The organism is Actinoallomurus oryzae (assembly GCF_039541955.1).
Classification (GTDB): domain Bacteria; phylum Actinomycetota; class Actinomycetes; order Streptosporangiales; family Streptosporangiaceae; genus Actinoallomurus; species Actinoallomurus oryzae.
Genome location: NZ_BAABHF010000016.1, coordinates 229,161 through 286,340, shown reverse-complemented (window position 1 = coordinate 286,340; position 57,180 = coordinate 229,161). Strand labels below are relative to the sequence as shown.

Sequence of the window (57,180 nt, the reverse complement as noted above, 5' to 3'; positions counted from 1 at the left end):
CCGGTCGGCAGGACGTCCCGCCCCAGCAGCGCGTTGACGATCGTGCTCTTGCCCCGCTTGGCCTCACCGGCGACGAGAACGCGGATCCGGTCCGCGGCCAGCCGCTCGCGCAGACCATCGATCCGCTCACGCTCGGCCGGGCTCACCAGCCCGTGGAGCTCGCCCAGCACGTTGTGGAGAAGCGCCCGGCGATCCGGCGTCGGCATTGAACGGCCTCCTACCTGATCAGGTAGGGACCGTTGGCGGCATGTCCGCGGTTCGTCGGCGAGCCCCTCCGCCGTAATCGGTACCTTACCCGCGGCCGGAGCAGGGACCTCCTGGCCGAGCCGTACGTCGCGTGCGGCGTCGACCGTACGCCGGGTCACGGCACCGCCGGGCGACCGGTCCCCGTTCCCGCGCCGCCGGCTCGTGAACGTACGGTGACCACGTTCATGGCCACAGGTCGGAATCGGCGAGGCCGAGGTAGGCCCGGCCGTCCAGGACGGTGGGGACACGGCGCCAGGTGGTGGTCTCCCTGCCCTTGGGCTCGTGCCGCAGGTCCCACGCCTGTCTGACCGTGTCCTCGTTCAGCTCCCAGGCGTGCTGGCGGAGCCGGGTCAGCAGCCGACGCAGAAACGCCTCGGCCCGTCCGGTGCGGGCGAGTTCCTCGCCGTGTCGCAGGCACAGTCCATGGCCGCGATCCGAGCGGCGCAGCCGTCGCCTCGGACGGGTACCCGTGTGCCGGGCGGCCATCGCCAGTTCGGCCACCCGCGCCCGCAGGAGTTCGCAGCGGACGCGGACCGTACGTGTGGGCCCGGCCGCGCGCTGCGCGGCGTCGTGCAGGTGGCGTGGGCACAGCCGCAGGTCGTGGTCGCTCGGCTCGGTCTGCTCCAGCAGCCAGGTCAGGTAGGTGTCCTCCGCTCGTCCGGCCTGCCGGCAGCAGGGACACGAGCCGGCCTCCAGGTCCATGGCGAGCCGTTCGGCGGGTGGTAGGTGGACCGGTTCGGGCGCCTCGGCGACGAGGGGATACCAGCGCGCTCGGTGCTCGGCGTCCGGATCGGTCCCGGCGGCCGCGGTGATCCCGGCTTCGGCGATGGCCGCATGCACCGCGTCGGCCGCGACGCCGGCCCGGGCGGGACTCAAGTCCGGGACCAGGTGCCGCAAGTGGGGGTAGCACAGTCCTCGGTGTCGCCGTAGGACGGCACTCACCTCGGAGGTTTCCAGCGAGGCCGTCAGCAGGGCGCCGGCGGCCTGAGCGCGCCGACCCGCCGTCTCGCACACCGGGCACCGCGCCGGCGACGGCGCCTCGCCCGCCGTGATCAGCCGCTCGGTCCGGCCGACCGCGGCGCGCAGGACGAACTCCCACGGCTGCCGGAGGACGGGGGGCTCGCCGAGCGCGATCAACCGCCGGGTATGGGCGGGGCAGAACCCCAGCGAGCTCCGGAGCAGCTCCAACGTTCCGGCGTCGCCGTGGTGTTCGATGCCGAACCAGCGAAGCCAGGTCTCCTCCGCCTCGTCGTGGGCACGGCAGAGCGCGCAGCCGTCCGTCTCCAGCAGGCGCAGGGCGTCAGCCCTGCCCACGCTCGCGGGGGAGGGACGGCGTCGTTCGGTCATGGATCGGAGCATGGCTCCCGCCTCCTCGCTCAGAGCAGGAGCCATCAGCGGCACGCACCGCGGTTTCGGTGAGCTCCATCACCGTGTCGGCCGGTCGACCGTACCGGCAGCCGCCCTTAGCGTACGGCCGGTCACCACGCCGACCCCGGCCGCGGACGACGTGGGTGCGCGCCGAAACCCCGGTCACTCGGCCGGCGCCGGGCGAGGCCGTTCGCGCTCGCGGGCGAACGCGGCGTTGATCTCGCACTCGGCGGCTTCCCGGTCCTGCCAGCCGCGTATGTCGGAGTCCTTGCCGGGCTCGATCTCCTTGTAGATGTCGAAGAAGTGGCCGATCTCGGCGCGGACGAAGTCCGGGACGTCCTCCAGCCACACCATGGCGTCCAGGGGATCACCGTCCTCGGCCAGCGTGTCGGGGACATAGCCGTAGTCGGTCGGATACTGCGTCGCGGTGAACAGCAGCCGGTCCAGCCGGATGCGCCCGAGACGATGGTCCATCTCGTACTTGTTCCGCGAACCCTTCGGGATCTCGACGACGATCTCGATCTCCATGCCGCCTCCCTAATAAGGGCATTCCCCGCGGTCGGATGGTTCCCACCGGTGAGCCGGCGCTCCTCTGAGCACCCTCCGTGGAGGGAGCGTCGCGCCGCGTTAACCTTCTCGAACCGACGGTACGGCTCGACGTAGGCGTGTAACCGGTTCCTGATTCGGCGCGATGGAGGCCTGATGGTCGACTGTCCGCTTCGTGCTGTCGACATCGATGGCCCGGCAGGCGGCCGGCGCCGTCCGGATACCGGATGACCGGCCGGAAGGCGCCCGCGGCGCTGAAGTTCGTGCTCCTGGTCGGCGTCATGAGCTTCTTCGCCGACTTCACCTACGAGGGCTCGCGCAGCATCATCGGCCAGTACCTGAAGGTGCTGGGTGCCGGGGCGCTGGCGATCAGCGCCGTCACGGGATTCGGCGAACTGGTGGGATACGGTCTGCGCCTGGTCTCGGGTCGCCTCGCGGACCGGACCCAGCGGTACTGGCCGGTGACCATCGGCGGCTACGCGTTGCAGATGGCGGTGGTGCCGCTGCTGGCGCTGGCCGGGAACTGGCAGGTGGCCGCGGTACTGATCGTCCTCGAACGGGCCGGGAAGGCGACCCGGAACCCGCCACGCGACGCGATGCTCTCGCACGCGGCCGAGGACATCGGCTACGGCCGGGCGTTCGGCCTGCACGAGGCCCTCGACCAGTTCGGTGCGATGTTCGGCCCACTGGCGGTCGTCCTGGTGTTGCTGCTCGGCCGGCACGACTACACGATCGCGTTCGCCGCCCTGGCGATCCCGGCCGCGGTCACGCTGTCGCTGGTGGTGGTCGCCCGCCTGTTCCACCCCCGTCCGCAGGACCTCGAGGCGGGCCCTGCCGAGGTGCGTGCCGGCGGCCTGCCCCGGGTGTTCTGGATCTACCTGGCCGCAGGGGCGCTCGTGGCCGCCGGGTTCGCCGACTTCCCGCTCATCGCCTACCGCTTCCAGCGGGCCGGCACCGTGTCGGCCACGCTCACGCCGCTGTTCTACGCGGTGGCCATGGCCGTCAGCGGGATCGGCTCGCTGGTCCTGGGACGCCTGTTCGACCGGGCCGGAATCGGCGTCCTGGTCCCGCTGACGATCGTCGCGGCGTCGTTCGCTCCGCTGGTGTTCCTCGGCGGCTTCTGGGCCGGGCTCGCCGGGGTGTCACTGTGGGGTCTGGGTATGGGCGTGCACGAGTCGATCATCCCGGCGGCGGTGGCCCCGATGGTCTCCCCGGACCGGCGCGCTTCGGCGTACGGACTGTTCACCGGCGTGTACGGGACCGCCTGGTTCCTCGGCAGCCTCCTGATCGGAGCGCTGTTCGACGTCTCACCGTGGGCGGTGGTGGCGTTCTGCGTCATCGCCGAACTCGCCGCGATTCCACTGATCCTGACCGTACGGCGTCGCACACTTCTCGGCGCGTGACGTACCCGGGCCTTCCCGGACGGGCCGGAGACCCTGTCGTGCACGCCGGCGTCGACCGCCGGGATAATCGTGTCCCGCCGGGGGAGCCGATCGAGGCCGGCGGACCGCCGGTCGGCCGCCACTGAGGAAGCCGTCATGGTCTGGGACGTCGTTATCGCGGTCGTGGCCGGGCTCGCCGTGCTGTGGCTCGCCGTCATCGCCGCCCTGTGGACCGTCAAAGGCCGCTTCGACCTGGCCGCTCTGCGTGCGGGCCTGCGGGTGCTGCCCGACCTGATCCGCCTGCTCAAACGCCTGGCCGCCGACCCTACCCTGCCCCGTGGCGTACGGATCCGGCTGTGGCTGCTGCTGGCCTACCTGCTGCTCCCGATCGACCTGATACCCGATTTCATCCCCGTCGTCGGCTACGCCGACGACGCCATCATCGTCGCCCTCGCGCTGCGCTCGGTCATCCGCCGTGCAGGCCCTCAAGCGATCGAACACCACTGGCCCGGAACCGACGACGGCCTGACCGCGATCCTGCGCCTCGCCGGTACGACCCGCACGCATCATGAGAGAGGCGACAAGCGCTGACGGCCTCTGTTCCGCCTGCCACCACGACCGGGGCTCACGGGCGGAGTGTCGCGGCGAGCGCGCGGGGGTCGAGGAGGAGGTCGAGGGCGCTGGTGACCGAGGTGCAGACCACGTCGGCGGCGGCCAGCGCGTGGGGCGAGGCGCCTTCCGGGCCGATCACCGCGATGCCGAGCGCCACCGCACGCAGCACCGGTTCGTCGTTGCGGCCGTTCCCGACCGCTGCGCACGTCTCGGCCGTCAGCCGCCGGGCGACGGCCGCCTTCTCCGCGCCGGACCGCACCCGCTGCGCGGTCACACCGCCGAGTTCCGCCGCGATGTCCGGCAGCGTCCCGTACGTGTCGGCGGTCAGCAGGTGCACCTCCAGGAGCTCCCGCAGCCGGCTGATCCGGTCGGCCACGCCGTCGATGAGGCGGCCCCGGTCGGTGAGCGTCCCGTTGACGTCGGCGATGAGGTGCGTGAGCACCAGTGGTACCCGATCGGGCACGGTGACGGTGATGGCCACAATGCGCAAGCCTACGTCCGGCCGTTGCGGGACGCCGTGCCGACGGATTCGCTCGTCGATCAGAGTCGCTCGGAGGCCGGGTGTCGCGCTCGCGTAGGTGCGGTGAGGTCGAGCAGGACCATGGCGTCGTGGTCGGGGGAGCCCGGCTGGGCGTGGTAGGCGCTGAGGCGCTGGCCGGGAGTGCCCTCCAGCAGCATGCTCTGGTATCCGAGGGTCAGGTCGCCGACGTCGGGGTGGTGGAAGGTCTTGGTCGCCGAGGTGTGGGGTCGTACGTCGTAGCGTTCCCAGAGCCGGGCGAACTCAGGGCTCTTCAGGAGCAGTTCGCCGGCCAGGGCCGCGAGGTCGGGAGCGTCGGGGTCGGTGCCGGCGAGGGCTCGCAGGCGGGCGACGCAGCCGCGGACCTGGCTGTTCCAGGCGTCGTCGAACAGGGCGCGGGCGGCGGGGTGGAGGAAGACATAGCGGGCCAGGTTGCGATGCCTGGCGGGCCAGTCCTCCACACCGGCGTACAGACGCAGGCCGGCGGGGTTGGCGGCGAGGATGTCCATGGTGCGGCTGAGGATCATCGCGGGGTGGGGCCGCAGGCTCTCCAGCAGGAGTTCGAGGCCGGGTTTGACGGTGCGGCTGGGTGCGGCCGGTGGGTCGGGGAGGTGGCGTGCGGCGCGGACGGCGAGTTCGAGCAGGTGCTCGTGCTCGGTTTCGCTGAGGCGTAGCGCGCGGGCGAGGGCGTCGACGACGGGCGGGCTCGGGTGGGTCTCGCGGCCGCGTTCGTCGACCGACGCGCTGGTACGGGTGGTGCGCTCCTGTATCTGCGGTTCGGACCTGTGGCCGTACGGCCGCCGGGGTCGGTCCCCGTACCACCGTCACGGTGATCGGCGACGGCGCGGTCGGTCTGTCGGCCGTGCTGGCGGCCCGGCGGCTCGGCGCCGAGCGGATCAACTGCGGGGCGCCGACCCGGCTGACCGTTCCACCGGCACGGGCCACCGCCAGGGCCGTCTCCATCGCGGGCAACAGGCCCACGCACTCCAGCACGGTGTGGGTGCCGTCGCCGCCGGTCAGCTCCTTCACCCGCTCGACGCCCTCCTCGCCGCGCTCGGCGACGACATCGGTGGCGCCGAACTCGCGGCCCAGGTCCGTACGGTCCTTGTGCCGCCCCATCAGGACCTCGATGACGTGCCCGCCGGTTACCAGGCCATGGCCGACCGTGAGGCGCTCAAGGTCTTGATCAAGCCCTGAGCGGCCTCGTAGGGCGGTCTCCACGCCCTTGCGCGCCATCGACAGGGGCGCTCCCGGCTGAACAGACAACCCGAACCGACAACGAACGGAGAAAGACCATGAAGCACGTCAAGCTCGGTGACCTGGACGTCGCCCGCATCGGCCTCGGCACGATGGGCATGAGCTTCGCCTACACCGGTGCCGGCAGCGACGACGCCGAGTCGATCCGGACCATCCACCGGGCCATCGACCTGGGCGTCACGCTCATCGACACCGCCGAGGTCTACGGCCCGTACACTAACGAAGAGCTCCTCGGCCGGGCGCTGAAGGACCGTCGCGACCAGGTCGTGCTCGCCACCAAGTTCGGCATGATCTCCCACACCGGCCGCGGCTCCGGGCGGCTCGACAGCAGCCCCGCGAGCATCCGCACCGCCGTCGAGGGCTCGCTGCGGCGCCTCGGCACCGACCACATCGACCTGTACTACCAGCACCGCGTCGACCCCGACACCCCCATCGAGAACACCGTCGGCACTCTCGCCGACCTCATCACCGAAGGCAAGATCCGCCACATTGGGCTCTCCGAGGCCGGGCCGGCGACCATCCGCCGCGCGCACGCGGTCCATCCGATCACCGCGCTGCAGTCCGAGTACTCCCTGTGGACCCGCGACGCCGAGCCGGAAGTGCTGCCGTTGCTGCGCGAGCTCGGCATCGGCTTCGTCGCCTACTCGCCGCTCGGCCGTGGCCTCCTCACCGGAACCATCGGCTCCACCGAGGAGTTCGACGCCGACGACAACCGCAAGAGCAACCCGCGCTTCACGGGCGAGAACTTCCAGCGCAACCTGCGCAGCGTCGAAGAGGTCAAGGCCGTCGCCGCCCAGCTCGGCGCGACCCCTGCGCAAATCGCCCTCGCCTGGCTCCTCACCCGGGGCGAGGACATCGTGCCCATTCCCGGCACCAAACGCATCTCCCGCCTGGAGGAGAACCTCGCCGCAGACACCGTGGAACTCACCGCCGAGCAGCTCGCCGCGCTGGACGCTCTGACACCCGCCGCGGGCGAGCACCACAACGAAGCCCAGATGCGCATGATCGAACGCTGATCGGTCATGATGCGCGGCGAGAAGGCCGCCGCCCGGCGCTTCGCCGACGCGCACCCCGCGTCGTGGAGGACGGCGATGCGCCGGCGCGACATCGTCACTGATCACCCGTGATGCACGGAACCGCCATGCGCGGGAACCCGGGAACCGCATGACATAGGCGTCGGCAAATGCCTGGATAACAGGACAATCACAGCCTGCACCGAGCCTTGACGCGGGGTTCGCTCGGATATGAAATGTCACATCACATACGAAGGAGACCACTCTGAGCGCCTCCCGCAAGCCACGGCACGGCGGATCTCATGGGCATGTACGGCGGGCCATGCCGTCCTCCGCGCCTGCCGCTGACCGAGGAGCACGAGAAGGCCGTACGTGCCGCCATCGAAACGGCGGCGCATTTGGAGAGCGATGCGTGGTGCACCGTCGGGGGCTGCCACCGCGTGCGATTTCGACCCGCTCCCCGGAGGGTTCCTCCTTTGGGCCTCCTCACCCGACCAGCGGAGTTTCCTATGAGAAAAACAGTGTTCGGCGTCATTCTGACGACGACCGCCCTTGCCGTCTCAGCCTGTGGCCAGGGCATCCTCGGCGGCGACAGTAAGAAGGACAAAGGTCCGATCCTGCTCGGCATGGACATCCCCCTGTCCGGCAGCAGCGCCGAGATCGGCCCGTACATGAAGAACGGTGCCCAGCTGGCGGTCGATGAGATCAACGCCAAAGGCGGTGTGCTGGGCCGCAAGCTGGAACTGCGCGCCGAAGACGACGCCTGCGACCCGAAGACCGCGGTCGCCGCCGCGAACAAGCTGGTCGCCGCGGGCGTCGCGGCGTCGGTCGGCGGCTACTGCTCCGGGGCGACGCTGCCGACTCTGCCGGTCTTCGACCGGGCCAAGATACCCATGGTGATCCCGGCGGCGAACTCCACCGAACTCGTCGAGCAGAAGCTCAAGCACGTGTTCCTCGTCAACGGCACCGGTGACCAGCAGGCCGCCTCCGCGATGGCCTGGGTGACCAAGATCGGCGCCAAGAAGGTCGCGCTTCTCGACGACAACACGTCGTACTCCAAGGACATCGCCGTGCGCACCGCTGCGGAGCTCGACAAGCCCGGCGGACCGGACAAGGCATCGCTGGACGCGGTGACCCCGGGCGAGAGCGACTACTCCGCCAACGTCACGAACGTCCTCAAGAACAACCCCGACTTCATCTACTGGACCGGCTACTACCAGGAGGGCGGCCTGATCCTGCGCCAGCTCCGCCAGGCCGGCTACAAGGGCAAGTTCATGGTCGCCGACGGGTCGGTGGACGCCAAGCTCGTCAAGATCGCCGGCGACAAGGCCGCCGAGGGCACCTACGCCACGATGACGCAGACGCCCGACACCCTGCAGGGCGCGAGCAGCTGGATCGCCGACTACAAGAAGAGGTTCGGTGTCGACCCCGGGCCCTACTCCCCGCAGGCCTACGACGCGGTGCGGGTCGCGGCCGAGGGCATCAAGAACGCCGGCAGCACCGACGGCGACAAGGTCGCCACGGCGCTGGAGAAGATCAACGGCTTCCCGATCTTCTCTGGACCGCTGAAGTTCACCCCGGAGCACACGCTGTCCAGTGGCGGTTTCGTGATCCTCGTCGTCAAGGACGGCAAGTTCACGCTGCAGGACGCCCTGAAGTAGGCCTTACATGTCGCAACTGATCTGGAACGGTCTGTTCGTTGGATCGTTCTATTCCCTGGTCGCGCTCGGCTACAGCATGGTGTACGGCATCATCAAGCTGCTCAACTTCGCCCACGGCGACCTGTACATGCTGGGCGCGTTCAGCGGGTTCGCGATGCTCGGCGCGATGGGCGGGCTGGTCAAGTCCTCCTCGCTCGTCGCGCTGCTGGTCGTGCTCGTCCTGACGATGATCGCGACCGGTCTCTCCGGGATCGTCATCGAACGCGTGGCCTACCGCCCGCTGCGGGGTGCGCCACGGCTGTCCCTGCTGATCACCGCGGTCGGCGCGTCGTTCGCGCTGGAGTACGGCACCCGCATCTTCGCCGGTCCCAACCCGAAGGTCTACCCGGTCCGGCTGAACGGCACGGCGCTGAACGTCCTCGGCGCCCGCATCACGTTGCAGCAGATCGCCCTGATGGCCCTGTCCGTCGCCCTCATGGTCGCGCTGAACCTGCTCATCACGCGGACGCGCGAGGGCCGGGCGATGCGGGCGATCGCGTTGGATCCGAAGGCGGCCCTGCTCATGGGCATCGACGTGGACAAGGTGATCGCACGGACGTTCTTCATCGGTTCGGCGCTCGCCGGGGCCGCGGGGGTCATGGCCGGCGGCTACTACGGAAAGATCGACTTCCTGATGGGCTTCATCATCGGGCTCAAGGCGTTCACCGCGGCCGTGATCGGCGGGATCGGCAACATCCCCGGCACGATGCTCGGCGGTCTCGTCCTCGGTCTGCTGGAGTCCTTCGGCACGCACTGGGTCGGCGGCCAGTGGCGCGACGTCTTCGCGTTCGGCTTCCTCATCCTCTTCCTGACCGTCCGGCCCACCGGCCTGCTCGGCGAACGCGTGACGGAGCGGGTCTGAATGAAGGCGGGTCTGAATGAATGACGTCACGAAGGTCGACGATCCGCCGGTCAAGCCCGTGAAGGGCCGCGGACCGACGTTCATCACCCGTTTCCTGGAGAGCCGGCACCTCGGCTGGGCGGGCCTGGCCATCGGGCTGCTCGCACCGTTCGTGATCGCGACGCCGTACGCGATAAGCGTCATGACCAGCGCGGTCATCTTCGTGATGCTCTCGGTCGGGCTGAACATCGTGGTCGGGTACTGCGGTCTGCTCGATCTTGGGTACGCCGCGTTCTTCGCGGTCGGCGCGTACACCAGCGGGGTGGCCTCCACCAAGCTGCACCTGCCGCTGCTGGCGACCGTTCCGCTGGTCATCGTCGTCACGCTCATCGCGGGCATCGTCATCGGCGGTCCCACCCTGCGGCTGCGCAGCGACTACCTGGCGATCGTGACGCTCGGCTTCGGGGAGATCATCCGGATCATCGCCAACAACCTCGACGTCACCGGCGGACCGGACGGCATCTATGGCATCCCCGGGCTCTTCGGCGACGCCACCTCTGATCCCGTGGTCTTCTACTACGTCGTGCTGGTCATCGTGGCCGTCGCCGTACTGCTGGCCGCGCGCCTGGGGCGGTCCCGGATCGGCCGGGCGTGGCGGTTCATCCGCGAGGACGAGGACGCCGCCGAGGCGATGGGCGTGCACACCTACAAGGTCAAGCTGGCCGCCTACATGGCCGGCGCGGTGTGGGGCGGCCTGGCCGGGGTCCTGTTCGGCGCGCAGCTGTCGGCGATCTCGCCGGCCAGCTTCACGTTCCTGCAGTCGGCGCTGGTGTTGATGGCGGTCGTGCTCGGCGGCATGGGCTCGACGCCGGGCGTGGTGATCGGCGCGATCGTGATCAGCCTCCTGCCGGAGATGCTGCGCGGCCTGGCCGACTACCGGTTCTTCGTGTTCGGCGTGCTGCTGATCATCATGATGATCGCCCGGCCGCAGGGCCTGTGGCCGCATCGGTCGAGGGAGCGGTGATGCTGGAAGTCGAGGATCTGACCCTGGCCTTCGGCGGCGTACGCGCCGTCGACGGGCTCAGCTTCCGCGTCGAGAAGGGCGAGATCGTCTCCGTGATCGGCCCGAACGGTGCGGGCAAGACGTCGGCGTTCAACTGCGTCACCGGCTTCTACAAGCCGACCGGCGGCCGGATCAGGCTGGCCGGGAACGACGTGACCGGTCGCCGGCCATCGTTGATCACCGCGCTCGGCGTCGCCCGTACGTTCCAGAACCTGCGGGTGTTCGGCGAGATGTCCGTGCTCGACAACGTACGCGCCGGAACGCACGTGTGGCTCAAGCAGCGCGTCGCGGACGCGTTGCTGCACACGCCGCGATACCGCCGAACCGAGCGGGAGGCCACCGAGGAGTCGAACAAGTGGCTCGACTTCGTGGGCCTGCGCGGCGACCGGGCCGGGCTCGCGCGGAATCTGCCGTACGGTGAGCGGCGCCGGGTGGAGATCGCGCGTGCCCTGGCACGGCGGCCGCAGCTCCTGCTGCTCGACGAGCCGGCGGCCGGCCTCAACCACGGTGAGAAGGCCGAACTGCTCGACCTCATCCGCCGGATCCGCGACCTCGGCATCGCGATCGCGCTCATCGAGCACGACATGGGTCTGGTCATGGAGGTGTCGGATCGGGTCGTCGTGCTGAACTTCGGGAAGGAGATCGCCGACGGTACGCCCGATGAGGTCCGCGGTGATCCGGCGGTGGTCGAGGCGTACCTCGGGCGCGACGCCGATGAGGAAGAGGTCGAGGCGGCGCGGGAGGAGGTCGGCGGTGCTCGAGCTGAGTGATCTCGAGGTGAGCTACGGCGGGGTGCAGGCCCTGCACGGCCTGTCACTCACCGTTGGCGAGGGCGAGATCGTGGCGTTGCTCGGCAACAACGGCGCCGGGAAGACGACCACGCTGTCCGCGGTATCCGGGCTGGTGAGGCCCGGTGCCGGCCGGATCGAGTACGAGGGCGCCGATATCACCCGGGAGCCTCCTCCGAAGATCGTCGCCCGCGGACTGGTGCACGTGCCGGAGGGGCGGCGGATCTTCAGCACGCTCACGGTGCACGAGAACCTGCTGCTCGGCGGGTACCTCGTGCGCGACTCCAGGGAACTGACCCGTCGTGTCGACCGGGCGTACGAGCTACTGCCCAAGCTCGCGGAGCGACGCGATCAGGACGGTGGCACGCTGTCCGGCGGCGAGCAGCAGATGCTCGCCATCGGCCGGGCGCTCGTGGCGGCGCCGAAGCTTCTCATGCTCGACGAGCCGTCGATGGGGCTGGCACCCCTGATCGTCGCAGCGGTGATGGACGTCATCGCCGACATCAACGCGGCCGGCACGGCGGTGCTCCTGGTCGAGCAGAACGCCAAGGTCGCGCTCAAGATCGCGCATCGCGGTTACGTGATCGAGAACGGCCGCTGCGTGCTGGACGGCCCGGCGGACCGTCTGGCCGCCGACACTCGGGTGGTCGAGGCGTACCTCGGTGGTGTCGCGTGATCCGGACCGTCGACTACCACAGCGCGGGCGAGCCGTTCCGGATCGTGCTGTCCGGCGTGCCGGAGATTCCCGGCGCCACCGTACGGGAACGGCGGGCGGCGGTCCCCGAGGAGGCCGACACCATACGTCGGCTGGTGTGCCACGAGCCGCGCGGCCACGCCGACATGTACGGCTGCTTCCTCGTGCCACCGGACGACGACGGGGCCCATCTCGGCGTGCTGTTCTGGCACAAGGACGGGTACTCCACGGCCTGCGGGCACGGCACCATCGCGCTCGGCACCTGGGCCGTGGAGTCCGGCCGGGTGACCGCCGCCGCGAACGGCGAGACCGACGTGATCATCGATGTGCCGTCCGGCCGGGTGACCGCCCGGGTCCGCAGCACGGAGGGCCGGGTCAAGTCCGTTGCCTTCCGCAACGTCCCGTCGTACGTGCTGGCCCGTGACGTGCCCTACCGATCGGCACGGGTGGACGTGTCCTACGGGGGAGCCGTGTACGTCTCGGTGCGCGCCGCCGACCTCGGCCTGTCCGTGACGCCGGACGCACTGCCCGAGTTGATCAGGGCGGGCCGCGAGGTCAAGGCGGCGCTCGCTCCCATGGTCGATCACCCGGACGGCATCTACGGCACCATCCTGTACGACGAACTGCCGGACACGCCGGACGGCCCGCACCAGCGCAACGTCACGGTGTTCGCCGACGGGGAGGTGGACCGGTCGCCGTGCGGCTCGGGCACGTCCGCGCGGCTCGCCCTGCTCTGCCCCGATGGCGTGCTGACTCACGACTCGATCGTCGGCACCCGCTTCCTGGGCCGGGTCGTGGACCATACCGAGGCCGGCGTCATCACCGAGGTCGAGGGCACGGCCCACCTGACCGGCGAGCACCGGTTCACCCTCGACCCGGACGACGCCCTCGGGACCGGATTCGTGCTGCGATGATGAACGTCGAAACGCTGCCCGGCGAGTCCGAAGCGGCGGACGTGCTGGAGCGGGCGTTGCGGTCGGGGCTCGATCCCGAGGCCGGCCCGGCGCGGTCCGTCGCGAACGTCCCGGCCGGCCAGATCCTGCTCATGCCCGCCGCCGTGCCCGGCTACGCGGGCGTGAAGGTCGCCACCGTGGCGCCCGGTAATCGTGGCCTTCCCCGGATCCAGGGAATCTACCTGCTGCTCGACGGGGAGACCCTCACGCCGGTCGCGCTGCTGGACGGCGTGGCGTTGACCTCCGTCCGGACTCCCGCGGTGTCCGCGGTGGCGGCCCGGCATCTCGCGGCGCCCGATGCGAGCAGCCTGGTCGTCTTCGGCACCGGGCCGCAGGCGTGGGGACATGTCCGCGCGCTGCGCGCGGTACGCCCCCTCGACCAGATCACGGTGGTGGGCCGGAGCGGCACCGAGGAGTTCGTGGCGCGATGCCGGGAGGCGGGTCTGCGCGCCTCGGCGGGGACGCCGGACGCGGTGGCCACCGCGGACGTCATCGCCTGCTGCACGACCGCGCGCGAGCCGCTGTTTCCCGGAGCCCTCGTGCCCGCGCACGCCGTTGTGATCGCGGTCGGCTCGCACGAACCCACCGCGCGGGAGGTCGACGGGAATCTCGTGGAGCGCTCGCAGGTATTCGTGGAGTCGCGGGCGGCGGCACTGCGCGAGGCCGGAGATCTGATCATCCCTGGCGCGACCCGCGCCCCGTACAACCTCGCCGAACTGGTGACCGGGAGGGCACCGCTCACCGAGGACCGTCCGCGGCTGTTCAAGAGCGTTGGCATGGCCTGGGAGGACCTGGTCGTCGCCGTCGCCGCCTACGAGAGGACCGGGGTGTGAGCGAACTGAACCTGCCGTCGCTGGGCACTCGGCAGAACGTACGTGAGCAGGTCGCGGAGGCGCTCCGCGCCTCGCTGGTCGCGGGCGAGATGCGACCTGGTGTCGTGTACTCCGCGCCGGCCCTGGCCGAGCGGTTCGGCATCTCTCCCACACCGGTCCGCGAGGCGATGCTGGACCTGGCCAAGGAGGGCCTGGTCACGGCGGTGCGCAACAAGGGCTTCCGGGTCACCGAGCTGTCCGACCGGGACCTCGACGAGATCACCGAGGTACGCGCGCTGATCGAGGTACCGACGGTCGCCCGGATCGCGGCATCCCCTGAGGGAGCCGAAGAACTCCGCCCGCTCGCCGAGGCCATCGTGACGGCGGCGGAGCGCCGGGACATCCTCGGCTACATCGAGGCCGACCACACCTTTCACCTGGAGCTGCTCGCACTCGCCGGTAACGCGCACCTCGTCGGGGTGGTCCGCGAACTGCGGCACCGTTCACGCCTGTACGGCGTGCCGAGCCTGGCCGAACGCGGCGAACTGCTGCCATCCGCGCGGGAGCACCTACAGCTTCTCGACTTCGTCACCGGCGGCGACGTCCAGGCGGCCGAGACGCTGATGCTCCATCACCTCCGGCACGTCCGTGGCATCTGGGCCGTCCCGCGAGAGAGCTCCGAGGCTTGCTGATCCAACATCCGGCAGACGGATGAGCTCAAGGTGGGCACCCGGTCTTCGCCCGATCCGCCTGCCGGCAAGCTCGACGAGAGGCTTACCGGCCACTATCGGCCACTACCGGCCTCCCGGCTGAACGACCGGGTAAGGCCTCCCCTTGGAGCCGGAAAAACCCCTACAAACAGGGCAGATGCGGAGCACGAACGCCCACACGTCCGATCTTTCGATGTCTGATGACATCGACCAAAATGATAATTATCGTCGTCCTGTCCGGCACCCGCGGCGCCTACCGCCTGCACGATCAACGGAAAGGAGGACACCGGTCCTGCGAGACGACCGACCTCCCCTCTTCCCGCCAACTCCGCAAGTCATCGGTTCAATCTCGCGGTCCCATCTCGATCCACAAGGGGAGGTGCCAACCCGGCCGGCCGACTGCCCGCAGAGTCAGGTGTTCTGCTCGTCTCCTTGAGCCCAGGAGTACCGCATTGAAGAAGAGATCGTTCGCGGCCGGTGTGGTCGCACTCGCCGCGGCGGCGGCGCTACAGCTACCGAGCACGACGTCGGCGTTCGCCGACGCCCCGGCGAGCCTGCCCTCCGCCGGCTCGTCCCACGCCGGCCCTGCCCTCGACGACACCCACAACGTGCCCACCAACGCGGTCGCCGGTGACGTGACCTTCATCGACAACGTCAAAGGTGTCAGTGGGTACTCAGGGCTGAACTTCATCAGCTACAAGAACTACGGCTACGACTTCATGTTCGCCAACGGCACCGGTGGCCTGGCGATCTGGTCTCTCAAAGACCGCGAGCACCCGGCACTCGTCGGGAAGCTCACGGCCGCCGATCTCCGCCGGCCGGGCGACACCCAGGATCGGTTCTGGGAAGGCGAGAACATGACCGTCGACCAGAAGCGCAAACTGGTCTTTTTGAGCCGCGACCCCCGTGGCTTCGGCGGGACTCTCACCACCGGCCAGTCCGGCTTCTACATCATCGACGTGAAGAACCCCTGGAAGCCGAGGATCGCCACCTTCCAGTCGGTTCCTGCCGGTCACACGAGCACCTGCATCAACGACTGCAAGTACCTGTGGACGGTCGGCCCCTACAACACGGGCACGGCGGGTAACGACCCCAGCTGGCACGGCGTGCCGGTCTGGGTCACCGACATTCGCGACATCAACCACCCGCACACGTCCCAGCAGGCCCTGGACCTCAACCGGTTCGACCAGCTGACCGACTACGTGCACAGCGTGGACGTCGACAAGAACGGCGTCGCATGGACCTCCGGCGCCGGCGGCGTGCGCGGCTATTGGACCCAAGGTCGCCACTACGACCCGGTCAAGAAGGTCAAGCGCACCGCGACCGCGACCGATCCCGTGCCGTACGCGGGTGGCACCGTCGTGGACCCGGCACCGGTGTCGTACTTCGACCACAACTCGTACCACAACACGGAGAAGCTCGGTAAGTACGGCAAGGGCGAGCTGCTCTACATCACCGAGGAGGACATCCGTACCTGCTCCGACGCCGGTCAGCTCATGATCGCCTCGACCAAGGGCAGCTACAACGGCGAGAGCTGGAGGTCCACTCCGGAGAAGCCGTTCCGGCTCGACCTGGTCAGCAGCTGGACGGCCTGGGGACAGGAAGGCTCGGCCACGACGTCCGCCAGCTGCTCCGCGCACTGGTTCACGGTGAACGGCAACATCATCGCGCAAGGGTGGTACGCCCAGGGCACGCGCTTCATCGACGTGTCCGACCCGGCGCATCCGAAGCAGGTCGGCTACTTCCGCGTCCCGTCCGGCGACCCCAATGTGACCGCCGGGTCGGCCTCGGCCGCCTACTGGCACAACGGCTACGTCTACGTCGCCGACTACAACCGCGGCGTGGACGTCCTGCATTACGACGGCAAGCTGGCCGGCAAGCCCGACAAGAAGATCTGCTGGAACTCCTGCGACAAGTGACATCACGAATGAGGACCCGCCGGTGCGACGCGCCGGCGGGTCCGTCCGGGCAGGCGACGCGTGCGGCGGCGACGGGTTCGACTCCGTCGGCCCTCACCGTCGCCTGCTGACGGCGATGTTTCGCTTGGCGAACCGCAGCGGCCACCGCCGGCGCACCGTTCGAATACTGCTGATCGCCGCCTTCGTCCTGGGCGGCTTCGTCGTCGAGGTGACCGTCGGTGCGCTGTCCCGCCCTGCGTACGCGCACGCCCAGTTGCTCCAGACCTCGCCCGTCGACGAGGCGGTCGCGGCCGCTCCTCCGAAGCGGGCATGGCTGCGCTTCGATGAGGCGGTGACGCCGACCCCGGAGTCGATCCAGTTGCTGGACCCGGACGGTCACAAGGTCAAGATCGGCGCTCCCGGGCATGCGGACGGCAAGGCGAACACGGTCGCGGCCTCGCTACCTCCCGGCCTGGCCAAGGGGACGTACACCGTGGCGTGGCGCGTCGTGTCAGCGGATTCGCACGCCATCTCCGGAGCCTTCCGGTTCAGTGTCGGCGCGCCGAGCGTTTCGGTGACCTCACTCGACCAGGGCACCAGCCCGGTGACGTCCGCGGCGCACGCCGTCGGACGCGGCCTGGCGTTCCTGGGCCTGGCGCTCGCGCTCGGCGGCACCGTCTTCTTCGGCGTGGTCTGGCCGGCCGGGGCACGAGAGCGCCGCGGTCGGCTCATCGTCTGGGCGGGGTTCGTCGCGCTGGGCCTCGGGACCGTGGTGGTCTTCCTCGCCCAAGGTCCGTACGCCACCGGCGAGTCGCCGGCGACGGCGTTCGACCCCGGTGTCCTGCGGCTGACCCTGGACGCTCGGATCGGCCGAGCGCTATTGGCGCGTCTCGGTATCGCCCTGGCGCTCGCCGCCGTCTTCGCGAACGTCATCCGGCGCCAGGGCGGCGATGACCGTGGCGATGCCGAGGCGAAGACGCCGGCGACGGTTCTCGTCCTGGGGGCGATATGCGGTCTCGGGCTGGTGTTGACCTGGCCGCTCACGGACCACGCGCACACCGGCTCGCAGGCGTGGCTGGCCGTCCCGGCCACCAGCCTGCACCTTCTCGCCATCACGCTGTGGTTCGGCGGTCTGGTGCCGCTCACGGTGTGCGTCGTGAGCCCGGCCGCAGATCGCTCCGCCCGCGCGGATCTCCTCACACCGGCCCTCCCTCGCTTCTCCGGCCTCGCGCAGGTCTGCTTCACGGCGATCGCGGTGACCGGCCTCTACCTGGCGTGGCGGGAGGTCGGCACCTTCGGTGCCCTCGGCGGGACCGGATACGGACGGCTTCTGCTGGTGAAATTCGGTGTCGTCCTTGTCATCGTGGCGCTGGCGGCACGCGGGCGGCGGTTCGCACAGCGGTACGCGCGGGGGCCGCGAGAGGCCGCGCCGGCCGGAGCGCTGGGCCGGCTGCGCCTCTCGGTGGCGGCCGAGATCGTTCTCGGCGTCGGCGTCCTGTCGCTGGCCACGGTCCTGGTCAACACGGCTCCCGCCCGTACCAGCTACGCGCCGCCGGTGCACGAGAAGGTCGCGGTCCCGGCCACGGCCGGAACGCATACCGGTCTGGACGGCGGTCATGTCGAGGTGAAGCTGACCCCGGCGAGGCAAGGACCCAACGTCGCCGACATCTACCTCGTGGCCAAGGACGAGTCGCTGGTCAACGTTCCCGAGGTCTCCGGCCGGCTGGAACCGCGCAACAAGAGCATCGGCACCCTTCCGGTCAAACTCTCGGCGGCGGAACCCGGTCACTATGTCGCAAGTGCGATGTCCATTCCGTACCCGGGCCCGTGGGTCCTGTGGCTGAACATCCGGACCTCTGACTTCGATGAGACACCGGTGCACATCCCATTCACAGCGCGCTGAAAGGACGACGAACATATGGGGCAGATGGGGCTCGCGCGTCTTCGTGACCAGAGCGACCGGCGTGTTCGGTTCGGGGCGTCATCCGCCACGGCGATCCTGCTCGCCGCCGCTGTGGCCGGTTGTGGCTCGGATTCCCCCAAGCCGCTCACCCACGCTCCGTACACCGTCAAGTCCATCCAGTATGGATTCGCCACGATCAAGGACATCGGCAAAGGGGCGATCCGGGTCGATGACTCCGGACATGGTTCACACGTGATCTACACGCCGCCGGACAGCGTGCCGACCTGCTCCTACGTCCAGCGCGCCGACGACATCACGGTGAAGGTACAGCCGGCCGTTGAGCCGGTGGGCGGCAACTCCACTGGGCGCTTCATCGTGGGACCGCCCAATCCGGACAGGTCCGCGCTTCCCGTCGTCACCCAGGGCGCGGTCGTCTTCACGACCGACACACTCGCCGACGCGGGGATGAAGACCGTGACGGCTGAGGCCGCCAAGTGTCCGGACTCTTTCAGCATCCTCGGCGGGCCGCCGATCATCGTCGGCAGCTACAAGGTCAACAGCCGCGCGTTCAAGTCGGCCGGATGGACGGGCTTCGCTCAGCAACTGGCGCACACCTCCCCGCCGGACCTGGGCACCGACACGTACGACGATCTTGCGACCGTTGTCGCGCACAAGGCGAACGCCATTATCTACCTGCAACTCGCCCAGATCCGCAAGACCGGCCAACGCGCTGATTCCAACGAAAAACTCGAAAAATTGCTGAAGACCACGCTTGGCCGGCTCGGCTGATTCACAAGCGTTCGACGACCAATGGAGAGAGCACATGCGGCGACATTCCACCCGAGGCGCTGTGATCGCAGTCGGCGCGGCGCTTTTCGTCGGGCTCGGGGCGACGGGAGCCTCGGCGCACGTGACCATCGCCGCTGATAAGGCGACACAGGGTGACTACGCGGCCCTGGTCTTCCGCGTACCCAACGAGCGGGACAACGCCGCTACCGTCAAAATCGACGTCCAGCTGCCCCCCGATCGGCCGCTGGCATCCGTACACGTGAAGCCGCACCCCGGCTGGTCGTACGAGATCAAGAAGACCAAGCCGGCCACGTCGGTCGAGGCGGACGGTGCCAAGGTCACCGAGGTGGTCAGCGAGATCATCTGGACCGCGGACGATCCGAAGGCGGGGATCCGGCCGGATGAGTACGACGAGTTCGCCGTCAGCGCGGGACCACTGCCGAAGGCCGATTCCATGACCTTCAAGACCCTGCAGTACTACAGCAACGGGGAGGTGGTGCGATGGATCCAGGAGCCGCAGGCGAACGCCGCCGAGCCGGAGCGGCCCGCTCCAGTGCTCAAGCTCCTGCCGCCGTCGAAGCGCGGCGCCGGACAACCCGCGGGACGGCCGGTGCAAGACTCCGGTGCCCGCACGACCCCAGAGACGGACGACACCGTCGCCTACTGGGCCCTAGGGCTGTCGGTGGCCGCAATGGTCGTCGCACTCGCGTCCGCCGCAATGGCGATCCGCGTATCTCGCCGATAGCAGGCGGCTAGTAGCTGTTCACGGTGTTGCCATATTCGTCATCGGGGACTTGAATCCCGAACCCGCAGATCTTGTGGGGCAGTGTGCGCTCGTTGGAACAAGATGAACAGCCACGCCAGGGACGGAAGCAGGATCGCCAGGCCGACGGCCGAGCTCAACGCGGTCGCCTGCAGCGTCGCGTGCGCCGATGCCGCCTGGCCGGCCTTCAGCCCGGGCAGAAGTGTCGGGTATCGCCCGTATCCCCAGGCCCACAGGATGGCGGCCACCGCGAGGGCGGCGCTGACACGTACCGAAGCGTAGTTCCGGCGGGCGAGTAGTGCCAGGGACACCGCGCCCATGAGCATTGACGAGATGACGAGTGGTAGGCCTCGGTGCGTCAGCGAATGGTAGAGGTCCGGTGCGTCATCCTGCACGACCGCCAAGGAGGCCAGGGAGAGAACGCCCATGGCGACACCGGTGACCAGGCCATTGCGCCGGAAGTACTCGGCGAGTTCGTGGTGTCCGCCGCGTCGGGCGTCGGCGGTCAGGTAGATCGCGGACAGGTACGCGCACAGGGCGACGCCGAGAAGGCCGCAGACGGTCGACGTGGGATTCGCCCAGCTGGTGATCACGTTGCCGCGCGCGATTCCGGGCGGGACGCGTCCTGAGGCCACGCCGCCGGCGGCCGCGCCCAGGAAGTACGGCGTGAGCACCGAGGAGAGCGCGAACGCGGCACCGAACAGGCGTTGCAGCCACACATCCTCGACGACCTTGCGGAAGGCGAACGCGGACCCGCGCGCGATGATGCCGAACGCGATGACGGACAGCGGGATGTACAGCGTCGAGGCGATGGCGGCGAACAGCGGCGGGAACGCGGTCCACGTGATGACGAGAACGTAGATGAGCCAGACGTGGTTGGACTCCCACACGGGGCCGATCGAGTGCTCGATCAGTGACCGTCGCGGCCGGCCGCGACGGGCATCGCCCGCGACCAGATCCCACAGACCGGCGCCGAAGTCGGCGCCGGCCAAGAGCGCGTAGGCGGTCAGCGACAGCCATACGAGCACCAGCAGACAGGTGGCCAGAGTCACGGTCAGCTCACCTCGTACTCGGTCACGTCGTGCTCCTGGGGGGCGGCCGGGACCGGCCGTCGCCGGACCATGTAGCGCAGGACGTAGACGGTCGCCACCGTGAGGGCGACGTACACGGCGACGAGCACCGGGAAACCCCAGCCGATCCCGCCCGCGGGATTGACCGCGTCCTTCACCCTCAGCACGCCGTACACGATCCAGGGCTGGCGACCCACCTCGGTGGTGACCCAACCGGCCTCCATCGCGATGACCGCCGCGACGCCGGACACGGCCACGGCACGGAGGAACCAGGGAGAGCCCGGTGGTTCGCGCCGTCTCCACCAGCTCCACGCCAGCCAGGCACCGAGGGCGAGCAGGAAGAAGCCGATGCCGACCATCGTGTCGAAGGAAAGGTGGACGATGTTGACGGGCGGTCGCTGGTCGGCGGGCACTCCGTCCAGCCCGGCGACGTACGCGTGGGTGTTCCCGTGGGTCAGCAGTGACAGGCCGCCCGGAACGTGGATCGCGCCGTGTAGTGCGTCGTGGTGGTAGAGGCCGCCGATCGACTCGGGAGCGCCGTGCTCGCTGCGGTACAGGCCTTCCATCGCCGCCAGCTTGGCGGGCTGCTCGGCGGCGACGTAGCGTGCCGCCCAGTCACCGACCACGATCTGCAGGGGTGTGACGCAGCAGGCGAAGGTGAGCGGCACCAGTAGTCCGAGCCGATGGTAGCGGTCCCGGCGGCCCCGGAGCATGGCGACGGCGTAGACGCTCGCGACGGTGAATCCGGTGACCATGAACGCTGCGAGGATCATGTGGGTGGTCTCCGGCCACGTCGCCGCGTTGAACATCGCCGACCACGGTCGCACGCTCACCAGCCGGCCGTGGCGTTCGGTGAAGCCCTGTGGGCTGTTCATCCATGCGTTGGCGCAGACGACGAAGAATGCCGAGAGCGCACCCGCCATCACGATCGGCACTCCGGCCATCAGGTGCGCCCGGGGCGAGAGCCGGTCCCAGCCGTACAGGTAGATGCCCAAGAAGATCGCCTCGATGAAGAAGGCGAATCCCTCGATGGCGAACGGCAGGCCGATGACCGAGCCGTAGTGTTCCATCAGGCCCGACCAGAGCAGTCCCATTTCGAAGGACAGGATGGTGCCCGATACGGCGCCGACGGCGAACAACACGCCCATCGCGCGAGCCCAGCGCCGCGCGAGCAGCCGGTAGGCCGTCTCGCCTGTGCGATGGCCACGCCACTCGAGGAAGAGGATCAGGCCCGGTAGCCCTACTCCGAGGCAGGCCAGAATGATGTGCCAGCCAAGAGAGAAGCCCATCTGCGACCGGGGCGCGACGGCACTGCCGGCGGCGAGAACGGCGCTGTGCGGCACCATCATCCGGGCAACCTTTCGTCCATCGTCGTGCCGTGAGGTCCCTCAGCGGGGCATCGATGGTTCAGCGGGGGGGCAGTACGGGAGTCGGCGAGGTGCTGCGACGGCAGGGCCGAGGCGTCGATCAATCTGCGGATGCCGTCGCGTTCGAGCAACTCGCCGAGGTCGTTGTAGTCGACTCCGACCTCGGCGAGGCCGGTCAGGACCTGTTCCGCCCGTTCGTACGCACTATCGGGTGGGTCCGAAGCGTTCGACGCGGATGCGGTGGGTGTCCACGCCGAGGTCGAGGAGAAGCGCCGTGGCGCCGTCACAGAAGCCGGGGGAGCCGCAAACGTAGATCTCGCGGTCGGCGTCGAGTATCGGCTCGAGGTCGCCGGCGCTCAGCCGTCCGGCGGGCCGATGCGATCCTGCCGGGGCCTGCCGGGTGTGGACGATCGTTGTCTCGGGCCCGGTGATCTCGCCGGCGTAATACAGATCGGCCGGGGTGCGGACGGACACGACCAGCTGTACGAGATCGGGGTGTCCCTGGGCGCGGGAGTGCCGCAGCATCGACATCAGCGGAACCACACCGGACCCGCCGGCGACACCGAGGATGGGCGATTCGTCGTCCCAGGCGAAGAAACCGCCGATCGGACCGCGGACTTCCAGCTCGTCCCCGACTTCGACGACCTCGTGCAGGAACCCCGACACCTCGCCACCGGGCAGCAGCTCGACGGTCAGCTCGATGGCCCTGTCGTCTGGGGCGCTGGCCACTGAGTACGACCGCTGAGCGCGGTAACCATCAGGCGCGGTGAGCCGCACTACGTAATGCTGGCCGGCCAGATGCCGACGGGGGTCGGCGAGTTCGAGCCGGAACGTCTTGGCCGTGCGTGTCTCGGCCCGGATATCGGTGACGGTGGCGGTCTGCCACGGGGTCGGTAGTGCCATCAGTCCCCCTGATACCGCTGCTCGCGCCACGGGTCACCGCGGTCGTGGTAGCCGTTCTGCTCCCAGAAGCCCGGTTCGTCCTCGGCCATGAGCGTCAACCCCGACACCCACTTGGCGCTCTTCCAGAAGTACAGGTGCGGAACCAGCAGCCGCGCCGGCCCGCCGTGTACGGCCTCCAAGGGTGCGCCGTCGACGTCCCAGACCACCCAGGCATGGCCGTCGGTGACGTCCTCGATCGGAAGGTTCGTCGTGTAGCCGGTATGCGAGCGCGCCATCACGTACGCCGCGTCGTCCTGGAGGCCGGCGATCTCCAGCAGGGTGTCCACGGAGACGCCGTCGAAGGTCATGCCGAACTTCGACCAGGTGGTGACGCAGTGAATGTCGCCTTCGTACCGGTCGCCGGGAAGAGCGTGGATCTCATCCCAGGTCCATGTCGTCGGAGTGTCGACCAGACCGTCGACGGTGAACGTCCAGTCCTTGGTGGCGAGCGACGGGGTCGCCTCGACGTGCAGTACCGGCCAGTCCTCACCCGCGTCGAACTGGCCCGGCGGCAGCCGGGAGTCCCTCCCGGAACGCCCACGACCGGCGAAGCCTCTGGTGATAGGCATGGTGTCCTTGTAAGTCTCGATCGATGAGGTTCAGCGAACCATACAGTAATCGGACTATCAGGTCCAAGTAGGACCAGTAGGCCACGGTCTGGGGTTCTGGGGCATCTCCTGGCAGAGCCACTCGGCGACCCGGCCGTTTCGGACCCGCGTGAATGGACTAAATAGTCCGTATCCTGATATCGTAGCGAGGTTGTACGAGGGCCAGGGGAGTGGTGCGGGCGGGACGGCTGGCTGGATCGCTATCGGTAATGACCACCATGGTGGAACTGCGTAGATGACACTTGCAATTAGGTACGCGGCCAGATCGGACGTCGGTCTTCTCCGCGAAGACAACCAGGACTCGGCGTACGCCGGTCCCCGCCTTCTCGCGGTCGCCGACGGCCTGGGCGGGCACGCCCACGGTGAGGTGGCGAGCGCCGTCGCCATCTCCACCCTCGCGCCGCTGGACGGCGACAGTCACGGCGCGGACCTCACGGGCGCCCTCGAGGCGGCGATCCGCGACGCGAACGCGACCCTGCACCAGATGGTCGGGGAGGACCCGTCCCTGGAGGGCATGGGCACGACGCTGACCGCCATGCTGTGGTCGGGCGGTCGCGTGGGTGTGGCGCACATCGGTGACTCGCGCGCGTACCTGTTGCGCGACGGTGACCTGTACCAGATCACCCGTGATCACACATTGGTCCAGAAGCTCGTGGACGAAGGGCGCATCACCATGGACGAGGCCGCCGCGCATCCGCGGCGCTCGCTGCTGCTGCGCGCGCTGGACGGCCGCGGTGAGGTGGAGCTCGAGACGAGCCTGCGCGAGGCGAAGCTCGGCGATCGATACCTGTTGTGCTCCGATGGGCTGTCCGCCGTGGTCGGCGCGGACCTCTTGCTGCGCACGCTGAGCACGGTTCCCGATCCTGAGCAGGCCACATGTGAGCTGATCGGTGTGGCGAACCGCGGCGGCGGCCCGGACAACATCACGTGCATCGTGGCCGACGTGGTGGAGTCGGGCACGAACCCGGTGCCGGACCGCCCGGTGGTGGTGGGCGCGGCGGCGAACGCCACGCGACGAGCCGAGACTCCGTCGGAGGAGACCCCGGCGAGCCGCGCGCGCGACACGCCGGCCGGCATGACACCGACGATCGACGCGGAAGACGGCGACGAGGAGGATGACTTCGCCGCCGAGGAGGCCCGGCCGCGCCGCCGGCGCTGGCCGTGGCGTTCAGCGTGAGCGTCATATGGACTATATAGTCCACTAAGATGGCTTCCTTCAGTTGGGCATTCAGCAGTGTCGTGGCCACTGCCGCGACGGGCGGAGGCCGGCGTCCTACCCGATGTCAGGAGCATTCGATGGACCGTATTCCCTCCGGTAAGAACGTCGTCGATGGCCAGCCGGTCGATGCGGTGGACATGATCGCCGCGCTGACCGCCGCACCGTTCGTGTTCCAGGATGGCGCGACTCAATCGTTCACGGCGGATGGTGGAACGACCTACGTCGACAGGGGCACACCGTCGGCTGGTGAGTGGTCCGTGACCGGTGACGGGACCTTCTCTTCCTTCTGGCCGCCAACGTACCGGGCGACGTACTCGGTTCGGTGGATCGTCGAGGACGGAGTGCGGATGGGCGTTAGCTTCACTGATACCCGGAGCGGAGTCCGCTACGACGGCCGGTACCGATGACTTGACCAGATCTGCCGCATCGCGTCACCCGCGGCAGGCCGGGGTCGAGGACGTGAGCGGTCGCGTCGCCGGCTCGGTCGCCGTCGAGATCGTCGGGCTGTTGGTCTCGCCGGTGCACGCCTGCGAGGGCCGGCCTCAGGACGGGCCGCGGTCCGACCCGCAGCCGGCCGCCCGCACCGAGGTCACCGTGGGGGCCGGGCTCGGGCTGGTCGGCGACCGGTACTTCGGCCGGCAGGCGCACCGCAACGCCGCCGTGACGGTGTTCGACGCGGCCGCGCTGGACGAGCTCGCGGAGACGCTCGCCGGCGCGGGAGCACCGCTGGACCGTCCGCTCGACCCGTTGCTGACCAGGCGCAACATCATCCTGTGTGGCTTCCCGGTCGACGACCTCGCGGCCCGGCGGCCGGACCCGGGCGCGGTGTTCGCGCTCGACTCCGGTGCGGGACCGGTCCGGTTCCAGGCCAACCGTCCGGCCAACCCGTGCGCCTGGATGGACGTCGTGCTCGCGCCGGGCGCCTTCCGTGGCCTGCGCGGGCGCGGCGGCGTGCGGTGCACGCCCCTCGACGACGGCGTGCTGCGGCTCGGCCCGGCGACCCTCACGGTCGCCCCGCGGGACTGACACCGTCAGCCGGCCGAGGCCGGGCCGAACGCCGGGCCGGTCCTGGTGCTCGGACACCCAAGAGTCGGCAACTCGCGACTCGGCGCGGAGCCGGTCCGCCGGCGCTACGCCGATTTCCTCCTCATCGTCCCGGCCCGCCCCACGGCCTCGTCACGGCCGGACCGCGCCACCTTCGAGCCGCTGACCTCACCGTCGATTGCGGTCACGGGCGGGCCGGCCGGGTCTTGGTCTCGCCGAACTCGCCGGTGGCTTCCTCGCGGGCCCGGGCTGCGGACGCGTACCGGCACGTCCGCGGCCCCGGCCGGCGCGATCCCGGCGTTACGTTTCGAGGGTCAGTTGCGGCCGGCCATGATGCCGCCGTCGACGTCGACGATGGCGCCGGTCATCCAGCTCGACTTGTCCGACAGCAGGAACGACACCGCGTTCGCGATGTCCTCCGGGCTGCCGACCCGCCCCAGCGGATGGAAGCCGCTGAAGCCATCGACGGTTTCATCGAGCTTGTCCGCCGGGATGAAGCCCCGGTACAGAGGTGTCTTCACGACGGCGGGCGCGACCGCGTTGACCCGGATGCCGTGCGGCGCCAGCTCGATCGCAAGAGCCTTAGTGAACGAGTGCAGGCCGCCCTTCTGCACGGAGTAGCCGGAGTGCGGCGTCGCCGCGATGCCCTGGTGCGCCCACATCGAGCCGATGTTGACGATGGCGCCGCCCCGGCCTCCCGCGACCATACCCGCGACGACGGTCTGCGTTATGAAGAACAGTGCGCGGTTCAGTTCGTTGTAGGAGTCGTAGAAGGCTTCGTCGTACTCGCTGAACGCCTTCGGGACGAAGAAACCGGCGGCGTTGACGAGCAGGGTCGCGTCGGCGTGCTCGGCGGCGAGCTGCTTTCGGACCTCGGGCACCTGGTCGCGGTCGGTCAGCTCCGCAGTGATGCCCCACGCCTTTCCGTTCTGCGACAATGCTTCGACCGCGGCCCGGACCTTGTCCTGGTCTCGGCCCGTGATCACGGCGGTGCCACCCCCGGCGACCACTTGGTGGGCCGTGGCCAGGCCCATGCCGCTGCTGCCGCCGACGACCACGACTTTCTGGCCCTCGAAGCTCTCACTCATGACGGTTGTTCCTTCCCCGGCGAATCGCGATTCGTGTTGGCAGGACTCGCCTCCGGGAGTGGCACGACGTCGGAACTCGGCGCCGGTTGGGCCAAGTCGGACAGTTCGCCGTCACCGGAGGCACACGGACGGCCGCACTCTAGGTGCGGCAGAACTGGTCGGTCAAGTCCACTTTTGAGGTCCGAACGGATGCTCCCGAAGGAGGAACACGCCGTGATCCCTGGCTCGGCCTCGACGACGACCGCCGCACACGCATCGCCGTAAGACCTGCGGTTAAGGCGCTTCTACTCGGCAGGAGCCCGCCACCTCCTGGCGGAGCCGACTCGGGACGGGAGCCGACGGCACCGAGGCTCCCTCGGTCGGCCGCTGTTAGAATGCAAGAGTTGATTAGGGCCATATAGTCCAGTCGCGGCCCGCGCTGATCTCAGGTGTGCACTGGCGATCACTGACTGGGCAGAGGAGACGATGTGACTACCGAGAAGGCGATCCTGGCCGGCGGCTGCTTCTGGGGCATGGAGGAGCTGTTCCGCCACCAGCCCGGCGTCGTGTCCACGCGCGTCGGCTACAGCGGCGGCGACGTCCCGAACGCCACCTATCGCAACCACGGAACCCACGCGGAGTCCATCGAGATCGTCTACGACCCCGGGAAGACGGACTTCCGCACGCTGCTGGAGTTCTTCTTCCAGGTGCACGACCCCTCGACGAAGAACCGCCAGGGCAACGACGTCGGCACCAGCTACCGCTCGGCGATCTTCTACACCAGCGACGAGCAGAAGCGGGTCGCCGAGGACACGATCGCCGACGTCGACGCCTCAGGCCTGTGGCCGGGCAAGGTCGTCACCGAGGTCACCCCGGCGGGTGACTTCTGGGAGGCCGAGCCCGAGCATCAGGACTACCTGCAGAAGTACCCTCACGGCTACACCTGCCACTTCCCCCGCCCCGGGTGGAAGCTCCCGAAGCGGAGGGTGGATCAATGACGAGACCTGAGCTCCCTCCGGACTCACGGCACCCCGGCGTCCACCTTCGCAGTTGCCTGATCGCATGGGGACTGGAGCGGATGCGAGCAGCGGGAGGCTACGACAGGACGCTGAACCGCGGCAGCTCGCGACCGGATTGATAGGTGCACCGCAGGGCGGGTACCTGCTCGCGTAGACCGCGCAGAATCGTGCACACGCTCCCTATGCGTGATCGGCGGCGTAGGACTTGACGTGGTCAATGGCCATGTCGAGCGCGATGCCCATGGGCTCGGCGTCGTGGGCTACCTGGGCCAGAAGATATCCGCCCTGGAGCGCTGCCATCAGGCTGGTCGCCAGCTTGGCGGGGTCGGCCCCCCCGCGCAACACACCGGACTCGACCATTCGGGACAGCCCCTGCTCCAAGAGGGACTCCCACGTCTGGAAATGCTCGGCCAGCGCGACACGTGCCTCAGCGGACTGCTCGGCCAATTCGTTCGCCAGGGAACCGAGCGGGCACCGGTAGGAGCCGTTGCGCAGCGTGCTACTTTGGACCATCGCGTCCCGCCACCGTTCAAGCCCTCGGAGCGAGCGGAGCCGCTGGAGCTGCTGGTGCTGGTCGGCCAGCAGCTGCTGGGCCTGCAACGCGATGACGTCGCGTACCAGGGCTTCTTTATCTGGAAAGTTGCGGTACAACTGCGACTTACTGGTGCCGCTGACGGCTCTGACGTCGTCGAGCGTGGTCGCCGCCACGCCTCGGGCGTACATCAGTTGGGCGGCCGCCTGCAGAATTCGGGCTCTGGTGGCCGCTCCCCGCCTCGTCAGCTGACGCACTCCGGTGCCGCCCTCGTGATCCGCCACGACATAAGGCTACAAGTGAAAGGGCAGACGAGCCCACAACACGGAACCCTGCGGTCCATCTTCAGCTACCGGTCCACAGGGTTCGGCCGGCGTGTCAGCGCTGGGTGCTGCGTATCACTGATCATTTTCACAGGAGGCCCGAAGGCGGGACCCGGCGGTTCGCCTGGCGGCGGCCGCGGCGAGGGATTCCTCCAAGCGCCGCAGCAGCAGTGTCCAGGCGTCGGTGAACTTGCGGACTCCTTCGCGTTCAAGCAGTTGTACGACTTCGTCGTACTCGACCCCGACCTCGGCGAGGCCTGCCATGACCTGTTCTGCTTGGTCGTACATGCCGGTCACTGTGTCCGGACTGATCTGCCCGTGGTCGGCGACCGCGTCGAGGGTGGGCTCGGGCATGGTACTGACGACGTTCGGCGCGATCAGACTGGTCACATACAGGACGTCGGGGTATTCGGGGTTCTTGACGCCCGTCGACGCCCACAGCGGGCGTTGCGGATGGGCGCCGACGGCCTCCAGACGGCGCCAACGTTCGGATCCGAGGACCGCCTCGAAGCGGCGATAGGCCAGGCGAGCATTTGCCACGCCCGCCTGACCACGCAAGCTGCGGGCCTTCTCGGTGCCGATCTTGGCCAGGCGTGTGTCGACCTCCACGTCGACACGGGAGACAAAGAACGAGGCAACGGACCGGATCGCGGACAGATCGACACCAGCCTCATGAGCTCGCTCGAGACCGGTGAGATAGGCGTCCATGACCTGGTCGTAACGGTCCAGGCTGAAGATCAGTGTCACGTTGACGCTGATCCCCTCAGCCGTGGCGGCGGTGATGGCGGCCAGCCCGGCCTGAGTGGCCGGTATTTTGATCATCACATTCGGCCGAGCGACGAGCCACCACAGGGCGCGCGCCTCGGCGACGGTCTTGGCGGTGTCGTCGGCGACTCGCGGGTCGACCTCTATCGATACCCGCCCGTCGAGGCCGCCGGTCCGGTCGTGGACGCCACGAAGTACATCGCAGGCCCAGCGGATGTCATAGCTGGTCAGTAGCCGGGCCGCCTCCTCCACGGCTACTCCGCGGATCGCGAGGTCCTGTATCTGACCGTCGTAGGCGACGCTGCCGTTCAGCGCCTTCTCGAAGATGGTGGGGTTACTGGTCACTCCGACGACGTGCCTTCTTGTCATGAGCTCGGTGAGGCCATCGTCACTCAGCCGGTCTCGGCTGATGTTGTCCAGCCAGATCGACACTCCTTGCGCGGCGAGGTTTGTCAGCGGGCCTGCAGGGCTCATCTCATGCTCCAGTAGTGCTTCGAAGGGCGGACTTGATCGCGCTGGGCAGCGGGGTGTCGGGCGGGAGCACGCCGGCCCGCCGGATCGAGGGTCGCTGGGGTTCACGTCGTGTAGAGGCCGGGTCGACAGGCCTGTGATGTATTGGGGCGAGGCTGGCCGACCGCAGTTCATCGACCACTTGTCGGATAAGGGACACCTACGATCGATGCATGACAGCTCCGGGCATCACCCGGATCTTCTGTTGACCGCTCAGCTCCGGCATCTGGACTCCACCTGTGGACTCGAGCAGTGGCGGGATGCCGTCATCGCACATGCCGAACCTCATGGCGACTGGTCCTTCTGTGCCCAGCAGTGCCAGGAGTGGACGAGGACGATCACGACCGTACTCGGCCGTATGCGCGATACCGGCGTCCTGCGCCCAGAAGCCGAGCCGGAGGCCCTGGCCACGGGGCTCGTCGCCGCGTTTCAAGGAGGGCTGCTGCTCGCCCGGATGACACGGGACACCACCTCGGTGAAGATCGCCCTGGACATGGCGGTGGACCGGGTCAAGGGATTCGCCACGGGCCGCCCGGCCGACAGCGGATCCAGGAGTCTGCCGGACGGCTGACTCCCGGAGGTGATGAGGAAGCCATCATGGCGAAGACCTGGCCCGCCGGACCGGGAGGGGTGACGGGATCGACCGGTCATGGGGATGGTCGTGGCGCGACACCACTACAGCCGTCACGGAAGTCCGACCTCGGTGCTTCAGCTGTCCCGCTCGTCGGTGTCAGGTACGACATGTACGGCCGCCTCTTCCGCTGAGGCCGCGCCATTGTCAATGCCCACGTCGTGGGCCCAGAAGTCTGAGCGGCTGTCGAGCTCGGCCTCCCAGGCCGTGAGCCGACCGGCGCGGCGGTCGCCGACCTGGTCGTCGATCAGTTCGCCGTCGGTGTCGCTCGTGTCGCCGAGCCCGTCGGTGTCCATGTCAGCCGGCTCAGGCTCTTCGCGGGCCAGGCGGTGGGCGAGGTCCTCGTGTGAGCCGAGTTCGCGTTCGGTGATGCCCCATGCGGTGCTGCCCAGAGGCCGGTCCGGTGGGGCGTATCCGGCCTCGATGTCGCCGAGCTCATCGTCGTCGAGACTCTCCTCGGGAGATAGCAGAGCGGGGTCGGACACGGCGGGGTAGTCGTCGGCGGACAAGATTCTCCTCACGGGATAGAGGCGGCGGAGATGGCGCTGGCCAACCTCATCTAAGGGGATGCGCGTGCACTCAGCGTCTACACGGCATCGATGTCGGTGCATGACCGCCGCCGGAGGAGACGCGGCAAGCGCTATCCCACGTCCTCGCCGGCGACTCGCACTCGGACGCTTCTACAACGTGCTGCCGATCCATCTCAAAGGATCACGCGGTCCTGCCCGAAGTGAGGCCGAAGCTCGGCGAGTTCCGCGGCGTAGGCGCGCATGAAGCCGTTCATGGCGTAGCGGCCAGGTGCCCGCTCAGCGAGCAGGCGGACTCGCGCGAGCGTGTCAAGGCACGGCCCGACATGGCTCGCCGGTCGCTGTACCAGCGGTGCCACCGCTTCAACGGTGAGGTCGTCCGCGGTGAAGCCGCCAAGCGCGCGAAAGAGGTCGGCGCATTCGGGGCTGAGCGCCTCGTAGGACCATGAAAGGGCGGAACGGACGTCGAGGGCCGGCTCGCCGTCGTTCGTGAACGCGTCAAGGAAACGCGCCTTGGACCGGATGTCGGCGGCGATGGACGCCACGGGCATGGAAGGGCGGTAGGCCGCCTTCGCGCCGACGATGGACAGCGCCAGCGGCAGGCCCTCACACAGGTCGGCGACATCCGCGGTCGCCTCAGGCTCTGCCCGCGCTCGCGCACCGCCGAATGCGTGGACGAGGAACCGGCGGGACTCGTCCATGCTCAGGGGCTCCAGAGAGATCGCCGCCGCCTGATGCGTCACCACCAGGCCCGGCAGCTGGACGCGGCTGGTGACCATTGCGATCGAGCCGCCCGCCCCCGGCAGAAGGTCCCGCACCTGCTCGGAGTCCCGGGCATTGTCCAGGACCACCGCCACCCGGCGGTTCGCCAGGATCCCACGGAAGAGGACGGCTCGTCGCTGTGTGCCTGCCGGAACCTTCCCGGCAGGCACGCCGAGCGCTTCCAGAAACTCTCCCAGCACGTCCATCGGGTCCCGCGCCCGTCTCTCGGGTCCGAAGCCCTGCAGATCCACGAAGAGCTGACCGTCCGGAAACCGGTCCGCCAACCGGTGGGCCATGTGGACCATGAACGCCGTCTTGCCCACGCCCGGCATGCCGTCGACCACGACGGTGACCGCCGACGGCGGTCGCGTCGCGCCGGTCACCAGCCTCATGACCGATTCGGACTCCTCATCTCGTCCAACGAAGCAGGGGAGATCCCCCGGCAACTGGGCCGGAGGGAACGATGCCGCGCACAGATGACCAGGAGAGACCCCTAGGCCCAGATGAGGCAGCTGCAGCTGGTCCGTGAGGATGAGTTCGTGGACCTTCCTCAGCCTCGGAGAAGGGCCGATCCCCAGGCCCTCGCGCAGCGTGTGGGTGATCGTGTGGAAGGCGGTCAGCGCTTCGGACTGTCGTCCGGCGCCGTACAGGGCGATCATGAACAGCTCGCAGAGGCGCTCTCGCAAGGGGTGCTCGCTGACGAGCGCCGACAGCTCCGCAGCGGACTCGACGTACCGCCCGCGCTCGACGTCACAGGCGAGCCGCCCTTCGAGCGATGCAAGGCGCAACTCGCCGAGAAGGGTGCGCTGCGCTTGAGCGTGGGGCCCGGGAACCCCCGCCAATGCCGGGCCGCGCCACAGCGCCAGTCCGGCCGCATAGAGGGTCGACGCCGACGTCACGTCACCCGCGGCCTCGGCCGCCCTGGCCTCCGAGAGAAGGCGTTTGAACCGGTTGACGTCGAGGGCGTCCGGATCGATGCGGAGAGAGTAGCCGGCTTCTGACAAGTGGATGTGGTCGTTTCCCGCCACCTTCAACGTGCGTCTGAGCCGATAGACGTACGTACGGATCGATCCGATCGCCGAAGCCGGCGCGTCCTCTCCCCACACATCGTCCACGAGCGCCGACATACTCGCCGGAGCCCCTCCCCGCAGCAACAGTGAGGCCAGCACAGCGCACTGCAGTGGTTGGCCGGGGGAGAGCTCGAGCTGACCCATGCGGACGCTTGTGGGTCCGAGCAAGGAAAACTCTGCATCCACGGACAACAGGTCAACACCGTCCAAAATGACTCTGGGATACGCATCGAGGAGGCGGCGGCTCTCATCCGGTCAGCCAGGCCGCAGCGGGCGCAGCCAGGGGGCAAGACCACAAAAAGGTACACCGTCCGTTGCCTGAGTCAAGACTATATAGTCCCATTTGTATCGACTACAGGCCCCCCGGGGTGCCCGCAACTGCGGGGGCAGCGACTTGACTCCCTTCGCCGACTCGCGGGATGACGGGACTCGATGGTCCAGAACATGCCTCACGACGGACCCACGGATGTTCCCTGGGCCGGCCCGTCGGCCGATCACTGACCGCCTACGAGGTCGCGGGTCAGACGGCGTAGGAGTCGATGACCTGGTGGAGGTCGCCGGGGAACGCCAGGTCGAGGGCGAGGACCGGCCGGTCGGAGGCATCCATGACCGTGGCGAGCAGGCCGAGCACCGGGGCGCGCCGTGAGATGGCGAGCCCGGCGGACTCCGCGCTCGTCGGCAGGCGTGACGTCAGGCGTTCGGTGACGTTCCGGAGGGACTGCCCGGCGGAGGCTGTGAGTTCACGCAGGCTCTTGTCGAGCGGTTCCACCCGATCCAGACCCGTGGCCAGCGCGAGTTCCGGCCTCAGCCAGAGGCTGACGAAAACGATCGGTGTGTTCTCGGTGTCCTCTCGGACGATCACTCGCTGCCGCAGGACCAGTGCTGCTCCGACCTCGACGGCCAGCAGGCTCGCGACCTCCGAGCGCGCCGGACGCTGCTCGGCCAGTGTGACCTTGCCCGGGTCGTCCGCCTCGGCGCGATCGAGCAAGGACAGGACCGGACGTGCTCGCTCCGGGGATGCCGACTCGACCATCAGCGTACGGACGGATTGCGGGGGCGGGTCACGCGCCAGGGAGATTCCACGTTCGCACCCTATCCTCGCGCGGCAGGGCTCCACAGCGTGCCTGCCGGGCGCGTTCGGTGCCGAATCTGGTCGGATACGACCAGTGGGCACGTTGTGAAGTTGTCGGCGACGACGAACTTTTCGTGTGGCATTGTGCCTAGCATCACCACGCATGGGCAACCTTGACGACATTCAGGCGTGGCTTGATGAGCGGCTCCCCCTGTTGCTCGAGGAGCACGATGTTCCGGGCGCGGGGTGGGCCGTCGCGCAGGGCGACCAGGTGGCCGACGGAGCGGCCGGGTTGCTCAGCAAGGCGACCGGGGTGGAGGCGACCGCGGATTCGGTCTTCCAGATCGGGTCGGTCACCAAGCTCTGGACCAGCACGCTGGTCATGCAGCTGGCCGACGAGGGCAAGATCGACCTCGACCGGCCGGTGCGTACCTACCTGACGGAGTTCCGCGTCGCCGACGACGAGGCGTCCGCGCAGATCACCGTCCGGCAGCTCCTCAACCACACGGCAGGGTTCGAGGGGGACATCTTCACCGACACCGGGGTGGGCGACGACTGTCTCGAGAAGTACGTCGCGACCCTGTACGAGGTGCCGCAGCTGTTCCCGCCCGGCGAACAGTTCTCGTACAACAACGCCGGCTACTGCGTGCTCGGCCGGCTCGTCGAGGTGCTGCGCGGGCAGCCGTACGACGCGTGCCTGCGTGAACACCTCATCGCGCCGCTGGGGCTCACGCACACCGCCACCAGTCCCTATGAGGCGATCATGTTCCGTGCCGCGATGGGCCACATCGAGATGGAGCCGGGTGCCGGTTACGTGCCGGCGCCGATGTGGGCCATGGCGCGGTCGAACGCCCCGGCCGGTTCGATGTTCGCGATGCGGCCCCGCGACCTGGTCGCCTTCGCGCGGATGCATCTCGAGGACGGCCGGGCGGCCGACGGCACCCGGGTGCTGGCCTCCGGGACCGCCGCCTGGATGCACGACCGGCAGGTCGACCTGCCCGAGCTGGGGCTCATGGGAACGTCGTGGGGCCTCGGTTTCGAACGGTTCGACACGCCGGCCGGCACCATCATCGGCCACGACGGCAACACCATCGGGCAGGCCGCCTTCCTGCGGATGGTCCCCGAGGCGGGGGTGGCCGTCGCACTCCTGACCAACGGCGGCGACGCCGTCTCGCTCTACCGCGACGTCGTCGGCCACGTCCTCGGCGAACTCACCGGCGTCGGTCTGCCCGCCCTCCCCGTCCCGCCCGCCGAGCCCCGGCGGATCGACGCCGAGCGGTACGTCGGCACCTACTCGGCTCAGGTCTTCGACCTCACCGTCAGCCAGGACGACGATCAGCGGATCTGGATCCAGCAGACTCCCAAGGGTGCCTTCGAGGAGATGGGCGGGCGGGCCGAGCGCAGTGAACTCGTCCACTACCGCGACGACATGCTGATTCCGATCCAGGCCGATCGCGGCATGCACATGCCGCACGCGTTCGTGGGCGACGACGGCACCGGCCACGCGCTGTATCTGCACCTCGGCCGCGCGGTCCGCCGCGCCGGCGCCTGACTACCGAACCCCGTCACGAGAAGGTACAGAACAGCCATGAAGCCGACCACTGTAGGCACTTACGGCGTTTGTCTCGCTCTGGCCGCAGCCGCGCTCGCCGGCTGCGGGGGCGCCTCGAACCGCAGCGGGAAGGCCGAGATCGTCGACGGCGGCACCTTCACCCTCGGGCTCTCCTCCGACCCCGGCGGCCTGGACCCGCAGATGGGCGCGGGCACCTCTCTCTTCACCGTCACCCAGTTCGCCTACGACTCGTTGGTCAGCGTCGACGGCAGGACCGGCGAGATCCAGTCGGCGTTGGCCAAGAGCTGGCAGGTCCAGCCAAAGTCCGTCACGCTGACGCTGGCCGACGGCATCACCTGTTCCGACGGCACTCGCCTCACCGCCTCCGCCGTGGCGAACAACCTCAACTTCGTCGCCGATCCGAAGAACAAGAGTCCCTTCCTGGGGACCTTCCTCCCCGCCGGCACCACGGCGAAGGGCGACGACGCCACCCGCGTGGTGACGCTCACGCTGGCCCGGCCGGCCCCCTTCGTCCTCAACGGACTGTCCGGGTTGCCGATCGTCTGTCCGGGCGGCATGGCCAGACGGTCCTCGCTGAAGACCGCGACGGCCGGCACCGGACCCTACAAGCTGGTCGAGGCCGCGCCGGGTGACCACTACACGTACACGATCCGCGACGGATACACGTGGGGTCCGAACGGTGCGACGACCGCGACCAAGGGACTGCCGAAGACCGTCGTGATCAAGGTGGTCGAGAACGAGACCACCGCGGCGAACCTGCTGCTCTCGGGCGGGCTGAACGCCGCTCAGGTCGCCGGGCCCGATGCGGACCGCCTGGAGAAGGCGGGCCTGTACGCCGCCAAGACCCCGGCTCTCGTCGGAGAGCAGTGGTACAACCACCGCGCCGGCCGGGTGACCGGCGACCCCAGGGTCCGGAAGGCACTGACTCAGGCACTCGACCTCGGCCAGTTGCAGAAGGTGCTCACGTCGGGCCACGGCACCGCGGCGACCACGCTGGCCGCGAACGAGCCGGTCGCCTGTCCCGGCGACTCGGTCTCCCACGCTCTGCCGGCCGGTGACCCCCAGGCGGCGGGCGCCCTGCTCGACCAAGCGGGCTGGACCAAGGGAGGCGACGGCAGGCGCACCAAGGGCGGCAAGCCCCTGAAACTGACCTTCCTCTACCAGAACAACAGCGGCAGTGGCGGCGACGCCGCGGCCGAACTGGCGGTGAGGCAGTGGAAGGCGATCGGCGTGGAGGCCACCGCGCACAGCCAGAACGAGACGACGTTGACCAGCGCCCTCTTCGGCGCCGGAGACTGGGACGTCGCCTGGGCCTCGGTCAACGTCAACAGCCCGGACCAGCTCGTGCCCTTCCTCTCCGGGCCGGCGGCGCCGCAGGGGAACAACTTCGCCGCGATCTCCGACCCGGACTACGACGCGGCGGTGAAGTCGGCGATGAAGATCCAGGGCGTGGCCGGCTGCCGCGACTGGCTCGCCGCGGAGTCCGGCTTGATCGCCAAGGCGGACGTCGTACCGTTCGCCGGCAAGGTCGTGCGCACGTTCGGCAAGGCAGCGGAGTTCCAGACCCCCGGCCAGCTCATCCCGACCAGCATCCGCATGCTGGCGAAGTAGCGAAGGGTGGCAGGGGACATGTCGGTGACCTTGACCGCCCCGAGCCCGTCCGCGGACCCGGCGCGACCGCGGTTCTGGGCTCTTCCGTGGGTACGGTTCGGCGTCCGGCGCCTGGGGCGGCTGCTGGTCTCGTTGTGGGTTCTGGTGACGGCGTCCTTCGCGATGATCCACCTCATCCCCGGGGACCCGGTGCGTGGAGCGCTCGGCCCCACCGCGCCGGCGGACCTGGTCGAGGCTCGCCGGCACGCCCTGGGCCTGGACGATCCGATCCTCATCCAGTACCTGCACTATCTGAAGGGGCTGGTCACCGGAGACCTCGGCATCTCGCTCGCCTCCCGGCTGCCGGTCTCCGACGTGGTCGCCCAGCGGCTGCCCGCCACGCTCTTCCTGGCCGTGCTCGCGTTCCTGGCCGCCGTGGTCCTGGCGATCCCGCTGGGCGTCGTCATGGGTGTGCTGACCCGGCGTGGTCACGGGCGGCGGACCGAACTCGCCTTCACCACGACCAGCATCATCGTGGCGACCATTCCGGACTTCCTGATCGGTGTCGCACTGGTCTACGTCTTCGGGATCCAGCTCGGGTGGCTGCCCGTCGCCGGTGACGACACCGCGTCGGCGTACGTGCTGCCGGTGTTCTCGTTGGCGATCGGGCCGACGGCGATCCTCGCCCGCATCGTCCGCGTCGAGATGGTCCGAGTGCTGGAGGCGGACTTCGTTCGCACCGCCCGGGCCAAGCGCCTGCCCGCCCGGGCGATCTACGTGGGCCACGCTCTGCCCAACGCCGTCACCGCCGCGCTGACGGTCGGCGGGCTTCTGCTGAGCGCGCTGGTCGCCGGCACCGTCCTGGTCGAGAACGTCTTCGCCTGGCCAGGTCTCGGCAGCACGATCGTGCGGTCCATCCTCACCAAGGACTACCCGGTGGTGCAGGCGATCGTCCTCGTGTACGGCGTCGGCGTGCTGATCATCAATCTCGTCGTCGACGTCGCCCTCGCCCTGCTCGATCCCCGCTCGAAGATCCGGGAGGACTGACGGATGCAAGGACGCTGGACGCGGGTCGTCCGCACGCCGCTGGGCCTCACGGCGACGGTGCTCATGGTGGCGGTCGTCGCGCTGGCCGTCCTCGGACCGGTTCTGTGGGGCTCCGGCGCCGACTCCGTCGACACCGACGCCATCTTGGCCCAGCCGTCCGCCGAACACTGGGCGGGAACGGACAACCTGGGCCGGGACATCCTCCTGCGGGTCCTCGTCGCGTCCCGGCTGTCGATCTCGCTCGCGCTGCTCGCCATCGTGATCACGGTGGTCGTCGGGTTGCTGCTCGGGTCGGCACCGTTCGTGCTCGGCCGCCGGTCCGGTCGGCTGGTGTCGGCCGGGGTGAACATCGCCGTCGCGTTCCCGGGGTTGCTGCTGGCACTGTTCTTCGCGGTCGTTTTCGGTGTCGGCGCCACCGGTGCGGTCCTGGCCATCGGGCTCGCGGGTGCTCCGGCGTTCGGGCGCCTCACTCAGACGCTCGTTGCCGGGGTCGCCGCGCGGGACTACGTCGCGGCCGCGCGCACGGTGGGGGTCGGCCGGTTCCGGATCCTGGTCCGCCACGTGCTGCCCAATATCGCCGAGCCGCTGGTCATCAACGCCACCATCGGCGCCGGCACCGCACTGCTGTCCTTCGCCGGATTGTCGTTCCTCGGCCTCGGCGTCCAGTCGCCCTCCTACGACTGGGGCCGCCTGCTCTACGACGGCATCGGCACGATCTACGCGAACGCGGCGGCGGCGCTCGCCCCCGGGGCGGCGGTGCTGCTGGCCGGGCTGGCGTTCAACCTCTTCGGCGAGTCGGTCGCCAAGGGGCTCGGCATCCCCGTCGGCGTCGGCCTGCGCGTCGTGGTCCCCCGACGCGCCGGGTCGGCGAGCGGCCCGGAGCGTACGGGCGACGGCGAGGATCCCGGGGACCGGTCGTCCGATGTGGTGCTCGACGTCCGCGACCTCGAGGTCACCGTGTCCGGGCCTTCGGGTCCGGTACGGCCGGTCCGCGGGGTGTCCTTCGACGTACGCCGCGGCGAGGCGGTCGGCATCGTGGGGGAGTCGGGGTCCGGCAAGTCCATGACCGCACTGGCGATCACCCGGCTGCTCGCCGACCAGGGCCACGTCGACGCCTCCCGGCTCGAATTCCTCGGGAACGATCTGCTGGCGCCGGACACCCCGGTTCGGCGCCGGATGCTGGGCACCACGCTGGCCATGGTCTTCCAGGACCCGATGACCGCGTTCAACCCCACCCGCCGCATCGGTGCCCAGCTGGCGGAAGTGGCAACGCATCACCAGGGCATGAGCCGCCGGGAAGCGGTGGCCCGCGCCGCCGACCGGCTGACCGCGGTGCGGATCCCGGACGCGGACACGCGTGTCCGCCAGTATCCCCACGAGTTCTCCGGCGGGATGCGTCAGCGAGCGATGATCGGCATGGGACTGATGGGCGCCCCGGCGCTGATCGTCGCGGACGAGCCGACCACCGCCCTCGACGTCACCGTGCAGCAGCAGGTGCTGGACCTTCTCGCCGAGATCCGCGAGGCGGACGACGTCGCGCTGATCCTGATCAGCCACGACGTCACGGTCGTCGGCGAGGTCTGCGACCGGATCCTGGTGATGTACGCCGGCCGGATCGCCGAGGACCTGCCGGCCGCCGATCTGGCCGCCGCCCGGCACCCCTACACCCGGGCGCTGGTCGACGCGGTGCCCGACATGAACACGGACCCCGACGAGCCGCTCGCGACGATCCCCGGCCGCCCGGTCGACCCGGCCGACGTGCCGGCCGGCTGTGCCTACGCCGCCCGGTGCCCGCTCGCCGACGCCCGCTGCCAGGCCGAGGACCCGCCGCTGGTCGCCGACCCGGCGGGCTCGCCACGCCATCGCGTGGCCTGCTGGCACGCGGGCGAGCCGTTGCCGGCCCCACCGGACGACCGGATCATCGACGAACTGGTGGAGTCGCCATGAGCGAGCGAATCGGCAAGCGCGCGTGCCCGGTCACTCCTTCGACGAAGGAGGGCTCATGAGTGAGCGAAGCGAGCGAATCGAAGAACACGCGTGTCCGGTCACTCCTCCGACGAAGGAGGGCTCATGAGTGAGCGAAGCGAGCGAATCGAAGAACACGCGTGCCTGGTCTCTCCTTCGACGAAGGAGGACTCATGAGTGAGCTGTGCTTTGACGATGTCACGGTCCGCTACGGCCGGACGACCGCCGTCGACGGGGTCAGCCTGACGGTGCCGGAGGGGGCGGTGGTCGGGCTCGTCGGCGAGTCCGGCTCCGGCAAGTCCACGCTGGCCCGGGCCGCCGTCGGCCTGGCTCCGCTCAGCCGCGGCCGGATCACCCTCGGTGGCGCGCCGGTCCCGGCCCGAGGCCGGCCGCGTCCGCTGCAGATGGTCTTCCAGGACCCCTACTCGTCGCTCGACCCGCGGATGACGGTCGGCCGATGCGTGGCCGAGGCGATCCCGCCGGGCGGCTCACGCGCCGACCGGCGAGCCGAGGTCGAGCGGCTGCTCGAACTGGTGCACCTGAACCCGGCCTGCGCCGGCGTCGTCCCGTCCCGCCTGTCCGGCGGCCAGCGGCAGCGGGTCGCGCTGGCGCGGGCACTCGCGGCACGTCCCCGCGTGATCATCGCTGACGAGATCACCTCCGCCCTGGACGTCTCGGTCCAGGGCGCCGTGCTCAACCTCGTCCGTGAGCTCCAGCGTGAGCTCGGCCTGGCGATGCTGTTCATCTCCCACAACCTCGCGGTCGTCCGCTACGTCGCCTCGCACGTCGCGGTCATGCGGCACGGCCGGCTCGTCGAGCAGGGACCGACGGCACGCGTGCTCACCGAGCCCGGTCACGACTTCACCCGCGAACTGCTCGCCGCCGTACCCGGGCGAACGACACGAAGGAGCAGGCCATGAGCGAGCGAAGCGAGTGCATCAATGAACACGGCGCCCCTGGTCACTCCTCCGACGAAGGAGCACTCATGAGCCGACGACTGCGCATCGAGGACCTCACCGACCTGGCGGTGCCATCGCTTCCGGCGCTGTCGCCGGACGGAAGCCGGATCGCGTACGTGCTGCGGACCCTGGACGCGGCCGGCGACCGCACCGTCGATCAGCTCTGGCTGGTCGGCGCCGCCGGCGGCGCGCCCCGCCGCCTCACCTCCGGTCCGGCCGACACCGCGCCGGCCTGGTCGCCGGACGGCCGCCGGCTCGCCTTCCTCCGCGACGGGCAGCTCGCCGTGCTCGACACCGGGGGAGGGGAGCCCGAACAGGTGACCGACCTGCCGCTCGGGGCCGGGGCTCCGTACTGGAGCCCCGACGGCCGCCGCCTCGCCTTCACCGCGCGGGTCGACCCGACCGGCGGCACGCGGGGACCGATGGTCTCCGACGGCCTCGACTACCAGGCCGACGGGGAAGGGATGTACGGCCCGGTGCGCCGGCAACTGCACGTCCTCGACCTGGACGGCCGTGAGGTCCGGCAGGTCACCGACGGGCCGGAGAGCGCCGGTACCCCGGCATGGTCGCCCGACGGCACCGTCCTCGCCTTCACCCGCGGGGCCGGCGCCGACAGCGACCTGCGCTACCGCACCCCCGTGCATCTGCTGGAGGTGGGCACACCGCACGCCCGGCCACGCGTGCTCGCCTTCGCCGACGGGGTGGCCGCCACCGTTGGCTGGGCCGCCGACGGCTCGGCGCTGCTCGTGGTCGGCTGGTCCGGCGACCCGGTCGGGCACGCCCACCTGTACCGGGTCGCCACCGTCGGCGGCGAGGTCACCGACCTGTCGGACCCGCTCGACCGCAACGTGATGCCCGGCGCTCCCGCCTATCCCGGCGGCCTGCCGCACGAGCACGAGGGCCGGATCTATTTCTGCGTCCGTGACCACGGCTGCACCCACCTGTGGTCGGTCACGACCGACGGCGATGACGCGCGCCCGGTCGTGGCCGGGCCCGGCCGCGTCGTTTCGGGGCTGTCGGTCGGCGGGGGCCGCGCCACGGTCGCGCTCACCACCCCCACGTCATTCGGCGAGATCGCGGTCGTGGACCTGGTGACCGGGGTCGAAACCGTGCTGACCGACCATGGCGCCGCACTCGCCGACGTGGACCTGTACCCCCGCGAGGAGCGGTGGTTCACCATCTCCGACGGCACCGAGGTGCAGGCCTGGCTGATGCACGACCCCGCGCGCAGCGGCCCGCGGCCGGTACTCCTCGACGTGCACGGCGGCCCGCACAACGCGTGGAACGCGGCCGCGGACGAAATCCACCTTTACCACCAGGAGCTGGTCGACCGCGGCTGGGCGGTGCTGCTGGTCAATCCGCGCGGCAGCGACGGATACGGCGAGGCGTTCTACGACGGGGTCCGCGGTGGCTGGGGCGTCGCGGACGCGGCCGATTTCCTCGAGCCGCTCGACCGGCTCGTCGCCGAGGGGTTCGCGGACCCCGACCGGCTCGCGGTGGCGGGCTACAGCTACGGCGGCTTCATGACCTGCTGGCTGACCGGCCACGACGACCGGTTCGCGGTGGCCGTCGCCGGCGGCACGGTCAGCGACCTGGTGAGCATGGGCGGCTCCAGCGACGACTGCCACTTCCTCAGCGTCCACGAACTCGGCGGCACCCCGTGGCAGAAGCCCGCGGAGTACGCCGCCATGTCACCGCTCACCCGAGTGGCCGACGTCCGCACGCCGACCCTGCTGCTGCACGGTGCCGCCGACCTGACCTGCCCGCTCGGGCAGGCTCAGCAGTGGCACACCGCGCTTCGCGAGCGAGGCGTCCCGACCCGGCTGGTCGTCTACCCGGATGCCTCGCACGTCTTCATCCTCCTCGGCCCGCCCTCGCAGCGGCTCGACTTCAATCACCGTGTGCTGGACTGGCTCGAACAGCACACCGGGCGGGCGGGCCGGGCTCGCATCGACGGCGCCCACTGGCAGCGGCGGCTGGCCCGGCTCGCCGAACGGCACGACGTGCCCGGCGCACAGCTCGGCATCCTCCGCATCGGGTCGAACGACGACGAGCTGGTCGAGGCCGCACACGGCGTCCTCCACGTCCGCACCGGCGCACCGGTCGCCACCGACTCGCTGTTCCAGATCGGCTCGATCACCAAGGTCTGGACCGCGACCGTGGCGATGGCCCTGGTCGACGAGGGGTTGCTCGCACTGGACACTCCGGTCGCCGAGGTTCTGCCCGAGCTGCGGCTCGCCACCCCCGAGGTCACGAAGTCGGTCACGGTGCGGCACCTGCTCACCCACACCAGCGGCATCGACGGCGATGTCTTCACCGACACCGGCCGCGGCGACGACTGCCTGGAGAAGTACGTCGACGTTCTCGGCGGGGCCGGGCAGAACCACCCGCTGGGCGCGACCTTCTCCTACTGCAACTCCGGCTACGCGCTGCTGGGCCGGGTGATCGAGAAGGTCACCGGGCAGACCTGGGACCAAGCGCTACGCGACCGGCTGTACACGCCGCTGGGCTTGACGCACACGGTGACCCTGCCGGAGGAGGCGCTGCTCTTCTCCGCCGCGGTCGGTCACGAGGAGCGCGACGGCAGGCTCGACACGGCGCCCGCCTGGATGCTGCCCCGCTCGATCGGCCCGGCCGGGCTGATCACCTCGACCGTCGCCGAGGTGCTGGCGTTCGCGCGCCTGCACTTGACCGGCGGGCTCGCGCCCGACGGCACGCGTATCCTCAGCGCGGAGAGTGCCGCCGCCATGGCCGCGCACCAGGCCGACCTACCCGACAAGCACGTCCTCGGCGACTCGTGGGGGCTCGGCTGGATCCGGTTCGGCTGGGACGGGCACCGTCTGATCGGCCACGACGGCAACACTCTCGGCCAGGCGGCCTTCCTGCGGGTGCTGCCCGAGCAGGGGCTCGCCGTCGCCCTGCTCACCAACGGCGGCCACGCCCGCGACCTCTACGAGGACCTGTACCGGGAGATCTTCGGCGAGGTCGCCGGCATCACGATGCCGGAGCCGTTCGCGCCGCCGCCCGAACCGGTGACCGCCGACGTGGCACCCTACGTCGGCGTCTACGAGAGGACCGGCGTCCGGATGGAGGTCGAGAACGGCCCGGAGGGACCACTGCTCCGCACCACCATCACCGGCCCGCTCGCCGAGCTGGTGCCCGACCCGGTCGAGGAGCACCCGTTGGTCCCGGTCGGTCCGGCGCTGTTCGCCGTCAAGCCGCCCGAGGCGGAGACCTGGGCGCCGGTCACGTTCTACGAGCTGCCGGCCGGTGAGCGATACGTGCACTTCGGCGTACGCGCCACCCCGAGGGTGGATCGATGACGGCCGCCCTTCGCGACCTGCTCGCCGACGCACGCGCCCTCATCGAGTGCGAGTCACCCTCCACCGACCTGGCGGCCGTCGCACGCTCGGCCGAGGTCGTCGCCCGGGTCGGCGCCGCACGCCTCGGCGTCGCGCCCGAGCAGATCGTGCTGGACGGCCGGACGCATCTGCGCTGGCGGCTCGGCGCCAGCCCGTCACGGGTGCTGCTGCTCGGCCACCACGACACGGTCTGGCCGCTCGGGACGCTGACCGACCACCCGTGCACCGTCGAGGACGGGATCCTGCGCGGACCCGGCTGTTTCGACATGAAAGCCGGCCTGGTCATGGCGTTCCACGCGGCCGCCGGTCTCGACGGCGTCACCCTGCTCGTGACCGGCGACGAGGAGATCGGCTCGCCCAGCTCCCGCGAACTGATCGAGCGGGAGGCCAGGGCGGCGACGGCCGCCCTGGTATTCGAGGCGTCCGCCGACGGCGGCGCCATCAAGACCGAGCGCAAGGGTGCCGCACAGTACGAGGTGCGCGTCGCCGGGCGCGCCGCCCACGCGGGGCTCGAACCGCATCGTGGCGTGAACGCCACCCTGGAGCTGGCCCACCAGGTGCTGGCCGTCAGCGAGCTCGCCGACCGGACGGCCGGCACCACGGTCACGCCGACCCTCGCCCGTGCCGGCACCACCACCAACACCGTCCCGGCCGAGGGGGCCTTCGCCGTCGACGTACGGGCCAGGACCGTCGCGGAACAGGAACGGGTCGACCGGGCGATCCGTGCTCTGCGGGCCACGGTGCCCGGTGCCCGCGTCGAGACGACCGCCGGCCCGAGCCGCCCTCCGCTCGAGGCGGCGGCCTCGGCGCCGCTCTACGCGTTGCTGTGCCGGATCGCCACCGACCGGGGACTGCCCGAGCCCGCTCGGGCCGCGGTCGGCGGCGCGTCCGACGGGAACCTCACCGCCGGCGTCGGCACGCCCACCCTGGACGGCCTCGGCGCGGTCGGCGGCGGCGCGCACGCCGCCGACGAACATGTACTGGTCGAAGAGATGCCCGCGCGGACCGCGCTGGTGCGCGCGCTGGTCGAACAGCTGCTGGCGGGCTCGCCGGACCCGCTCGCCACGTCCGCCACGGCACGACCGTGACGACCCCCGACGAGCTGAGGAGCAGGAACGCCATGACCGCGAAGGAGGCCCCGTGACCGATATCAGCGCCGCGGCCGCGGAGCCGGTACTGGACCACGCGGCGCGGGCCGCGGAGGCCGCGGCCCGGGCGGCCGGCGTCTCGGTGCGCGAGCTCACCGACATCGCCGAGCTCACCGGTGTGGTCAGCCTGTTCGCCACCATCTGGGGCCGCTCCGCGAACCCGCCGGTGACCATCGAACTGCTGCGCGCCTTCACCAAGGCCGGTAACTATGTGGCCGGCGCGTTCGACGGCGACCGTCTGGTCGGCGCCTGCGTGGGCTTCTTCGCTCCGGCGGGCGGCGCTCTGCACAGCCACATCGCCGGTGTCTCCACGGCCGCCACCGGTCGCAGTGTCGGCTTCGCGCTCAAACTGCACCAGCGGGCATGGGCACTGCTTCGCGATGTCTCCGAGATCGCCTGGACGTTCGACCCGTTGGTGGCCAGGAACGCCTACTTCAACCTCGTGAAGCTGGCCGCGCGACCGGTCGAGTACCTGCCGAACTTCTATGGCCCGATGGTGGACGCCATCAACAGCGACGGCGAGTCCGACCGGCTCCTGATCCGCTGGCGACTCCGCGACCGCGCGGTGGCCCTCGCCAGCCTCGGGGGCGGCGTCGGTGAGGTGGCCGAAGACGAGCTGAGGGCGGGCGCCGTCCTCGCACTGGGCATCGCCGAGGACGGCAGCCCGGTACCCGGCAGGCTCGACGGTGCCACCTCACTCGTCGCGGTGCCCCGGGACATCGCGGCGCTCCGCGCCACCGAACCAGGGCTGGCCCGGCGCTGGCGGCTCGCCGTGCGCGAGGCGCTCACCGACCTGACCGGACGCGGTGGCCGGATCGACGGCTTCGACCGCACCGGCTGGTACATCGTACGGAGGGAATCATGAAACTCACCGGCGTCGAACTGCGACGCATCTCCATGCCCCTGGTCGCGCCGTTCCGCACGTCGTTCGGAACCCAGACCGCCCGCGACATCCTGCTCGTGCGCGTGACGGCGGACGACGTCGAAGGCTGGGGCGAGTGCGTGGCGATGACCAGCCCTCTCTACTCCTCCGAGTACGTCGACGCGGCCGAGGACGTGCTGCGCCGGTTCCTCGTCCCGGCAGTGCTGGCCGCTGGGCCGCCTTCGGCTCACTCCGTCGCCGAGGTCCTCGCGCCGTTCAAGGGCCACCGCATGGCCAAGGCGGCGCTCGAGATGGCCGTACTGGACGCCGAACTACGCGCCGAGGGCCGCTCGTTCGGCCGCGAGCTCGGTGCCGTACGCGAACGGGTCCCGTGCGGCGTCTCGGTCGGGATCATGGACAGCATCCCCGAGCTCCTCGAAGCCGTCGGGGGCTACCTCGCCGAGGGCTACGTCCGCATCAAGCTCAAGATCGAGCCCGGCTGGGACCTCGAGCCGGTTCGCGCCGTCCGCGAGCGGTACGGCGACGACCTCCTGCTCCAGGTGGACGCCAACACGGCCTACACCCTGGCCGATGCGCGACAGCTGGCCCGGCTGGATCCCTTCGACCTCCTGTTGATCGAGCAGCCCCTCGACGAGGAGGACGTGCTCGGCCACGTGGAGCTGGCCCGGCAGATCCGGACGCCGGTCTGCCTGGACGAGTCCATCGCCTCGGCCCGCGACGCCGCGGCCGCGATCCGGCTGGGCGCCTGCCAGGTGGTGAACATCAAACCCGGGCGGGTCGGCGGGTACCTCGAGGCCCGTCGGATCCACGACGTCTGCGTGGCACACGGCGTACCGGTGTGGTGTGGCGGAATGCTGGAGACCGGGCTCGGCCGGGCCGCCAACGTCGCGCTCGCCGCCATGCCAGGGTTCACCTTGCCCGGCGACACCTCGGCGTCCGGGCGGTACTACGCCTCGGACATCACCGAGCCGTTCGTGCTCGACGACGGTCACCTCGAGGTGCCCACCGGCCCGGGGCTCGGCCTGGTGCCGGTGCCGGACCGGCTCGCCGAGGTCACCACCGCGGCCGAGTGGCTCACCGCGTGAATGGTCGAACACGACAAAAAGCAGCCTCATCTGGCGGATTCGGCTAGTTGACGGCGTGGGGCGCGTCTACCGTGAGACCGTGCAGCACGGCGGCACCGCGCGTCCCCGCGCGAATCTCGGACGGGTCGTCGATGACCTGGGCGCGACTCTGCTCGAGCTCGTGCACGGCGACCCCGACCGTCCCGGAGAGATCAGCGCTGTCGTCTTTCACGACCCGCTCGATCAGCCCGTACTGCCGCCCCACGCGCTGGTGCTCGGTATCGGCGTGGAGGCTCCCGGTCACGTCGCCGCTCTCCTGCGCACGCTGGGGCACCAGAACGCGGCCGCACTCGTCCTCCGTGCGCCGTTCCCGCTCACCGACGAGGTACGGGCCGCCGCCGACGAAGCCTCGGTCGCCGTGCTCGGCCTGCGCCGCGGGGCCCCGTGGGGCCACCTCAGCGAGATGCTCCGTTCTCTGCTCAACCAGGGTGCGGGCGGGGGGTCCGCCGAGGAGGAGTCGCTTGGCGGACTGCCCGCGGGTGACCTTTTCGCGGTCGCCAACGCGATCGCGGCGCTTCTCGACGCACCGATCACCATCGAGGACCGCAACTCCCGCGTGCTCGCCTTCTCCGGCCGCCAGGACGAGGCCGACCCTTCCCGCGTCGAGACCATCCTCGGCCGGCAGGTGCCGGAGCGGTACGCGCGGGTCCTGCACGAGCGCGGAGTCTTCCGGGATCTGCTCCGCAGCGACCAAATCGTCTTCATCGACCCCATCTCCGACAGGATGGGCGGCTTCACGCTGCCACGCATCGCCATCTCCGTACGCGCGGGTGACGAGGTGCTCGGTTCCATCTGGGCAGCGGTACCCGCCCCTCTCAGCGACGAGCGCAACGAGGCGCTGCGAGAAGCGGCCAAGCTGGTCGCACTGCACATGCTCAGGGTCCGTGCCGGCGCCGACGTGCAGCGGCGGATGCGGGCCGACCTGCTGAGCACCGCGCTGGAGGGCGGCGTCGGTGCAGGTGAGGCGCTCGAGCGGCTCGGTTTGTCGGGTCAGCCGCTGCTGGTGCTCGGCGTGGCTCTCGACGAACGAGGCCGGCGCTACGACCACTCCGACAGCGCGGCCGTGGTCCACGATCGGCAGTCGCTCAGCGACGCGTTCGCCCTGCACCTGTCCGCGGTCCACCCCCGTTCCACGGCGGCGGCGATCGGTGCGGTCACCTACGGGCTGGTGCCCATGACCGGAGCCGCGGAGAAGGCGGAGACACGCGCGGTGCGGATCCTCCAGGACTTCCTGGATCGGGTGGGGGACCGGCTGCCGCCGATCACCGCGGTGGGCCCGGTGGCACTCGACCTGTCGGAAGTGGCCCACAGCCGCTCCTGTGTCGACCGGGTCCTGCGGGTGCTCCGCGACGGACGCATCCATCGGCGGATCGGCCGCTTCGACGAACTGCAGGGCGAAGCACTGGTCTCGGAGCTGCGCGACCTCGCCACGGCCCGGAGTGAGGAGCCGACGGGAGCGTTGGCACGGCTGATCGACTACGACCGTCGGCACCGTGCCAACCTCGTCCAGACACTCCGCGCCTGGCTGGACGCGTTCGGTGACGTCGTCGTGGCTTCCGAATCGGTCGCCGTCCACCAGAACACCTTCCGGTACCGGCTCCGACGGGTCGCCGAGATCGGGCAGTGCGATCTCGGCGATCCCGACCAGCGCTTCGCCATGATGGTGCAGCTGCGGGTGCTCCGCGTCGACTCGCCGCCCGGCAACGGGCGCCGCCCCGGCGCCTCGTAGTGGTGCTCATGGCGCCCCGGAGAGGTACAGGCTGCTACACCGTGAACTGACCCCGCTGCACCATCGATTGTGGTGCGTCCCGTGCCTAGCGTTTCCGGCATGAGAAATCATCGCTTCCGCCGCCGTATCGCCGCCGTCGCCGCCATGGGTGGTCTCGCGGTACTGGGCAGCCTGGTGACGCCCGGCCCCGACTCCGTCGCCGACGCCCTCACCTCGCGGCTCCGTCCGCCGGCCGATCCCGTGCAGCAACGCCTGGACGGGCTGGTGCGCGATGACGGGTTTCCCGCCGCCCTGGCCGCCGTGCGCGATCGGAGTGGGCGTGTCCGTAACTACACGGCCGGGGTCAGCGACCTGACGACGCGGGCGAAGGTGCCGGTGGACGGGCAGGTGCGGATCGGGAGCAACACCAAGACCTTCACGTCCGTGGTCGTGCTGCAGCTCGTCGGTGAGGGCAAGGTCGGCCTCGACCGGCCGATCGAGACGTACCTGCCCAAGCTCATCCGCGGTAACGGCATCGACGGTCGGCACATCACCGTACGGCAGCTTCTCCAGCACACCAGCGGACTGCCGAACTACACGAACTTCCTGGCCAACGGATTCCTGCCCTTCCAGCACACCTACTTCGAGCCGCGTGAGCTGCTTGACATGGCCCTGGCGCGGAAGGCCGACTTCGAGCCGGGCACCAAGTGGGAGTACAGCAACACGAACTACGTCGTCCTCGGGCTGCTCATCGAGAAGATCACGAGCCGACCGCTGGTGGAGGAGATCACCCAGCGGGTGATCGACCGGGCCGGGCTGCGCCACACCTACTTCCCGAATGTCGGCGACCAGACCATCCACGAGCGGCACCCCCACGGCTACACGCGGGACAAGCCGGACCAGCCGCTCACCGACGTCACCGAGCTGGACCCCTCGTGGGGCTGGGCCGCGGGCCAGATGGTCGCGACGCCGAGTGACGTCGACCGGTTCCTCTCCGCGCTACTGGGCGGCCGGCTGCTCAAGCCCGCGCAGCTGAACGAGATGCGCAAAACCGTCGACGCCCCCGGCCTGTGGCCCGGCGCCCGGTACGGGCTCGGCCTGATCAGCACCCCGTTGAGCTGTGGCGGCCTGGCCTGGGGCCACGGCGGCGACATCGACGGCTACCACTCCAGTGACGCCGCCACCGACGACGGCCGCGCCGCAACCGTCGCCGTCACCCGACTGCCAGAGACCGACGGGCAGATCAACCACCTGCAAGCCGCCATCGACAGCGCCCTGTGCGCGTGACCCCGCCAACTTGAACAAGCCACACCGGTCGCCGCCACTCCAGCGTCGTACCGACGGTGGAAGGCCTCATCCGAGGTCGGCTGGGATCGGCGGTCGGGCGGCGGTACCGAGGATCTGTGGTGATACGGGGAACGGTAGCCCGGTGTCGGCGGTGCTGAGCCGGTCGATCTGCTGGATCACGAATCCCGCGCGTTCGATCGCCGTGGTGGTGTCGCGGCCGCAGTGGCAGCCGCCCGCCAGGAACGGGAACACCGTGGCGTCCAGCGCCTTTTGCGCACGCTGTCGCAGGGGCCTGGGTGATCGCACGTGTTCGAGGAACCGTAGGTGGCCGCCGGGTTTGACGACACGGAACATCTCGGCGAGCGCGAGGTCCGGGTCTGGGACGCTGCACAGTACCAGGGAGGCGACGGCCGCGTCGCAACTGTTGTCCTCGGTGGGGAGGGCGGCGGCGAGTCCGTCGATCACCGTTATCGGCGTGGTGGCGCTCGCGGCGTTCTGCTCGGCGATGCGGCGCAGGTGTGGTTCTGGTTCGACGGCGATGACCTGGGTGACCGTGCTCGGATAGTAGGCGAAGTTCATGCCGTTCCCCGCGCCGACCTCGATCGCCCGCCCGGACAGATCACGCAGCAGCGTTCGACGGTACTCCGCGAGGCCGCGTTCCATCAGGCCGCTCGTACGGGCGTAGCAGCGGGCGAAGATCGGATGGTTGTGATGGCTCATGGAAACTCCCGTTCACGCGGCCTGGGGCGGAGCGACGGGCAGCCCGTCGCCGCGCCATTCGGGTAGCCCGCCGTTCATCGGGCGAGCGGCGTAGCCGTGAGAGCGCAGAAGTCGAACCGCGTCCGGGGACATGACGCAGTAGCGGCCGGCAGTAGGCGACGACCTCCATCCCTCTCGGTATTTCGTGCAGCCGATCGGGGAGCTGGTCGGGGGGAAGGCCGATGGCGCCGGTGGTGTGCGCGGCGCGACGGCCTCCGCTAATTCCAACATTCTTCGGAATATTGTAACGAGGACGTGACGGTGCTGGACGTGCCCGCGACCGCACTGGACCGCATCGGCGATCGATCTGGCGTCGACCCGCCGCGACGTGCTCGCGCGCCGGGTGCGGCGGCTCGTGGCCGCGACCAGGCCCGACCTGCGACGATTGCGAATATCGTTACTCTCTGTTACGATCTTTAGGTAGCATAGTGTCCAGCTCATGTTGCATGGCCTGGCGGCCTGGCTGGGGGATTTCTCCGTGGCGGCGGGCCCAGGGCGTAACATCGCCGCCTTCTCAGGTCCTGCACTGTGTCCGAGTCTCCGCACTCGGGAGCGCTGATGAGCACCACACCCATAGCCGACCTCGCGTTGGTGTCCGATCGTCATTCCGCCGGTCTGATCGGCCGCGACGGGTCGGTCGAGTGGCTGTGCTTCCCCCGGTTCGACGGCCCGTCCGTGTTCGCCCGACTGTTGGACGACGATGCCGGGCACTGGGTGATCCGGCCGTCCGTCCCTTACGAGACGACGCGGCGTTATGTACCTCAGACGATGGTGCTGGAGACCACCTTCCGTACCGGGAGCGGCACGGTCGTCCTCACCGATGCCCTGCTGACCGGCCCGGACGACGGCGGTCACCGGCTCGGTGCCGGGGTGCCGCACCTGCTCGTGCGGCGGGTGTCCGGCCTCGGTGGTGAGGTGCCGATGGAGATCGAGTACCGGCCCCGGCCAGAATACGGTCTGATCTGCCCGATCCTGTCCATCGTCGGCGGCGGCGTGACCGCCCGTGGCGGCGCCGAGTGGCTCGTGCTGACGACGCCGGTGCCCCTCGACATCGGCGACAGCACCGGATACGGCGTGTTCACGGTGCGCATGGGCGAGACACGGCACTTCGGTATGCACCGCTCGACGCTGGAAGAGACTCCCGCGCGGATGTGGGATCAGGCGGAACTGGCGGCCCGGCTGGACGCCACGATCGTTGCCTGGCGGTCATGGTCCAGCCTCCACCAGACCTACGACGGCCCGTGGCAGGACTTGGTGCACCACAGCGGACGGGTGCTGCAGGCGCTGTCCTTCCAGCCCAGCGGGGCGATCGTCGCGGCCGCGACGACGTCGCTGCCCGAAGGGATCGGCGGTGAGCGCAACTGGGACTACCGGTACAGCTGGGTACGGGACGCGTCGCTGACCATGGGCGCCCTGTGGGTCGCGGCCTGTCCCGACGAGGCGAACGACTTCTTCGCCTTCCTCACCACCGCCGCCCCGTCCCTTGGCACGGACCGCGCACTGCAGATCATGTTCAGCGTCTGCGGCGAGCATGACCTGAGCGAGCGTACGCTGCCGCACCTGCGCGGCTGGCGCGACAGCCGCCCGGTCCGCGTCGGCAACGGCGCGTGGAACCAGCGGCAGATCGACGTGTACGGCGAGTTGCTCGACGCGGCCCTGCGCCTCGAACAGCAGATGGGCGACATCGACGACGATGTCCGTCGCTTCCTCATCGCCTGTGCGGACACCGCCGCCGAGCGTTGGACGGAGAAGGACCAGGGCATCTGGGAGATGCGGGGGGAGCCGCAGCACTTCCTGTATTCCAAGCTCATGTGCTGGGTCGCGCTCGACCGCGGCATCGCCCTCGCCGGTCGTCTGCGGGCGCAGCACCGCGTCGAGTCCTGGCGGCGGACCCGAGCCGAGATCCGCGACAACCTGCTGCGCGAGGGCTGGAACGACCGGGTGGGGGCATTCACGCAGGCCTTCGGCTCGGACGAGTTGGACGCCAGCGCCCTCATGGTGCCGATCGTCGGCTTCCTGCCCGCCGGCGACTCGCGGACGCTGTCCACGATCGACGCCGTCGCGGACCGGCTCACTGACGAAAGGGGCCTGGTCTACCGCTATCGCACCGTGACCGGTGTCGATGGTCTCACCGACGGGGAGGGGACCTTCCTGCTGTGCACGTTCTGGCTGGCAGAGGCGCTCGCCCTGTCCGGGCAGGTCGGCCGGGCCAGGGAGGTGTTCGAGCGGGCCGCCGCGTACGCCAATGACGTGGGCCTGCTGTCGGAAGAGGTCGACCCGGACCGCGGCGAGTTGCTCGGCAACTTCCCGCAGGCGTTCAGCCACATCGGGCTGGTCAACGCCGCCTGGGCGATCGACGAGGCCGAACGGGCCTGCGGGCCGGTGGGCCCGGGCCGGGGGAACGGCGATGGCCGGGTGGCGTGAGTTCGCCGGCACGGTGCTCCTGCTGCCAGCCGTCAGCGCGATCGTCGCGGGCTTCGCGGCCGGCTCGCCGGTCGTCGGCGCGGTGCCGGACGAGGACCCACGACGGCTCATGACGGGTGCCCGGCCGCGGCCGCGGCGGCGGCGGCGATCGTCCACTCGCCGCCGGGCCGGATCAGCGGCGCCGCACGACAACGCTTACCGCTGCCGGTTCCTGAACCGCGCCTACACCCCACTCCGCGACCGCGTCCAGCGGCTCCGTCGTCACCACTGCTCACGGAGGGAGGACCGAAGATGAAGGCGATCGCCGTATGTCCCGGAAAGGCGGACAGCGCCCACGTCACGGACGTACCCAAGCCCGCCGTAACCGACGTCCCGGACGGTCACGGCGTCCTCGTCCGGGTCCTACGCGTCGGTCTGGACGGCACCGACAAGGAGATCAACGCCGGCGAGTACGGCACTGCGCCGGACGGCGAGGACATCCTGATCACCGGTCACGAGAGCCTCGGCGTCGTCGAGGAGGTCGGCCCGGCGGTGAAAGAGGTACGACCCGGCGACCTGGTCGTCGCCCGCGTCCGACGCGCCGGGGGCAGCCTGTACGACCTCATCGACACCCCGGACATGACGACCGACGAGGCCTATTTCGAGCACGGGATCAGCCGGGTGCACGGGTTCTTGAGGGAGTACTACGTCGAGGAGCCCCGCTATCTCATCCCGGTGCCCGCGGCCCTGCGGCACGTCGCGGTACTGCTGGAGCCCACGAGCGTGGCCGAGAAGGGCATCCTGCAGGCGTACGACATCCAACGCCGGCTGAAGGTGTGGCACCCGCGCCGCGCTGCGGTCCTGGGCGCCGGCACGATCGGGTTGCTCGCGACCATGATCCTGCGAAACCGGGGGCTTGAGGTCACCACCTTCGGCCTGGAGCAGGCCCCTTACCTCAACTCCGAGCTGGTCGAGGCGATCGGTGCCTCATACGTCAGCACCCGGGAGACCTCACTGGCGCAGGTCGCCGCGCGAGGTGGCGCGTTCGACCTGGTGTTCGAGGCGACCGGCTACTCCCCGATCGTGTTCGACGCGATGTGCGGGCTGCTCGCCAAGAATGGCGTGCTGATCCTGTCCAGCGTCACCGGCGGGATGCGGCGCAGCGAGGTGCCGTCCGACGCGATCAACCTGGACTTCGTGCTGGGGAACAAGGTGATGTTCGGCACGGTGAACGCGAGCCGGGAGCACTTCGAGGAGGGAGTCCGCGACCTCGCCATCACCGAGACCCGCACGCTCGGCTGGCTGTCCCGCCTGCTCACCCATCCGATCCCAGGCCTGGACCGGTACGACGACGCCCTCGCGGCGCTCGGCGAGCCCGGCGCGATCAAGGTGTACGTGGAGGTGTCCCCGGACAACGGGTGACGCGGGACCGGCGCCCTCGCCTCCGCGGCCGTCGCCGTCCGCGGAGCGAGTGCCGCTCATCGGTGGTGCCCGCGAAGCTCAGCCGTTCGCCATGAGCAGGGCACGGATGGTGTCCTGCACCGTAGTGGCGGCCAGGACGTCGTGGACCACGCGTTCCACGTCGGCTCCGCACGGCCGGTCGTCGTCGAGCCGTGGGACGACCTCCCGGATCGCGTGATAAAGGAACTCAGGCCCGCGTCCCAGCACGGCCGGGGCCGCGAGGTCCACTGCCTGTGCCGCGGCCACCGCTTCCAGCGCGAGCAGATGGCGTAGCCGGCCCAGAAGTCTCCTCAGCCGCCGGGCTCCGAGTGCGGCGTTGGTCGAATCGTCTTCGACCGCGTCCGCGCCGTATCGGGGGTCCGTGCAGACCGGCGTGGACAACACGCGGATTTCGGCGACGAGCGCCTGTGCCGTCTTCGCCAGCGGCGCCAGACCTGAGCGCTCGAGGCCGTACGGCGACAGGTTCGCGGGCAGACCGCTGATGACCGGATTGAGCAGGCGTTGCATGCGTTCGGCGGAGATCGCCGCGGTCTGGGTCAGGGCAAGCGCGAGCGTGTCGAAGGCGAGGGCCAACGCCGGGGTGTGGAAGTTGCCGGACGACAGGACCTCGCCGGTGTCGGGCAGCACCAGCGGGTTGTCACCGCAGCCGTTGAGCTCCGGTTCTATGGCGGCGGTCGCGAAGCCGAGGGCCGCGTACAGCGCTCCGTGTACCTGGGCCGCGCTGCGTAGGCTGACCGGGTCCTGGACCCGCCGCGCCCGGCGTGGGTCGACGAGCTCACCACCATCGAGGAGGGCGAGCAGTTCACGCGCCGCGCGCGCCTGCCCGGGAGCCGTCCGCATCCGTTGCACCCGCGGGTCGAGCGGGCTGGTGTTGGCGCGGAAGCCCTCGAAGGTGAGCGCGGTGACCGCCTGGGCCAGAGACAGGGTGATCATCGCGTCGTGGCCGGCGAGCGCGCCATGGCCCGCCGCGAGCGGGCTCGCACCGCACAGCACCAGCCCGTCCTTGGGGCCGAGATCGGCGGGACTCAGGCCGGCGCGTCGTAGTGCCGTGGCACCGTCGAGGACCTCTCCGGACATCTCGGCGTGGCCCTCGCCGATGGCGACGAGACCGACATGGGCCATCTGTGACAGGTCGGAGGAGCCGATGGAGCCCACCTCCGGCACGACCGGGTGCACTCTCGCGTTGAGCATGCTCACAAGTAGCCGGACGACCTCCGGCTGGACGCCGCTTCCTCCGCCCGCCATACCGTTGACCCGCGCGAGGATGGCGGCCCGCACGACCTCGGCCGGCAGCGGATCGCCGACCGCGTTGGCCCGGCCGCGGACGGTGCGAACACTGAACTCGGCCAGTTCCTCGCGTGGCAGCGCATATGACGACCGGCTGCCCAGGCCCGTCGTCACGCCGTAGGCCGGTATCTGACGTTCGACGACATCGTCGACGATGGCTCGCTCGTGCGTCAGTCGCGGAGTCACCTCTGCCGCCAGAGCGACCTCGGCGCCATGCCGGGCGACCGCGACAACGTCCGCG

At 69.8% G+C, this 57,180-nt stretch carries 51 protein-coding genes, 1 pseudogene and 1 riboswitch (2 of these 53 running past the window's edge); of the genes and pseudogenes, 34 read left to right on the top strand and 18 right to left on the bottom strand.

What is annotated here, in order from left to right; all coding sequences use genetic code 11:
• The 3 genes from ABEA10_RS11985 to ABEA10_RS11975 all read right to left on the bottom strand — a co-directional run.
• Positions 1-206 carry the 5' portion of a dynamin family protein gene (locus tag ABEA10_RS11985; protein WP_345461763.1) on the bottom strand. The gene continues 448 nt to the left of window position 1, outside the view, so the window shows 206 of its 654 coding nt (coding positions 1-206); it begins with the start codon at positions 204-206; its stop codon lies beyond the left edge, outside the window.
• A 223-nt stretch (positions 207-429) separates the two neighbouring features.
• A complete protein-coding gene (locus ABEA10_RS11980; protein ID WP_345461760.1) occupies positions 430-1,593 on the bottom strand; it encodes a hypothetical protein in 1,164 nt (387 codons plus the stop codon).
• 28 nt (positions 1,594-1,621) lie between these two features.
• A riboswitch (Fluoride riboswitch) is annotated at positions 1,622-1,685 on the bottom strand.
• Between the two features lie 91 nt (positions 1,686-1,776).
• Positions 1,777-2,142, bottom strand: coding sequence for an inorganic diphosphatase (locus ABEA10_RS11975; RefSeq protein ID WP_345461757.1), 366 nt, complete (start codon positions 2,140-2,142; stop codon positions 1,777-1,779).
• 245 nt (positions 2,143-2,387) lie between these two features.
• On the opposite strand from ABEA10_RS11975, the gene ABEA10_RS11970 reads away from it, so the two are divergent.
• Together ABEA10_RS11970 and ABEA10_RS11965 are read left to right on the top strand one after the other, a co-directional pair.
• Positions 2,388-3,563, top strand: a complete 1,176-nt coding sequence (locus tag ABEA10_RS11970) for an MFS transporter (RefSeq protein WP_345461754.1) — start codon at positions 2,388-2,390, stop codon at positions 3,561-3,563.
• 135 nt (positions 3,564-3,698) lie between these two features.
• Positions 3,699-4,133 (top strand): YkvA family protein, encoded by a 435-nt coding sequence (locus tag ABEA10_RS11965; protein ID WP_345461751.1) that lies wholly within the window; start codon positions 3,699-3,701, stop codon positions 4,131-4,133.
• A gap of 34 nt (positions 4,134-4,167) precedes the next feature.
• On the opposite strand, the gene ABEA10_RS11960 is transcribed toward ABEA10_RS11965, so the two are convergent.
• The 3 genes and pseudogenes from ABEA10_RS11960 to ABEA10_RS11945 all read right to left on the bottom strand — a co-directional run.
• Positions 4,168-4,635, bottom strand: coding sequence for a hypothetical protein (locus ABEA10_RS11960; RefSeq protein WP_345461748.1), 468 nt, complete (start codon positions 4,633-4,635; stop codon positions 4,168-4,170).
• Positions 4,636-4,694: 59 nt separating this feature from the next.
• Positions 4,695-5,315, bottom strand: coding sequence for an MmyB family transcriptional regulator (locus tag ABEA10_RS11955; RefSeq protein ID WP_345462213.1), 621 nt, complete (start codon positions 5,313-5,315; stop codon positions 4,695-4,697).
• Between the two features lie 316 nt (positions 5,316-5,631).
• A pseudogene (locus tag ABEA10_RS11945) lies at positions 5,632-5,790 on the bottom strand (zinc-binding dehydrogenase); the annotation flags it as partial.
• 176 nt (positions 5,791-5,966) lie between these two features.
• On the opposite strand from ABEA10_RS11945, the gene ABEA10_RS11940 reads away from it, so the two are divergent.
• From ABEA10_RS11940 to ABEA10_RS11880, 13 genes are all read left to right on the top strand, one after another.
• Positions 5,967-6,944 (top strand): aldo/keto reductase, encoded by a 978-nt coding sequence (locus ABEA10_RS11940; protein WP_345461745.1) that lies wholly within the window; start codon positions 5,967-5,969, stop codon positions 6,942-6,944.
• Positions 6,945-7,450: 506 nt separating this feature from the next.
• Positions 7,451-8,602, top strand: a complete 1,152-nt coding sequence (locus tag ABEA10_RS11935; protein WP_345461743.1) for a branched-chain amino acid ABC transporter substrate-binding protein — start codon at positions 7,451-7,453, stop codon at positions 8,600-8,602.
• A 7-nt stretch (positions 8,603-8,609) separates the two neighbouring features.
• Positions 8,610-9,503, top strand: a complete 894-nt coding sequence (locus ABEA10_RS11930; protein WP_329260327.1) for a branched-chain amino acid ABC transporter permease — start codon at positions 8,610-8,612, stop codon at positions 9,501-9,503.
• Between the two features lie 16 nt (positions 9,504-9,519).
• A complete protein-coding gene (locus ABEA10_RS11925; RefSeq protein ID WP_345461734.1) occupies positions 9,520-10,506 on the top strand; it encodes a branched-chain amino acid ABC transporter permease in 987 nt (328 codons plus the stop codon).
• Positions 10,506-11,315 (top strand): ABC transporter ATP-binding protein, encoded by an 810-nt coding sequence (locus tag ABEA10_RS11920; protein WP_345461731.1) that lies wholly within the window; start codon positions 10,506-10,508, stop codon positions 11,313-11,315. Before ABEA10_RS11925 ends, ABEA10_RS11920 begins: the two co-directional genes overlap by 1 nt.
• Complete coding sequence (locus ABEA10_RS11915) at positions 11,299-12,009, top strand: ABC transporter ATP-binding protein (protein ID WP_425550895.1); 711 nt, start codon at positions 11,299-11,301, stop codon at positions 12,007-12,009. Before ABEA10_RS11920 ends, ABEA10_RS11915 begins: the two co-directional genes overlap by 17 nt.
• Positions 12,006-12,941: a proline racemase family protein gene (locus tag ABEA10_RS11910; RefSeq protein ID WP_345461725.1), complete on the top strand. Its 936-nt coding sequence runs from the start codon at positions 12,006-12,008 to the stop codon at positions 12,939-12,941. The genes ABEA10_RS11915 and ABEA10_RS11910 overlap by 4 nt, the downstream gene beginning before the upstream one ends.
• Positions 12,938-13,813 carry an ornithine cyclodeaminase family protein gene (locus ABEA10_RS11905; RefSeq protein ID WP_345461722.1) on the top strand — a complete coding sequence of 292 codons (876 nt, stop codon included), beginning with the start codon at positions 12,938-12,940 and terminating at the stop codon, positions 13,811-13,813. Before ABEA10_RS11910 ends, ABEA10_RS11905 begins: the two co-directional genes overlap by 4 nt.
• Positions 13,810-14,484 (top strand): GntR family transcriptional regulator, encoded by a 675-nt coding sequence (locus tag ABEA10_RS11900; protein ID WP_345461719.1) that lies wholly within the window; start codon positions 13,810-13,812, stop codon positions 14,482-14,484. Before ABEA10_RS11905 ends, ABEA10_RS11900 begins: the two co-directional genes overlap by 4 nt.
• Positions 14,485-14,954: 470 nt before the next feature.
• Positions 14,955-16,421 carry an LVIVD repeat-containing protein gene (locus ABEA10_RS11895; protein ID WP_345461716.1) on the top strand — a complete coding sequence of 489 codons (1,467 nt, stop codon included), beginning with the start codon at positions 14,955-14,957 and terminating at the stop codon, positions 16,419-16,421.
• Positions 16,422-16,545: 124 nt separating this feature from the next.
• Positions 16,546-18,303, top strand: coding sequence for a copper resistance CopC/CopD family protein (locus ABEA10_RS11890; RefSeq protein WP_345461713.1), 1,758 nt, complete (start codon positions 16,546-16,548; stop codon positions 18,301-18,303).
• Positions 18,304-18,318: 15 nt separating this feature from the next.
• Positions 18,319-19,092, top strand: a complete 774-nt coding sequence (locus ABEA10_RS11885) for a hypothetical protein (protein ID WP_345461710.1) — start codon at positions 18,319-18,321, stop codon at positions 19,090-19,092.
• Entirely contained in the window at positions 19,076-19,837 is a 762-nt protein-coding gene (locus tag ABEA10_RS11880; RefSeq protein ID WP_345461707.1) for a YcnI family copper-binding membrane protein, read from the top strand. Before ABEA10_RS11885 ends, ABEA10_RS11880 begins: the two co-directional genes overlap by 17 nt.
• A gap of 38 nt (positions 19,838-19,875) precedes the next feature.
• On the opposite strand, the gene ABEA10_RS11875 is transcribed toward ABEA10_RS11880, so the two are convergent.
• The 4 genes from ABEA10_RS11875 to ABEA10_RS11860 all read right to left on the bottom strand — a co-directional run bounded on the left by ABEA10_RS11875 (position 19,876) and on the right by ABEA10_RS11860 (position 23,803).
• Entirely contained in the window at positions 19,876-20,907 is a 1,032-nt protein-coding gene (locus tag ABEA10_RS11875; RefSeq protein WP_345461704.1) for a cytochrome d ubiquinol oxidase subunit II, read from the bottom strand.
• A 2-nt stretch (positions 20,908-20,909) separates the two neighbouring features.
• Positions 20,910-22,274 (bottom strand): cytochrome ubiquinol oxidase subunit I, encoded by a 1,365-nt coding sequence (locus ABEA10_RS11870; protein WP_345461701.1) that lies wholly within the window; start codon positions 22,272-22,274, stop codon positions 20,910-20,912.
• Positions 22,275-22,496: 222 nt separating this feature from the next.
• Entirely contained in the window at positions 22,497-23,195 is a 699-nt protein-coding gene (locus tag ABEA10_RS11865) for a ferredoxin reductase (protein ID WP_345461698.1), read from the bottom strand.
• The gene (locus ABEA10_RS11860) at positions 23,195-23,803 is read right to left on the bottom strand and encodes a sulfite oxidase-like oxidoreductase (protein WP_345461695.1); all 609 of its coding nucleotides are present in this window, start codon (positions 23,801-23,803) and stop codon (positions 23,195-23,197) included. Before ABEA10_RS11860 ends, ABEA10_RS11865 begins: the two co-directional genes overlap by 1 nt.
• Positions 23,804-24,077: 274 nt before the next feature.
• On the opposite strand from ABEA10_RS11860, the gene ABEA10_RS11855 reads away from it, so the two are divergent.
• From ABEA10_RS11855 to ABEA10_RS11845, 3 genes are all read left to right on the top strand, one after another.
• Entirely contained in the window at positions 24,078-25,019 is a 942-nt protein-coding gene (locus ABEA10_RS11855; RefSeq protein ID WP_345461692.1) for a PP2C family protein-serine/threonine phosphatase, read from the top strand.
• A gap of 119 nt (positions 25,020-25,138) precedes the next feature.
• Complete coding sequence (locus tag ABEA10_RS11850) at positions 25,139-25,468, top strand: hypothetical protein (protein WP_345461689.1); 330 nt, start codon at positions 25,139-25,141, stop codon at positions 25,466-25,468.
• A gap of 52 nt (positions 25,469-25,520) precedes the next feature.
• On the top strand, positions 25,521-26,087 hold the full coding sequence (locus tag ABEA10_RS11845) for a hypothetical protein (RefSeq protein ID WP_345461686.1): 567 nt from the start codon (positions 25,521-25,523) through the stop codon (positions 26,085-26,087).
• 332 nt (positions 26,088-26,419) lie between these two features.
• Here ABEA10_RS11845 and ABEA10_RS11840 read toward each other — a convergent pair whose 3' ends face one another.
• A complete protein-coding gene (locus ABEA10_RS11840) occupies positions 26,420-27,193 on the bottom strand; it encodes an SDR family NAD(P)-dependent oxidoreductase (RefSeq protein WP_345461683.1) in 774 nt (257 codons plus the stop codon).
• Between the two features lie 467 nt (positions 27,194-27,660).
• On the opposite strand from ABEA10_RS11840, the gene msrA reads away from it, so the two are divergent.
• Positions 27,661-28,170, top strand: coding sequence for a peptide-methionine (S)-S-oxide reductase MsrA (gene msrA / locus ABEA10_RS11835; protein ID WP_345461680.1), 510 nt, complete (start codon positions 27,661-27,663; stop codon positions 28,168-28,170).
• A gap of 201 nt (positions 28,171-28,371) precedes the next feature.
• Here the strand turns inward: msrA and ABEA10_RS11830 are convergent, their stop codons facing one another.
• Together ABEA10_RS11830 and tal are read right to left on the bottom strand one after the other, a co-directional pair.
• Positions 28,372-29,007, bottom strand: coding sequence for a TetR/AcrR family transcriptional regulator (locus ABEA10_RS11830; RefSeq protein WP_345461677.1), 636 nt, complete (start codon positions 29,005-29,007; stop codon positions 28,372-28,374).
• 114 nt (positions 29,008-29,121) lie between these two features.
• Positions 29,122-30,285 carry a transaldolase gene (gene tal / locus ABEA10_RS11825; protein ID WP_345461674.1) on the bottom strand — a complete coding sequence of 388 codons (1,164 nt, stop codon included), beginning with the start codon at positions 30,283-30,285 and terminating at the stop codon, positions 29,122-29,124.
• A 241-nt stretch (positions 30,286-30,526) separates the two neighbouring features.
• On the opposite strand from tal, the gene ABEA10_RS11820 reads away from it, so the two are divergent.
• Positions 30,527-30,892 carry a TetR family transcriptional regulator C-terminal domain-containing protein gene (locus tag ABEA10_RS11820; RefSeq protein WP_345461671.1) on the top strand — a complete coding sequence of 122 codons (366 nt, stop codon included), beginning with the start codon at positions 30,527-30,529 and terminating at the stop codon, positions 30,890-30,892.
• A gap of 137 nt (positions 30,893-31,029) precedes the next feature.
• On the opposite strand, the gene ABEA10_RS11815 is transcribed toward ABEA10_RS11820, so the two are convergent.
• The 3 genes from ABEA10_RS11815 to ABEA10_RS11805 form a co-directional block, all read right to left on the bottom strand.
• Entirely contained in the window at positions 31,030-31,461 is a 432-nt protein-coding gene (locus tag ABEA10_RS11815; protein WP_345461668.1) for a DUF5709 domain-containing protein, read from the bottom strand.
• 194 nt (positions 31,462-31,655) lie between these two features.
• Positions 31,656-33,368, bottom strand: coding sequence for an AfsR/SARP family transcriptional regulator (locus ABEA10_RS11810; protein ID WP_425550894.1), 1,713 nt, complete (start codon positions 33,366-33,368; stop codon positions 31,656-31,658).
• Between the two features lie 463 nt (positions 33,369-33,831).
• Positions 33,832-34,299 (bottom strand): UTRA domain-containing protein, encoded by a 468-nt coding sequence (locus ABEA10_RS11805; RefSeq protein WP_345461662.1) that lies wholly within the window; start codon positions 34,297-34,299, stop codon positions 33,832-33,834.
• A 247-nt stretch (positions 34,300-34,546) separates the two neighbouring features.
• Here ABEA10_RS11805 and ABEA10_RS11800 point away from each other — a divergent pair, with 247 nt between their 5' ends.
• The 11 genes from ABEA10_RS11800 (at position 34,547) to ABEA10_RS11750 (ending at position 51,029) form a co-directional block, all read left to right on the top strand.
• Positions 34,547-35,935: a serine hydrolase domain-containing protein gene (locus ABEA10_RS11800; RefSeq protein ID WP_345461659.1), complete on the top strand. Its 1,389-nt coding sequence runs from the start codon at positions 34,547-34,549 to the stop codon at positions 35,933-35,935.
• 36 nt (positions 35,936-35,971) lie between these two features.
• Entirely contained in the window at positions 35,972-37,567 is a 1,596-nt protein-coding gene (locus ABEA10_RS11795) for an ABC transporter substrate-binding protein (protein ID WP_345461656.1), read from the top strand.
• An 18-nt stretch (positions 37,568-37,585) separates the two neighbouring features.
• A complete protein-coding gene (locus tag ABEA10_RS11790) occupies positions 37,586-38,593 on the top strand; it encodes an ABC transporter permease (protein WP_345461653.1) in 1,008 nt (335 codons plus the stop codon).
• Between the two features lie 3 nt (positions 38,594-38,596).
• Positions 38,597-40,540 carry a dipeptide/oligopeptide/nickel ABC transporter permease/ATP-binding protein gene (locus ABEA10_RS11785; RefSeq protein ID WP_345461650.1) on the top strand — a complete coding sequence of 648 codons (1,944 nt, stop codon included), beginning with the start codon at positions 38,597-38,599 and terminating at the stop codon, positions 40,538-40,540.
• A 191-nt stretch (positions 40,541-40,731) separates the two neighbouring features.
• Positions 40,732-41,478 carry an ABC transporter ATP-binding protein gene (locus tag ABEA10_RS11780; protein ID WP_345461647.1) on the top strand — a complete coding sequence of 249 codons (747 nt, stop codon included), beginning with the start codon at positions 40,732-40,734 and terminating at the stop codon, positions 41,476-41,478.
• 65 nt (positions 41,479-41,543) lie between these two features.
• Complete coding sequence (locus tag ABEA10_RS11775; RefSeq protein WP_345461644.1) at positions 41,544-44,840, top strand: serine hydrolase; 3,297 nt, start codon at positions 41,544-41,546, stop codon at positions 44,838-44,840.
• Complete coding sequence (locus tag ABEA10_RS11770; RefSeq protein ID WP_345461641.1) at positions 44,837-45,967, top strand: M20/M25/M40 family metallo-hydrolase; 1,131 nt, start codon at positions 44,837-44,839, stop codon at positions 45,965-45,967. Before ABEA10_RS11775 ends, ABEA10_RS11770 begins: the two co-directional genes overlap by 4 nt.
• Positions 45,968-46,019: 52 nt before the next feature.
• Positions 46,020-46,892, top strand: coding sequence for a GNAT family N-acetyltransferase (locus ABEA10_RS11765; RefSeq protein ID WP_345461638.1), 873 nt, complete (start codon positions 46,020-46,022; stop codon positions 46,890-46,892).
• Positions 46,889-47,995, top strand: coding sequence for an o-succinylbenzoate synthase (menC, locus tag ABEA10_RS11760; protein ID WP_345461635.1), 1,107 nt, complete (start codon positions 46,889-46,891; stop codon positions 47,993-47,995). Before ABEA10_RS11765 ends, menC begins: the two co-directional genes overlap by 4 nt.
• Before the next feature lie 55 nt (positions 47,996-48,050).
• Positions 48,051-49,763 carry a PucR family transcriptional regulator gene (locus ABEA10_RS11755; protein WP_345461632.1) on the top strand — a complete coding sequence of 571 codons (1,713 nt, stop codon included), beginning with the start codon at positions 48,051-48,053 and terminating at the stop codon, positions 49,761-49,763.
• 99 nt (positions 49,764-49,862) lie between these two features.
• On the top strand, positions 49,863-51,029 hold the full coding sequence (locus ABEA10_RS11750) for a serine hydrolase domain-containing protein (RefSeq protein ID WP_345461629.1): 1,167 nt from the start codon (positions 49,863-49,865) through the stop codon (positions 51,027-51,029).
• Between the two features lie 66 nt (positions 51,030-51,095).
• Here the strand turns inward: ABEA10_RS11750 and ABEA10_RS11745 are convergent, their stop codons facing one another.
• The gene (locus tag ABEA10_RS11745) at positions 51,096-51,749 is read right to left on the bottom strand and encodes a class I SAM-dependent methyltransferase (RefSeq protein ID WP_345461626.1); all 654 of its coding nucleotides are present in this window, start codon (positions 51,747-51,749) and stop codon (positions 51,096-51,098) included.
• 597 nt (positions 51,750-52,346) lie between these two features.
• Between ABEA10_RS11745 and ABEA10_RS11740 the strand changes: the two genes are divergently transcribed.
• From ABEA10_RS11740 to ABEA10_RS11730, 3 genes are read left to right on the top strand one after another with little or no spacing between them, the layout of a single operon-like run.
• Entirely contained in the window at positions 52,347-54,212 is a 1,866-nt protein-coding gene (locus ABEA10_RS11740; RefSeq protein ID WP_345461623.1) for a glycoside hydrolase family 15 protein, read from the top strand.
• Positions 54,196-54,507, top strand: coding sequence for a hypothetical protein (locus ABEA10_RS11735; protein WP_345461620.1), 312 nt, complete (start codon positions 54,196-54,198; stop codon positions 54,505-54,507). The genes ABEA10_RS11740 and ABEA10_RS11735 overlap by 17 nt, the downstream gene beginning before the upstream one ends.
• Positions 54,504-55,613, top strand: a complete 1,110-nt coding sequence (locus ABEA10_RS11730) for a glucose 1-dehydrogenase (protein WP_345461617.1) — start codon at positions 54,504-54,506, stop codon at positions 55,611-55,613. The genes ABEA10_RS11735 and ABEA10_RS11730 overlap by 4 nt, the downstream gene beginning before the upstream one ends.
• A 78-nt stretch (positions 55,614-55,691) precedes the next feature.
• Here the strand turns inward: ABEA10_RS11730 and ABEA10_RS11725 are convergent, their stop codons facing one another.
• Positions 55,692-57,180 carry the 3' portion of an HAL/PAL/TAL family ammonia-lyase gene (locus ABEA10_RS11725; protein ID WP_345461614.1) on the bottom strand. Its footprint extends 89 nt past the window's final position, so the window shows 1,489 of its 1,578 coding nt (coding positions 90-1,578); the start codon falls outside the window, past its right edge; its stop codon occupies positions 55,692-55,694.

Excerpts from the sequence above, each read along its gene's own strand:
- ABEA10_RS11870 (WP_345461701.1), bottom strand. The coding sequence starts at position 22,274 with ATGATGGTGCCGCACAGCGCCGTTCTCGCCGCCGGCAGTGCCGTCGCG.
- menC (WP_345461635.1), top strand. The coding sequence starts at position 46,889 with ATGAAACTCACCGGCGTCGAACTGCGACGCATCTCCATGCCCCTGGTC.
- ABEA10_RS11935 (WP_345461743.1), top strand. The coding sequence starts at position 7,451 with ATGAGAAAAACAGTGTTCGGCGTCATTCTGACGACGACCGCCCTTGCC.
- ABEA10_RS11860 (WP_345461695.1), bottom strand. The coding sequence starts at position 23,803 with ATGCCTATCACCAGAGGCTTCGCCGGTCGTGGGCGTTCCGGGAGGGAC.
- ABEA10_RS11780 (WP_345461647.1), top strand. The coding sequence starts at position 40,732 with ATGAGTGAGCTGTGCTTTGACGATGTCACGGTCCGCTACGGCCGGACG.
- ABEA10_RS11735 (WP_345461620.1), top strand. The coding sequence starts at position 54,196 with ATGGCCGGGTGGCGTGAGTTCGCCGGCACGGTGCTCCTGCTGCCAGCC.
- ABEA10_RS11840 (WP_345461683.1), bottom strand. The coding sequence starts at position 27,193 with ATGAGTGAGAGCTTCGAGGGCCAGAAAGTCGTGGTCGTCGGCGGCAGC.
- ABEA10_RS11975 (WP_345461757.1), bottom strand. The coding sequence starts at position 2,142 with ATGGAGATCGAGATCGTCGTCGAGATCCCGAAGGGTTCGCGGAACAAG.
- ABEA10_RS11980 (WP_345461760.1), bottom strand. The coding sequence starts at position 1,593 with ATGACCGAACGACGCCGTCCCTCCCCCGCGAGCGTGGGCAGGGCTGAC.
- ABEA10_RS11905 (WP_345461722.1), top strand. The coding sequence starts at position 12,938 with ATGATGAACGTCGAAACGCTGCCCGGCGAGTCCGAAGCGGCGGACGTG.
- ABEA10_RS11750 (WP_345461629.1), top strand. The coding sequence starts at position 49,863 with ATGAGAAATCATCGCTTCCGCCGCCGTATCGCCGCCGTCGCCGCCATG.
- ABEA10_RS11970 (WP_345461754.1), top strand. The coding sequence starts at position 2,388 with ATGACCGGCCGGAAGGCGCCCGCGGCGCTGAAGTTCGTGCTCCTGGTC.
- ABEA10_RS11745 (WP_345461626.1), bottom strand. The coding sequence starts at position 51,749 with ATGAGCCATCACAACCATCCGATCTTCGCCCGCTGCTACGCCCGTACG.
- ABEA10_RS11885 (WP_345461710.1), top strand. The coding sequence starts at position 18,319 with ATGGGGCAGATGGGGCTCGCGCGTCTTCGTGACCAGAGCGACCGGCGT.
- ABEA10_RS11855 (WP_345461692.1), top strand. The coding sequence starts at position 24,078 with ATGACACTTGCAATTAGGTACGCGGCCAGATCGGACGTCGGTCTTCTC.
- ABEA10_RS11930 (WP_329260327.1), top strand. The coding sequence starts at position 8,610 with ATGTCGCAACTGATCTGGAACGGTCTGTTCGTTGGATCGTTCTATTCC.
- ABEA10_RS11795 (WP_345461656.1), top strand. The coding sequence starts at position 35,972 with ATGAAGCCGACCACTGTAGGCACTTACGGCGTTTGTCTCGCTCTGGCC.
- ABEA10_RS11785 (WP_345461650.1), top strand. The coding sequence starts at position 38,597 with ATGCAAGGACGCTGGACGCGGGTCGTCCGCACGCCGCTGGGCCTCACG.
- ABEA10_RS11800 (WP_345461659.1), top strand. The coding sequence starts at position 34,547 with ATGGGCAACCTTGACGACATTCAGGCGTGGCTTGATGAGCGGCTCCCC.
- tal (WP_345461674.1), bottom strand. The coding sequence starts at position 30,285 with ATGAGCCCTGCAGGCCCGCTGACAAACCTCGCCGCGCAAGGAGTGTCG.
- ABEA10_RS11865 (WP_345461698.1), bottom strand. The coding sequence starts at position 23,195 with ATGGCACTACCGACCCCGTGGCAGACCGCCACCGTCACCGATATCCGG.
- ABEA10_RS11730 (WP_345461617.1), top strand. The coding sequence starts at position 54,504 with ATGAAGGCGATCGCCGTATGTCCCGGAAAGGCGGACAGCGCCCACGTC.
- ABEA10_RS11850 (WP_345461689.1), top strand. The coding sequence starts at position 25,139 with ATGGACCGTATTCCCTCCGGTAAGAACGTCGTCGATGGCCAGCCGGTC.
- ABEA10_RS11790 (WP_345461653.1), top strand. The coding sequence starts at position 37,586 with ATGTCGGTGACCTTGACCGCCCCGAGCCCGTCCGCGGACCCGGCGCGA.
- ABEA10_RS11925 (WP_345461734.1), top strand. The coding sequence starts at position 9,520 with ATGAATGACGTCACGAAGGTCGACGATCCGCCGGTCAAGCCCGTGAAG.
- ABEA10_RS11940 (WP_345461745.1), top strand. The coding sequence starts at position 5,967 with ATGAAGCACGTCAAGCTCGGTGACCTGGACGTCGCCCGCATCGGCCTC.
- ABEA10_RS11740 (WP_345461623.1), top strand. The coding sequence starts at position 52,347 with ATGAGCACCACACCCATAGCCGACCTCGCGTTGGTGTCCGATCGTCAT.
- ABEA10_RS11775 (WP_345461644.1), top strand. The coding sequence starts at position 41,544 with ATGAGCCGACGACTGCGCATCGAGGACCTCACCGACCTGGCGGTGCCA.
- ABEA10_RS11810 (WP_425550894.1), bottom strand. The coding sequence starts at position 33,368 with ATGTCGGCGCTCGTGGACGATGTGTGGGGAGAGGACGCGCCGGCTTCG.
- ABEA10_RS11965 (WP_345461751.1), top strand. The coding sequence starts at position 3,699 with ATGGTCTGGGACGTCGTTATCGCGGTCGTGGCCGGGCTCGCCGTGCTG.
- ABEA10_RS11770 (WP_345461641.1), top strand. The coding sequence starts at position 44,837 with ATGACGGCCGCCCTTCGCGACCTGCTCGCCGACGCACGCGCCCTCATC.
- ABEA10_RS11920 (WP_345461731.1), top strand. The coding sequence starts at position 10,506 with ATGCTGGAAGTCGAGGATCTGACCCTGGCCTTCGGCGGCGTACGCGCC.